This is a genomic window from Tumebacillus avium (assembly GCF_002162355.1).
GTDB lineage: Bacteria > Bacillota > Bacilli > Tumebacillales > Tumebacillaceae > Tumebacillus_A > Tumebacillus_A avium.
Map to the genome: position 1 here is coordinate 3,684,283 of NZ_CP021434.1, position 57,671 is coordinate 3,741,953.

A 57,671-nucleotide genomic window follows, 5' to 3' on the forward strand; every position below is an offset into this window, starting at 1 on the left:
CTGGGCAATGCGCTGCGTCCGGGGGAGAATCGCTATATTTTGCTGGCCGTGGCGATCATCCAACTCGTCTTGCTGGCGTTTATCGCGCCGGGGCTGACGGCGGGGGCGATCTCCGGGGAGCGGGAGCGGCAGACGCTGAACATTTTGCTGACGACACATCTGTCGCCGTTTAAGATCTTGTTCTCCAAGCTGATCTCTTCGATGGCGTTTATTTGGCTGGTGCTGTTCTCGACGTTGCCGTTGTACGCGATCGTTTTGCTGCACGGAGGCGTGGCGCCGGTGAAACTGCTCTACATGTTTGGCTTCTATCTGGTCGTGATCGTGTCGTTTGGCGCGATTGGGCTGTTTTGCTCGACGTGGTTTAAGCGGACGGGCGTGGCGGTGGTCGTGTCGTATCTGATCTCGCTGTTTTTGCTGGGCGGGACGGCGATTGCCGGTGAGATGATCAACGTGTTTCTGTCCGCCTTGAGCGGGAATTACGGGTCGCGGCCAAGCCTGGTCTATATCACGGCGCTGAACCCGGTGATGAATATTTGGCAGATTTTTGAGCCGAACACGTACATCTTTACCTTGTACCGGAGCAACAACCCGCTGATCATGCCGGCGTGGCTGTATTTTTCGGTGGTCTATCTGATCGGGGCGGTGGTGCTGATGTGGCTGTCCGTGCGGTTGTTGACGCCGGTCAAGCGCCGCATGGGCGACAAGATCAAAGACAAGAAAGAGGCGGCCGAATGATTCCGCGCGAACTGATCACCGGTTTGAACCCGGTGCGGCGGCGGTTGTGGATTCGGCAGTCGATCTATAGAACGGGCTTTGGCGTACTCGGCGGTCTGGGGGCAGCATGTTTGCTGCTTCTGATCGCCCGTTTCGTTCCTACGCTCAGCAACGAGCTGTGGGCGGGCGGACTGGTGCTGCTCGGTGCGATCGCTGGCGGGGTGTGGAGCGTTCTGACGCCGCCGACCTATCAGCAGGCGGCGAAGGCGGTCGACCGCTACGGGCTGCAGGATCGGGTGAGCACGGCGCTGTCGTTTGCGGAGGAGAGCTCGCCGATCGCGGCGCTGCAGCGGCAGGAAGCGGTGGAGATGCTCTTGAAGCTGCGCGGGGAAGCTGCGCAGATCGTGAAGTATGAGCTGCCGCGCAAGGCGGCCGGTGTGATGCTGGCGCTGGCGCTGCTGATGACGACGCTGACCGTGTGGGACAATCCGCTGAATCTGGTGGCCAAAGAGCGCCAGACGGTGCAGAAGGAAGCGGAGAAAGCGGCGGAGGAAGCGAAAAAGGCGCTGGCTGAAGCGAAGCAGGACGCGAAGTTGAGCGAGCAGGATCAGGCGAAGCTGGATGCGGCGGAAGAGAAGCTGCTCGAAGAATTGAAGGAAGCCAAGACCCGGGAAGAGCTGGAGCGGGCGCTGGCGAAGGCGCAGTTGAAGGTGAAGTCGCTGGAAGACGAGCTGGCAGCGCGGGAGAAGGATCTCGCCAAGGCCGGAGAGAGTCTGGCGCAGTCGGAAGCGGCGAAGAAGCTGGGCGAGGCGCTGCAGAAGATGGATGCGCAAGCGGTGCAGGAAGCGCTGGATGAGATGAAGGAGCAGTTGGCGTCGCTGACCGATGAGCAGCGCAAGCAGTTGGCCGAAGCGATGGCGAATGCGGGCGGGCAGGCATCTTCTCAAGAGCTGCAGCAGGCCTTCCAAGCGGCGGCGAATGCGCTGCAGCAAGGCAATCCGCAGCAGATGCAGAATATGCTCGGGTCGCTCGGCGGCATGCTGAACAGTTCGACATCTCAGCAGACAGCAGGGCTGCAGCAGTTAGGGGCGGCTCTCGCCCAAGCGGATGGTTCGCCTGGCGGCGTCTACGCTGACGCGGGCGGGAATGGCTCGCAGAACGGGAACGGTTCGCAGAATGGGAACGGTTCGCAGAATGGGAACGGTTCGCAGAATGGGAACGGTTCGCAGAACGGAACTGGTTCGCAGAACGGAAATGGTTCACAGAACGGAAATGGTTCACAGAACGGAAATGGCTCTGGAAATGGGAACGGCTCTGGAAACGGGAACGGCTCTGGAAGCGGAAACGGCTCTGGCAATGGAAACGGGTCTGGAGGAAATGGCTCGGGTTCCGGCGGCTCGGGCTGGGGCAACGGCGCGGGCGGCCGTGAGACGATCATGGTGCCTGCCGGGAAATTTGGCGTCGGCGAACAGGGCAACGACGCAGGCGGCCCGCTTGGGCAAGGCTCCGGCGAGATGATCTCCGGCAGCGGCCAGGTGACGCCGGGCGTCGTCCGCCCGTACGAAGAGGTATACCGCGAATACGCAGACTACGCCCGGGAAAGCGTGGACCGCAGCTCCCTTCCTTTAAATGAACAGGAACTGGTGCGCGATTATTTTTCGGAGATCGCTCCGTAGGAGGTACTGGATTGATGCTGGAACAACTGCAAACGCAACGCGATCGCATGAACGAAGTGCAAGGCAAGATCGGACGCCAGGTCATCGGGCAGGAAAGCGTGGTCGAACAGGTGCTGTACTGCATCCTCGCTGGCGGCCACGCCTTGCTCGAAGGGGTGCCGGGATTGGGCAAAACACTGCTCGTCCGCACCATGGCCGACGTGATGGAGATGCAATACTCGCGCATCCAATTCACCCCCGACCTGATGCCCGCCGACATCGTCGGCACGGAAATCCTCCGCGAAGAGCCGGGTGTAGGCATGAAATTCGTCTTCCAGCACGGGCCGATCCACGGCAACCTCGTCCTCGCCGACGAGATCAACCGCGCGACGCCGAAAACGCAGTCCGCTCTGCTCGAAGCGATGCAGGAAGCGGCCGTCACCGTCGGCGGACAGACGCGCCAACTGCCCAAGCCGTTTTTTGTCCTCGCCACACAAAACCCGCTGGAACTCGAAGGCACCTACCCGCTGCCGGAAGCGCAGCTCGACCGCTTTTTGCTGAAGATTCAAGTGCCGTTTCCAACGCGCGATGAACTGCAGCAGATCGTGCAGCTGACCACCGGCGCAGCGCAAGAGACACTCACGTCCGTCCTGACCGGCGAAGAGATTCTCCACCTGCAGGCGACCGTCCGGGAGATGCTGATCACCCCCGAGCTGGTCAATCAGGTCGTCGAGCTGATCTTCCGCACCCAGCCCGACCAAGACGGCGCGCCCGATGAAGTTCGCCGCTATGTCCGCTACGGAGCAGGCCCGCGCGCGGCGCAGGCGATCGTCAAAGTCGCCAAAGCGCGCGCTTTTCTGCAGGGACGTTTGAACGTGTCGGGCGAAGACATCCGCGCCGTGGCCGTGCCCGCGCTGCGCCACCGCATCGGGATGAACTATGAAGCGGCAGCCGATCAGTACACGGTCGAACAACTGATCGAACACCTGCTGCAGAGCGTGGGCTTATGAGCAATGGGTTGCTGACGCCTGCGTTTCTCACCCGCCTGGAGCGGCTGCGCTTGCAGGTGCGGGAGCTGCCCAGCCACCGGGGCGGGGCGCGGCGTTCGAAGCAGCTCGGCGCTTCAGTCGAGTTTGCCGAATACCGACCGTACTTGCCGGGCGACGACCTGCGCCATCTGGACTGGCGGGCGTACGCAAGGCTCGGACGGCTGTTTCTGAAAACATTTTTTGACGAGCGCGACGTGCTGCTCTACCTGATGGTCGACGCCTCGCGCTCGATGGACTACCACGGCAAATTAGAGCAGGCTCAGCAGCTCGCTGCTGCGCTTGGCTACCTCGGGCTGGCCGAAGAGGACCGCGTCGAAGCGCTGATCTTCGCCGACCGCGTGCGCGGCAAGCTGGAACGGCTGATCAGCAAGCAGTCGGCACCGCGCCTGTTCGCGATGCTGCAAGGGGCCAAGGCGCTGGGCGAAGGCACGGAAGGATCGCTGGACTGGCTGACCCGCGCCGGAATGCCGACCGAGCCCGGCGTAGTGGTGATCTTGTCCGATTTTCTGCTTTCCGACGGGTATGAAGAGGCGCTCAAACGCCTGCAGGCGGCCCGGCACCAAGTGGTGGCGGTGCAGATCTTGTCCCGCGAAGAGCTTCATCCGGGCTTCGCAGGCGACCTGCACCTGCTCGACAGCGAAAGCGGTAAGGGGCTCGACGTGGCCTTGTCGCCGTATGTGGTTGGACAGTATCGGGAAGCGGTCGCCGCGTATACGGCGGAGTTAAGCGAATTTTGCCGCCGCCGCGGGATGTACCATGTGCTCGTCCCGGCGGAGGAGAGCTTGGAAGAGGCGGTGTTTGGCCGCCTGCTGCGGACGGGGGTGATCGGACGATGAACTGGATGTCACCGTGGATGCTGTCCTTTCTGGCGGCGCTGCCGGTCATCGTGGTCTTGTACCTCCTGAAGCGGACCTATGAAAAAGTCACCGTGCCCAGCACCCTGCTCTGGGGGCAGGTGCTCCGCGAGATGGAAGCGAACCGGCCGTGGCAAAAGCTGCGCCGCAATCTGCTGTTGCTCCTGCAATTGCTGTTGGCGCTGCTGCTCGCTTTGGCGCTGGCCCGCCCCGCCTTATACGGGGAAGGGCCGGTCGCCGAGCACACGATCATCGTGCTTGACCTCTCGCCCTCGATGGCAGCCACAGGCCCGGACGACACGCGTCTGGAAGCGGGCAAGAAAAAGGTAAAAGAACTCATCAATCAACTGAATCCGCCGCAGCGCATGACCTTGATCGCGATGGGCCAAGAGCCCCGCGTGCTCGTCTCCGGCAGTGACCGGGCAGAGCTGGCCAGCCGTCTCGACACGGCGGCGCAAGAGTACGGCCTTGCAGACTACGAAGGCGCATTGTCCCTCGCCGCCGCCTTGTCGGTGCAGGAGCCGAACAGCGATGTGCGGATCTACTCGGACGGCAACTGGGGTATCGACCCGGCACTGCTGCCGAAGTTTGGACGCCAGCCGACGGTGGAAACGCTGGACGTGCAAGCCAACCTCGGAATTTACCACGCCGCAGGTCTGGTTAGTGGCAGCGAAGGGCAACTGGTCGCCACGGTGAAAAACGACGGTGATCAGCAGGTGTCCGCCGACGTGGAAGTGCTCGACGAGCAAGGTCAGGTGCTGGACGCCAAACAGGTGCAGCTCGCAGCGGATGGACAAACGCCGCTGACCTGGACCCATTTGCCAGCCCAGACCTATTATGAAGTGCGGCTCGGAGGGCAAGATGCGCTGGCAGCAGACAACCGCGTGACCGTCCTGCCGCAGGTGAGCAAGGCGAAAAAAGTCTGGCTGAGCACAGCGGGCAACGTCTTTCTGGAAAAAGCGCTCAGCATCGGCGGCAACACCACCGTCGAGCGCGGAGCCGACCCGGATCTTCCGCCGGAGGATGCGGACCTGTACGTCTATGACGGCGTGCTGCCTATAACATGGCCGAACGGGGCCGTTTTGCTCGTCAATCCGCCGCAGGGCGAAGGCATCTTCAAGTCGGGCAGCCTGCTCGAACCGGGAAAATTGCAGGCTGTGCAGACCGACTCGCCGCTCCTGCAGCATATCGAATTGGAGAAAGTTCACCTGAAAGCGGTGCGCCAACTCGATGCGCCGGCCTGGCTGCAACCGGTCGCCAAAAGCGGCGACACGCCGATGCTGCTCGCCGGTGACAACGAGGGGCGGCGCGTCGCGGTGCTGGCGTTTGACTTGCACCAGTCCGACCTGCCGCTCTTGCCCTCGTTCCCGATCCTGATCAAACAGCTCAAAGAATACCTCGCGCCCGCATCGGGTACGGCGATCGGCCAAGTGACGGCAGGCGAACGCATCGCGCTCCTGCCGCCCGTCCGCGAGCAGGGCTGGACGGTCACCGATCCGAGCGGAGAACAGACGAGGGTGACCGGCGAGATGATCGAACTTGGCTTCAAGCCTGCACTTCCCGGCCTTTACCGCTTCCAAGGCAAGACGGAACGCGAGGTCAAACTGCTGGCCGTCACCCTGCCGGAAGCGGAGTCGAAGCTGGACGCGCAAAAAGCCGCCTTGCCAACCGACACCACCGAAGAGCAAGGAGCGGAGCGGCAGGCGCAAAGCGGGCAGTATGAGATCTGGCGCTGGCTGGCTCTGCTCGCTCTGCTCGTGCTGTTTGTGGAATGGGGGGTGTACAAGCGTGGGATTTGATCTGATGCACCCTTGGTGGCTGCTGTTGCTCCTGCCCGCCGCCGCTGCGATGGTCTGGTGGTACCGGGGGGAGCGCCGGCTGCTCGGAGCGCGCAAAAAAGCGGTCGCCGCTCTGCGCTCCCTGATGTTTTTGCTGCTGATCCTCGCCGTGGCAGGATTTACCTTAAAAGCGCCGGTCGACAAGCAGGAAGTGGTGTTTGTCGTCGACGAGTCGAAGAGCATCGCCTCGCAAAAGCAGGCGGTGGCGTTCGTCGAGGAGGCGATCGGCGTCAAGCAAGCGGACGATGCTTTTGCCATCCTCGGCACAGGCGAGCGTCCGGCGGTGGAATATCCGCTGAGCGTGGAAACGCCAAACGCGCTGGAGCTTGGCGGGGTGCCGAATAAGAATTTCACCGACCTCGCAGCGGGCCTGCGGCTCGCGCAAGGCCTGATCAACACCGGCTACCAACCGCGCGTCGTCCTGCTCTCCGACGGGGAGCAAAATCTCGGCGATGCGGTGCGCGAAGCCGGTTATCTGAAAGAGCGCGGCATCCAAGTCGATGTCTCCTACCTGAAGCGCGAAGTTGGAGCTGAAGTGCTCGTCAAAAACGCATCGGTACCGGCGACGTTATACCAAGGGGAAACATTCACCTTGACCGCCGTCGTGGAAAGCACGGTTGCCACGCAGGCGACTTTGCAGATCTACGAAGACAACAAACCGATCGCCAAAAGCGAGCTGCAGGTGCAAAAAGGGGAAAGCCGCCTCTCGATTCCATTGCAGGCGACCGATTCAGGTTTTCACCGCTACCGGGTGGAAGTGCTGCCTGGGCAAGACACCGAGCCGGTCAACAACACGTCGTACGCGTATGGCGACGTGCTAGGTAAATCGCCCGCGCTGATCGTCGAAGGCGAACCTGGCGACGCCAAGTGGCTGTCCGAAGCGCTGCGTGCCGGACAGTTCCCGTTTCGCACCGCGACGGCCGCCACGATGCCCAAGACGCTCGAAGACCTGTGCCGCTACTCGGTGATCGTGCTCGCCAACGTGTCCGGCGTGGAAATCCCCGAGAGCGTGCAAAAGCAGATCGAAAGCGCCGTGCGCGATTTTGGCGTCGGCTTGATGATGACGGGCGGCGACGATTCGTTTGGCCTCGGCGGGTATTTTGACACCCCGGTCGAGAAAGCCCTCCCCGTCTACATGGACCTGCGCAACCAGCAGGAGATCCCGTCGCTCGGCCTGATGCTCGTCATCGACCGCTCCGGCTCGATGGGCACCGACAAGATGGAGCTGGCCAAAGAAGCGGCACGCCGCTCAACCGGCATGCTGAAAGCGCAGGATACGCTGGGCGTGCTGGCGTTTGACACCACCAACTGGTGGGTTGTCGAACCGACGAAGGTGACCGACCCGAAAGAGCTGCAGGATAAAATTTCGGGCATCGCCGCCAACGGAGGCACGTCGATCTATCCGGCGGTGGAAGAAGCATTTTACAAGCTGGAAGACCTTGAGACCAAGCGCAAGCACATCATCCTGCTCACCGACGGGCAATCGCCCGAAGGCGATTATGATGGGCTGACCGCACGGATGCGGGAAAAAGGCATCACGATGTCGACCGTCGCCGTCGGGCAGGATGCGGACACGGCGCTATTGGAAGGCTTGGCAGAAAAGGCCAAGGGCCGTTTTTATTCGGCCGTCGACTCGCAAAGCGTCCCGATGATCTTCTCGAAGGAGACGGCGCTGGCGGGCAAGACGTACATCGAAGACAATCCGTTCACGCCGGGCATCGGGCAGTCGAAAGAGCTGGCCCCGCTGTTTGCCCAAGGCCTGCCGCAGATCAACGCGCACATCGCCGTCACGGAAAAAGAGACGGCCGACGTGGTGCTCGCCAACCCGAAAGGCGAGCCGGTGCTGGCCCGCTGGCAATACGGCTTGGGGCGCTCTGTCGCCTGGACGTCAGACGCCAAAGGGGTCTGGTCCAACCAATGGGCGGCATGGAGCGGATCGAGCGCGTTTTGGAACCAGCTGATGACCTGGCTCCTGCCGCAGTATCAGACCGATGCGTTCGACATGCGGGCAGGCATCACCGGCGGACAAGGCGAGCTGTCGATTCGCCTGCAGGAACCTCTGGCCGCCGGTGCCGTGCTGAAGGCGCAGGTGATCAGCGGGGACGCGACACAGGAAGAGGTGCCCTTGCTGTTGAAAGCGCCGGGCGAGTATGTCGGGCAATTTAACGCCGACCGCCCCGGCACCTACCTGATGTCGGTCGTGGAAGAGCAGAACGGTCAGGTGCTAAATGCGGCGTCCTCCGGGATCGCCGTCGCTTACTCGCCGGAGTATGACCTGCCGAAAAACGGACAGGAGACGCTTGCCGCCATCGCTCAAGCGGGCGGCGGACGGGTGCTGAACGACCCGGCTGACGTGTTTGCAGCAGACCTGCCGCCGAAATGGTCGGCACGTGACCTGTCCTACCTGCTGCTGCTGCTCGCCGCCTGCCTCTGGCCGCTCGATGTGGCGCTGCGCCGGATCAGCTTCTCCACCGCCCGACTGACGGCGTGGAGAGCAGCTCGGCAAAAAGCGAAGACGGAGCGGACGGAGCAGAACCGGGAGCAGCAGAAAGTGCAAAGCTCGTCGATGCAAGGGTTGAAACGCAAAGCAGAAGGGGCTGCCGAACGCCGCACCGGCCAGTTGGCGCCACCGCCTGTCAAAACGCCTACGCAGACGCAGCAGGCTGCACCGCCCGAACCTCCCAAGCAAGAGGAAAGTTCGACTGTGTCGAAATTGCTGGACAAGAAACGGAAAAAATAGGAAGTCAAATGTGAAGAGGAGGCAGATGCCTCCTCTTTTTTGTTCGTATAGAGGTTTTTAGTTATTGAAGTTGTATTATTTAATATATAGAACGACTTATAGTTTGTAATCAGTATTCAGGATGGACGGAGGAAGAAAAAACATGGCGGATACATCCACGATGTTCCATACACTTGTCGACTTGTTGCGCTGGCGGGCTGTCGAGCAGCCGGAGCAGTTGGCTTATACATTTTTGCTGGAAGACGGAGAGCAAGCAGCGTACACCTATCAGGAAATTGACCGCAAGGCGCGGGCGCTCGGCGCTGCTCTGCAGGGGATGGGAGCGGCGGGGGAGCGCGCGCTGCTCTTGTACCAGCCGGGGATGGAGTATCTGGTCGCCTTTTTCGGTTGTTTATACGGCGGCGTGCAGGCAGTCCCGGCCTATCCGCCGCGCCAAAACGGCAATCTGGATCGCCTGCAGGCGGTGGTGTCCGATGCGTCGGCCCGCTTTGCGCTGACCACGTCGGGCATTCTGCCGGGCATTGCCAAGCGGTTTGCCGACACGCCGGGCCTGTCCGAATTAAAGTGGGTCGAGACCGATACTTTGCCGGCCGATCTGTCGTCTAACTGGGTAGAGCCGGTGATTGGCAAGGATTCCCTTGCCTTTTTGCAATACACGTCAGGGTCGACATCCGCCCCGAAAGGCGTGATGCTCAGCCACGGCAACCTGTTGCACAATCTGGCGCTGATTCACGAGCGTTTTGGCATCACCAAAGAGACGGAAGGCGTGGTCTGGCTGCCTCCGTATCATGATATGGGCTTGATCGGCGGGATTTTGCAGCCGTTGTACGGCGGGTACCACATGTCGCTGATGGCGCCCGTCTCGTTTATCACCAAACCGCTGCGCTGGCTGGAAGCGATCTCCCGCACCGGGGCGACGCTCGGCGGCGGGCCGAATTTTGCGTACGAGCTGTGCGTGCAAAAAATTACCCCGGAGCAGCGCGACACGCTTGATCTCAGCAAGTGGGAGAACGCGTTTACCGGAGCGGAGCCGGTGCGGCATGAGACCTTGCAGAAGTTCGCGGAGTATTTTGCGCCGGCCGGGTTTCGCAAAGAGGCGTTTTATCCGTGCTACGGCTTGGCGGAAGGGACGCTGTTTGTCTCCGGCGGCGTGAAGCAGGAACTGCCGGTCGTGCGGGATTTTGACGGCGAGTCGCTGGAGCAGAACAAGGTCGTCCTGCTGGAGACGGCGGATGACACGACGCGGACGCTGGTCAGCTCGGGGCGCGTTGCGCTGTGCGAGCAGAACATCGCGATCGTCAACACGGAGACGATGGAGCGCGCGGCGGAGCACGAGGTCGGCGAGATCTGGGTGTCCGGGCCTAGCGTGGCGCAAGGGTATTGGAACCGCCCGCAGCAGACGGAGGAAACGTTTGGCGCGTATCTGGAAGTGGAAGAAGCAGGGCCGTTTTTGCGGACGGGCGATCTTGGATTCCTTCATGACGGCGAGCTGTATGTGACAGGCCGGCTGAAAGACCTGATCATCATCCGCGGACGCAACCACTATCCGCAAGACATCGAGTTTACGGTTGGCGAGTGCCATCCGGCGGTCGCAGCGGGCGTTGGCGCTGCTGTGGCGGTGGAGATCGAGGGCGAAGAGCGGCTGGTCATCGTTCAGGAGATCGAGCGGGCGCATCGCAAGTCGAACTTGGAAGAAGTGACGACCAGCATCCGCCAGGCGGTGGCGAAGCATCACGAGCTGCAGGTGTATGCGGTGGTGCTGATCAAGCCGGCCAGCATCCCCAAAACCTCGTCAGGCAAGATCCAGCGTCATCTGTGCAAAGAGAGATTTTTGCACGGCGGGCTGGAAGTGCTCTTGCAAAGCTCACTGGATGGCAGAACGGCCAAGGGCGACGGGCAAGAGACGGAAGCGGCGGAATTGAACGGTGAGCAATTGCTGGCGATCGCAGCGGAAGACCGCCAAGCGGCGCTGGAAGCTTATTTGTTGGAAAAAGCGGCCGGGGTGCTGAAAATTCATTCGAAGCAGCTGTCGACCGACCAGTCGTTAAATGCTGTGGGCCTCGATTCGCTGATGGCCGTCGAGCTGAAAAACGAAGTGGAAGAGGGCTTTGGGGTAGTGCTGCCACTGGCACGCCTGCTTGACGGGCCGAGTGTTTCGGAGTTGGCAGAAGTGGTATTGGCGCAGGTAGAAAATACAGAACCTGCCCAAGAAGCGACCGAACTGCCTGACCTTGCCGAATCCAACCAACTCTCCTACGGCCAGCGTGCTTTGTGGTTTATGCAGCGCCTGGCTCCGGAGTCGACCGCCTACAACATCGCCCGTGCTGTGCGCATTCCGGGCGAGCTGGATGTGGCGGCGCTGAAGCGGTCATTTGAGGTGCTCCTGCGCAGACATCCGCAACTGCGGATGAACTTTGTCATGCAGGACGGGGAACCGGTGCAGAAGGCGCAGGAGTACAACGTGGCGTATTTTGTAGTGGAAGACGCAAGCAGCGCAAGCGAAGCGGAAGTGACCGCACGCTTGGCTTCCTACGCTAATCGCCCGTTCGATCTGGAGCAGGACTCGCTGATGCGTGTTTACCTGTTGCAGCGCTCCGAGCAGGAGCACGTTTTGCTGCTCGTCATGCACCATATCATCGTTGACTTCTGGTCGCTGGCGGTGTTGGTCAAGGAACTGCGTGAACTGTACCCGCAATTGAAGCGCGGCGATCTTGTCGAGATCGAAGTCGAACAGCCGCAGCCGGACAGCTACCGTAGCCATGCAGCTCGTCAGGCTGCGATGCTCGCCGGAGCGAATGGCGACGCCTCGCTCGCCTACTGGAAACAGCAGCTCGGCGGCACCTTGCCTGTGCTGAACCTGCCGACCGACCGTCCGCGCCCGCCGGTGCAGACGTACAACGGCGCCTCGCACAGCTTCCGCGTCGCCGGCGTTGTGACCCGCAAGCTCAAAGAGCTCGCCCAAGCGAACGGCGCCACCCTCTACATGGCGCTGCTGGCAGCCTACCAAGTGCTGCTGCACCGCTATACCGGGCAGGATGACATCCTCGTCGGATCGCCAACGGCCGGCCGCAGCAGCGCGAAAGACGCCCAGACGGTGGGCTATTTCGTCAACCCGGTCGTCCTGCGCGGCGATCTGTCCGACCTCCCGTCGTTCCGCGAGTTCCTGCAACAAGTGCGGGGCACCGTGCTGTCCGCGCTGGATCATCAGGAGTACCCGCTGCCGTTGCTGGTGGAAAAATTGGCCCCGAAACGCGACCTGAGCTACCCGCCGCTGTTCCAAGCGATGTTTGTTTTGCAAAAATCACACCTCGACAACGACGGCCTGACCGCGATGGCGGTGCAGGATGCAGGTGTACGAGTGGACGGCGAACTTCCTCTGGAAGGCTATCCGCTCCCGCAGCAAATGGCACAGTTCGATCTGACGCTGACCATGACCGAGCATGACGGAGAACTTCTGGCTGCGTTCGAATATAACACCGACCTGTTTGACGCTGCCACGATGGAGCGCATGTCCGGCCATATGGCCCAACTGCTCGGCGGGCTGACCGAAGCGCCGGAGCGGAGCGTCTCCGAACTGCCGATGCTCACCGCGTCTGAGCGCGAACAGGTGCTGTACGGCTGGAACGATTTTGACGCCGATTTCACGCTGGAGCTTGCCGTGCACCAACGCTTCGAGCAGCAGGCGGAACGGACACCGCATGCGATTGCGGTGGCGTTTGAAGAGCAGTCCTTGACCTACGCCCAGCTCAACCAGCGTGCCAACCAACTGGCACACCACCTGCGCAGCTATGGCGTCGGGCCGGAAGTGCTGGTCGGGCTGTGCGTCGAGCGTTCGCTGGAGACGATCATCGGCGTGCTTGGGATCTTAAAAGCGGGCGGGGCGTACGTGCCGCTCGACCCGACCTATCCGCCGGAGCGCATCGCATATGTGATGGAAGATGCAAAAGCTCCCGTCCTGCTCACCCAGGAAAAATACCTCCCGACCTTGCCCGAGCAAGCGGCGAAAGTGATCGCGCTCGACAGCGACTGGGACAACATCGCCCAAGAGAGCACCGCCAACCCCGACAGCGGTGCGGCATCCGACAACCTTGCGTACGTCATCTACACCTCGGGCTCGACCGGACTTCCGAAAGGCGTCCTGATCGAACACCGCAACGTCGTGCGCCTGATCGACGCGACTGAGCACTGGTTCCATTTTGACGAAAAAGATGTCTGGACGCTGTTCCACTCCTATGCGTTCGATTTCTCGGTCTGGGAGATCTGGGGCGCTTTGCTCTACGGCGGCAAACTGGTCGTCGTGCCGTATGGCAGCAGCCGCGACCCGCAGGCGTTTTACGAGTTGCTCGTCAAAGAGCGCGTCACGGTGCTGAACCAAACGCCGTCCGCGTTCCGCCAACTGCTGGCAGCGGAAGAAGCGCGTGGCGTCTCGGGCGATCTCGCCTTGCGCTATGTGATCTTTGGCGGGGAAGCGCTCGACCTGCCTAGCCTGAAACCGTGGTATCAGCGTCATGGCGAGCAGACGGTGCTGGTCAACATGTACGGCATCACCGAAACCACCGTCCATGTCACCTACCGCGCCTTGACTCTGCAGGATGTTGAGTCGGCGACCGGCAGCGTGATCGGCGGGCCGATCCCCGATCTGCAAGTCTACCTGCTCGACGGGCAGGGACAGCCGGTGCCGATTGGCGTGCCGGGCGAGATGTATGTCGGTGGGGCGGGGCTGGCCCGCGGCTATCTGAACCGCGACGAGCTGACCGCTGAGCGTTTTATTCAAAATCCGTTTGGCCCGGGGCGGCTCTACAAGTCGGGCGACTTGGCGCGCTTCCAGCCGGACGGGCAGCTGCAGTATCTCGGCCGGATCGATCATCAGGTCAAAGTGCGCGGTTTCCGCATCGAGCTCGGCGAGATCGAAGCGGCGCTGGAACAGCATCCGTCCGTTCGCGAAGCCCTCGTGCTGGCGCGGGAGGATGAGCCGGGCGAGAAGCGCCTCGTCGCCTACTTCGTGGCCCGCGAAACGCTGACCGGCGGCGATCTGCGGACGCATTTGAAAGACCGCCTGCCCGAGTATATGGTGCCGTCTGCGTTCCTGCAGCTGGACGCGTTCCCGCTGACCGGAAACGGCAAAATCGACCGCCGCGCCCTGCCGGCGCCGGAGAGCGGACGCCGCGATGTCAGCACGCAGTATGCCGCGCCGAAAAATGAACTGCAGCGGCAACTGGCCGAGGTCTGGCAGGAGGCGCTGGGGGTGGAGCAGGTCGGCATTTACGACAACTTCTTTGACCTCGGCGGGCATTCCCTGTCGCTGGCGAAAGCGCATCATCTGATTCAGGAAAAGCTCCTGCGCAAGTTTTCGATCGTGGAGATGTTTAAGCATCCGACGATCGACGCGCTGGCCGGCTTCTTGCACGGCGATGCAGCGGAAGCGGAACCGCAGCAAAAGGCGGAGCAGCTGCGCGACAAGGCGAATCGCAAGAAGGAGGCGCTGAACAGACAGAAACAGTTCCGAAAAGACAGGAGGAAGTAATTTTGACAACAAGAGCGTCTTTGCAAGGAATTGCGATCATCGGAATGGCCGGAAAGTTTCCGGGTGCTGCCAATCTGGCGGAGTTTTGGAACAACTTGTGCGCGGGAACGGAATCGATCCGTTCCCTCACCGGGGAGGAGCTCAAAGCGGCGGGTGTTGACCCGTCGCTTTTGAGCGATCCTTTTTACGTCAAACGGGGAGCTGTGCTCGATGGTGCCGATCATTTTGATGCGGCGTTTTTTGATATGCTCGCCAAAGAGGCGGAAGTGACCGATCCGCAGCAGCGGATTTTTTTGGAATGCGCGCACGAGGCGCTGGAAGCGGCAGGTTACGATTCGCAGCAGTTTGACGGCGCAGTGGGCGTGTTTGGCGGCGCAGGGCGCAATACATATGTCAATCATCTCTACAACCATCCCGAGCTGGTACAGGCGGTTGGCAACTACGGGGCGCTGATCGGCAACGACGCCGATTTTCTGGCGACGCGGGTGGCGTACAAGCTGAACTTGCGGGGACCTGCGCTCACCGTGCAGACAGCATGCTCGACATCTCTGGTCGCGGTGCATCTGGCATGCCAGAGCCTGTTGACCTATGAGTGCGACATGGCGCTGGCGGGCGGTGTGGCGATCAAAGATCCGCAGATGGAAGGGTATCTGTATCAGGACGGAGGCATTTTGTCGCCGGACGGGCATTGCCGGGCGTTTGACGCCAAGGCGCAAGGCACGGTGATCGGCAACGGAGCCGGCGTGGTGCTGTTGAAGCGGCTGGAGGAGGCGCTGGCGGACGGAGATCACATCCATGCGGTGATTCGCAGTTCGGCGGTGAACAATGACGGCTCGCAAAAAGTCGGCTTTACTGCCCCAAGCGTCGAACGGCAGGCGGCGGTGATCTCCGAAGCGCTGGTGATGGCCGAGGTGGAGCCGGAGACGATCTCCTATGTCGAAGCGCACGGCACGGGAACGGCGCTGGGCGACCCGATTGAGATCGCGGCGCTGACCCAGGCGTTTCGGGAATCGGGGGCGGAGCGAACCGGCTATTGCGCGGTCGGATCGGTGAAAACCAACATCGGCCACCTCGACGCGGCGGCCGGGGTGACAGGGCTGATCAAAGCGGTCTTGTCGCTGAAGCACGGGATGATTCCGCCGACCTTGCATGTGCAGGAGCTTAATCCGCAGATTGAGTTTGCAGACTCGCCGTTTTATGTGAGCGGGGAACTGCAAGAATGGAAGTCGGACGAGGTGCGCCGCGCCGGCGTCAGTTCGTTTGGCATCGGCGGAACGAATGCGCATGTGATATTGGAAGAGGCGCCCCCGGTGGAAAAAGGGAATGGGGCAAAGGAGCATCATCTGCTGGTGGTATCCGCGAAGACGGAAACTGCGCTTGAAGACGTGACGGCCCGGCTGGCCGCACATCTGGAGCTGCATCCGGAAGCGGAGCTGGCCGATGTGGCGTATACCCTGCAAGCGGGGCGCACCCTGCATCCGCACCGTTTGGCGCTGGTGTGCCGCGATGCGGACGAAGCGGTGCGTGAGCTGCGTGCGCCGGATCTGTTGCAGCAGGCGCGGGTGGTCAGCGCAAGTGCGGAGCCTTTTGTCGTGTTCCTTTTTTCCGGGCAAGGGTCGCAGGTGGTGAACATGGGGCTGGAGCTTTATGCATGCTTCCCGGCGTTTCGCGAGGAGATCGACCGCTTGTCAGGGATCGCCTTGCCGTATATTGGCTGCGAAGTGCGAGAGCTATTGGCGAGCGAAAACCTGCATCAGACGCAGTTTACACAGCCTGCCCTGTTCATCATCGAGTACGCGCTGGCCTCGCTGTTGCAGTCGTGGGGCGTGGAACCGCAGGCGATGATCGGGCACAGCGTCGGCGAGTATGTCGCCGCCACGCGGGCCGGGGTGCTGTCGGTGGAAGATGCGCTGCAGCTCGTCGCCGCGCGCGGACGATTGATGCAGGAGATGCCCACTGGGGCGATGACCGCCGTGGCGCTGGGGGAGCAGGAAGCGTGGGAGTTCCTCAACAATTCCCGGTCACTTTCTCTGGCGGCGGTAAACGGTTCGCAGTCGACGGTGATCGCAGGGACGTATGAAGAAATCGCAGAGCTGGAAACACGTCTTGCCGCGCAGGACATCACCTGTCGCCGCTTGGAAACGTCGCACGCTTTCCATTCGGCGATGATGGAGCCGATGCTGGAGGAGTTTGCCCAGGCGGTGGCGCAAGTGGAACTGCATGCGCCGCAGCAAACGTATCTGTCCAATCTCACCGGGACGTGGATCACGCCGGAGCAGGCGACCGATCCTGCCTATTACGTGCGGCATCTGCGCGAGACGGTGCGCTTTGCCGACAATCTGGCAGCGGTGAAACAGGAGCCGAACTGCGTGATCGTCGAAGTTGGTCCGAAACAGACCGCTCTCACCGCTCTGCTGGAAACGGTGGGGAAGCTGGTGCTGCATGGCGTCAAGATCGACTGGCAGGCGCTGCATGCCGGGGAAAGACGCTTGCGTCTGCCTTTGCCGACCTACCCGTTTGAGCGCAAGAAGTTTTACGTCGCGACCGGCGTGAAAAAACCGTTCCGCCAAGCGGGCAAGCTCGCCGACCCCGTCGACTGGTTCTACCTGCCCGCCTGGAAGCAGTCCGCCCCGGTGCTGGAGACGGAAACAGGGCAGAAGTGGCTCGTGTTCCTCGACGCGCAAGGATTTGGCGAAAAGCTGGTTCGCCAGCTGCGAGACATGGGGGAGGAAGTGCATACCGTCGCGCCGGGCGAAGCATTTGCCGAGCTGCTAAAAAACACCGCCCCTTCGCGCATCGTGCACTTGCAGAGCTTGACGGAGGAGGAGCCAGATGCGAGTTTCTACTCCCTGCTCTCACTCGCCCAGACGTTTGGTGAGCATCTGGAAGGCCACTCCTGCCGCATTTTCGCCGTAACGAACTGCCTGCAGGATGTGACGGACGACGCAGTGCTGTTCCCGGAGCGCGCCACACTGCTCGGGGCGGTCAAAGTCATCCCGCAAGAGTACCCCAATCTCAAATGCCGCGCCGTGGACGTGATGCTCGGAGCTCAGGAAGACCGACTGGTCGGGCAACTGATCGCCGAATTCACCGCCACGGAGGCTGAAGAAACGTTTGTCGCCTACCGAGGCAAACACCGCTATGTGCAGACCTTCGAACAGGTGCGGTTAAAAAAGCAGACGCACCTGCGTCAAAACGGGGTCTATCTGCTCACCGGAGCGGGCCATGAAGTAGGAAAAAAGTTTGCCGAGCATCTCGCCCAAACGGTGCAGGCCCGACTCGTCCTCATCGCTCAGCCGGGCACACCTCGCCCGCACATCGCGACCGAGCACCTCTTTTTCCACGCTGATGTCGCCGACCGGGCCGAGATGAAGCGCATCGTGGCGCAGGCCCAAGCCCAATTTGGCGAGATCCACGGGGTCATCCACGCTGAAGAAGTGATCGGCTCCGGCCTGATCCAGCTCAAGACGCGGGAGGGGGCAGCGCGTGTTTTGCGTCCGAAAGTGCAAGGGACCCTCGTGCTGCACGAACTGCTTGCTGGCTGCCCGCTCGACTTTTTCGCCCTCTTCTCGCGGACGATCTCCTTTACCGGCGGGTTTGGCCAAGTTGACAATTCGGCGGCGAGCGCGTTTCTGGATGCGTTTGCGCGGAGCCGTCCGGGGACGGTGGTCGTGAACTGGAGCGGCTGGCAGTTTGATGCGTGGCAGGGTGCGCAGACGATGATTTTGCCGGAGCTGCAGCAGCATTTGCAGGAGTTGCAAGAGCGGTTTGGGCTGTCGGCCGATGAAGGCTGGGAGGCGTTGATGAGGGTGCTGGGAAGCGGGCTGACACAGGTGGTCGTGTCAACGCAAGACTTCCAAGCGGCGCTCGACGAACTGGCATTTTTCCACACCTCCGCCTACCTGTCTTCTCTGCAAAAAGCGGTCTCCGCTGCGCCGCGCACCGGGGAACGCCCGTATGTCGCGCCGCGCAACGAAGTGGAAGCGACGGTGGCCGCCTTGTGGCAAGAGCTGTTCCAGGTCGAGCCGATCTCTGTACTGGACAATTTCTTTGAACTCGGCGGCAATTCGCTGCTCGGCGTGCAACTGGTGATGCGCCTGCGCAGCGCCTTTGGGCTGGACGTGCCGATGAGCCTGCTGTACGATGCGCCGACGGTGGAGGGGCTCGCGCACAGCATCGTCGTCCAGCAGATTGAGCAAACCGGGCTCGATGAGCTGGAAGCGCTGTTGGAGGAGATCGAGACGTTGTCGGCCGAGGAAGCGCGGGCCATTTTGACCAGCAAGTGAGCGGGGGATGGGGGAGCAAGAAATGAAAAATTTGCAAGCGCGGCTGGCCGCTTTGTCACCGGAGCAGCGCGCTTTGTTTGAGCAGCAATTGATGCGCAAAACCATGTCCGCGCAAAGCGAGCGGGCGGCACAGCAGATTCCGCGCCGCGAACACAACCGCCCAAGCCCGCTGTCGTTCGATCAGGAGCGGCTGTGGCAGCTGCACCAAGAAGCGCCCGATCTGCCCACCTACAACGTGTACGGCGCGATCCGCCTCAAAGGCAGCTTGCAACTGAAAGCGATGGAGTGGGCCGTCAATGAGATCATCCGGCGGCACGAAGCGTGGCGGACGGTGTTTCGCGTCGTGGACGGCGAGGTCAGGCAAGTGGTGCTGCCCGAGCTGCTGTTACAAGTGGCTGAAGCGGATCTGACCTATACGCCGCAGGGGGAGCTGGAACAGGCGGTGCAGCAAGCGATCGGGGAAGAAGTGAAGCGCCCGTTCGATTTGGAAAAAGGGCCCCTGCTGCGCGTGAAACTGGTGCGGCTGTCGGAGCAGGAAAGCTGTCTGGTGCTGACGGTGCACCATTTGGTGACCGACCGGGTGACGTTTTCCATCGTGTTTGAGGAGCTGACCGAGCACTACCGGGCGTTTTTGCAGGGGGAAGGTTCGAAACTGCCTCCGCCGGCCCTTCAATATGCGGACTATGCCGAGTGGCAGCGGAGTTATTTGCAGGGTGACGTGCGCGGCAAGCTGGTCGATTATTGGCAAAAAAAGCTGGCCGGCAGTGCGTATGTGTTGCAGCTGCCGACCGATTTTCCCCGCCCGCAGGTGCAGTCGCATCGCGGGGCGCGCGTGTTTTTTACGATTCCCGAAAAGCTGGCCGATCAATTGAAAGCGGTGGGGCAGCGGGAAGGGGCAACTGGGTTTATGGTGCTCTTGGCGGCGTTTCAGGTGCTGCTGCACCGGCTCAGCGGGCAGGAGGACATCCTGGTCGGCACGCCGGTCGCCAATCGCGGGCGGAAAGAGACGGAGCGCGTGATCGGGTACTTTTTGACCAGTTCCGTCTTGCGCACACAGTTGCACGGGCAACTGAGTTTTCTCGACGTGCTGAAATGCGTGCGCGAGACGGCCGTCGAAGCGTTTGCCCATCAGGAACTGCCGTTTCGCCTGTTGCAGGAAGCGCTGGCTCTGCCTGAGGACACCAGCCGCAATCCTGTCTTCCAGGCGATGTTCGTCTACGTCGATGTTGACGACCGCCCGTTGCAACTGCCGGGCTTGGAGATCCGCTATGACCTGCTGGATGCCGGAACGGCGAAATATGATCTCACAGTGGGCCTGGTCGAGCGCGAGTGCGGGCTGGAGTGCTTTTTCGAGTACAGCCCGGATCTGTTTCTCGACGCGACGGTGGGAGAGTTCGCCGCGAACTGGCTTCGGATGCTGCCAAAAATCATCGAGAATCCCGCAGGCAAAATTTGCACACTCTATGCGTGACACCACGACGCAGGGAGCGATCTTTGATGGAAGAAAACAAGCAGCATAGCGAAGCCAATCAGGCACCGCCCGATGATGAGCTGAAGCAAAACGTGGAAGGCGAATATTCGCTGGAAGAGTTAGACCGCCGCGTGCCGTCATTGCCGCATGAGAAAAGCGATGACGCCTGGGCGTAAAAAAAGCACCCGATGAAGGGTGCTTTTTTATGTGGCAAGGGGAATGTCGACTCCTTATTGTCCTGTCAGCAGCTTTTCAAACACGATTTTATGATAGCCGGTTGCATCAGGTTCGGTCTTGCCGACGATGGTGTAGCCGGCTTTTTGGTAGAAGTGGTGGTTGCGATACGCTTCGAAGCCGGTGTCGAGCTTCCAGTGCGTGATGTGCGGGAACTCTTCGTGCATAAAGGTCATCGCCTGGCTGCCGATCCCTTTGCTTTGCAGGGAAGGGTCGACATAGATAATGCCTAGTTCCAGACAGGACGGCGACTCTTGGATCAGGCAAAAACCGCCGATGATCTGCCCATCCTCCAGAATCTTATAATAATGCGCATGCGACATAAACATCCGGTGCTCTTCGGCCGAATCATGCCCCGGCGGGCCAAATCCATATTTGGCAACATCTTCGGCAAACGCCCTCTTGGCGACCTCCGCCAGCCTGTCCGCATCTTGCGGGCGGGCTTTTTCAAAAGTGATCATGCCAGACTTCCTCTCATTCTCTCAATCGCTAGTATTTCCCAAAAGTATACCACAAAAAAATAGCACACGACCTGCGCCACAGGTCATGTGCTCATCACAAGAAGGAAGTTTATGAAGATGTCAAGGGATAGGCTGGCGGGAAACGCAACGCGTGAGAGGGAACTCAACTCGTTATGCTCGAGCCCCGCCAACCGTAACCGCTTGCTATAGATACGCAGCGGGTGACCGTTTTCTGACGCATTTTTTAGACGATTTGTAAATGAAAAATCTTCCTGAGCCGACCATCGCTTCCGTGTGAGTATTTCCGTTTACATTCTGATTTAATATATTCAAGTTTTACATAGGGAACATCAGTCCTTATGTCGTACTTGTAAGTAAGGTGATAAATTATTTTCATTTAGAATTATTTCTCTTATGGAGGTGCGATATAGGTGTTAGAGATGGAGAATCAGCTTTGGTATGACGATACGGTTGCAGATATTGAGATGCCGATGTCTTTTGCCCAGCAAAGGCTGTGGCTCATCGATCAGATGGAACCGGGAACGGCTCTTTATAATATGCCTTTGGTGATGCGTCTGATCGGAAAACTGAACGTACAGGCCCTGGAAGCGAGCTATCAGGAGATCATCTTCCGCCACGAGTCGCTGCGAACGGTGTTTGCCGAATACGACGGCGAACTGTTTCAGGTGATCAAGGAAGCGAGACCGCTGCCTTTGCGACAAATGGACATTCGAGGCGCAGAGGATGTAGAAGCGGAGATGCAAGCCCTTGCTGCTCAAGAACGCTCCCGTCCGTTTGATTTGAAAAAAGGACCGCTTTCACGCCTGCTGCTCCTGAAGACGGGTGAGGAAGAGCATGTGCTGGTCTTGACGCTGCACCACATCATCTCAGACGGCTGGTCGCAAAACGTGCTGATTCAGGAGCTTGGTGCCTTGTATCAGGCGTTTGCAAGCGGTCGCCCTTCTCCGTTGCCGGAACTGCCCATTCAATACGCTGACTTCGCGTATTGGCAACTCGATACGCTGCAAGGCGAGGTGCTGGAGGAAAAAATGGCCTACTGGCGGCAGAAGCTGGGGGGAGACCGCAGCGTGCTGCTGTTGCCGACCGACTTTCCGCGCCCTGCGGTGCAGACGCATCGCGGACGTCAGTTCCATTTTAAACTGCCCGAGGGGGTCCATGATCGATTGATGGCGGTCGGCAGGCGTGCAGGTGCGACTTCTTATATGGTGTACCTGGCTGCCTTTAATGTTCTGCTTAGCCGCTACAGCGGGCAGACCGATCTGTTGGTCGGCACACCGACTTTTGGACGGAACAACGCGCAGTTGGACCCGCTGATTGGCTTTTTCGTCAACACCCTGGTCATGCGCACCGACTTGTCGGGAAACTTGACCTTTTCTGAACTGCTGCAACAGGTCAAGGAAACCGCGCTGGATGCATTCGCCCATGAGGATGTCCCGTTTGAGATGCTGGTCGCCGATCTGCAGCCAGAGCGGAACATGAGCCATTCGCCCTTGTTCCAAGTGATGTTCGCGGTGCAAAATACCCCATCGAACCGCTTGGAACTGGAAGGCATCACGTTCCAGACGGTCCCTGTGGAGTTGGAAGAGGCCAAGTTCGACCTCACGCTGCTAATGCAGGAATGGGAAGAGCACATGCATGCGACATTCGAATATAATGCCGATCTGTTTGCCGAAGCGACCATGCTGCGGATGAGCGAACATTTCCAGCAACTGCTCGTCGCCATTGCCGAGCAGCCGGAGCGGCAGATTGCAGCGTTGCCAATTTTGACATCGGAGGAGCAGCATCAACTGCTCGTGAAGTGGAACCTCACAGACACAGAACTACCTGCGCTTCCTGTGCATGCCTTGTTTGAGCAGCAGGCGGTGAGAACGCCTGATAAGACGGCGCTCCTGTTGGAGGGGGGAAGGATTTCCTACCGCGAACTGAACGAGCGTGCCAACCGCTTGGCGCGCTATCTCCAGCACATCGGGATCGGACCGGGCCAACTCGTGGGTCTGGCGATGGAGCGCTCGGTGGAGCTCTATGTTGCCATCCTGGCGATTGTCAAGGCCGGCGGCGCATATGTGCCTTTTGACACCTCCTATCCGGCGGAGCGGCTGTCACACATGTTGGCAGACACCGGCGTGACGGCGGTGGTGAGCATCGGGCGGTTGGCCGATAGTCTGCCTGCTCATGATGCGCGGATGGTGTGCCTGGATGACGCAGCGATCCTCCGTGAGATCGAAGGGCAGAGTGGATGCGACCTTTCCTTGCACGCCGCCCCGGACAGTGTGGCGTATGTGATGTATACATCCGGCACGACGGGCAAGCCGAAGGGCATTTTGATCCCGCATCGCGGCATTGTGCGTTTGGCGTATGGGCCGACGGCGGCGATGCCGGTCACGGAAGACGATGTGCTGTTCCAATACGCCCCGATCTCGTTTGACGCGTCGACGCTGGAAATTTGGGGCGCGCTGCTGAACGGGGCGACGCTGTTTGTCTATCCGCCGTATCAAGCGTCTGTCGAAGAGATTGGGCAAGCGGTACAAGAGCATGGGGTGACAGAGCTGTTCGTGACGGCGGGGCTGTTTCACCAGATCGTGGATACCGCTCTTGACGGTCTGCGCGGCTTGCGGCTGCTCGCATCGGGCGGTGATGCGATCTCTGCGCCGCATGCGATCAAAGTTGTGGAGCAGCTGGGCATTCCATTTTTCAACCTGTACGGGCCGACCGAAGTCACCACCGCCGCCACCGCCTATGAAGTGTCGGCGGCTGACGATGCGGGCCTGAGCTTGCCGATCGGGCGTCCGATCAGCAACACCATCGTCTATGTGCTGGACAGTCTCATGCAGCCGATGCCGATCGGCGTCACAGGGGAACTGTACGTCGGCGGGGAAGGGGTGGCGCTTGGCTACCTCAATCTGCCGGAACTGACAGCAGAAAAATTTGTGCCGAGCCCGTTCCGCCCAGGCGAGCGCTTGTATCGCACAGGCGACTTGGCGCGTTGGCTCCCGAGCGGCACGCTGGAGTTCATGGGCCGCATCGACCAGCAGGTCAAAATCCGCGGGTACCGCATCGAAGTCGCCGAAGTGGAAGCGGTGCTTGACCAGCATCCGGCTGTCAGGCGGTCGGTCGTGATGGTGCGCGAGGACGCGCCGGGGGTGAAACGCCTCGTCGCCTATGTGATTCTCGACCCGGATGCAGGCGCGTCGACAGCGGATGTCCGTGCTTTCCTGCAGGAGCAACTGCCGGGCTACATGGTGCCGGGCGCAATTGCGGCCATGGAAGAGTTTCCGCTCAACGCCAATCAAAAGGTTGACTACCGTGCATTGCCGGCGCCGGAGAGCGGACTTGATCCGGAGGCGGAGTATGTTGCGCCCCGAAGTGATACAGAAGGGAAAGTGGCGCTGCTCTTCGCTGAACTGCTCGGTCTCGAACAAGTTGGCGCAAACGGCCATTTCTTCGATCTTGGCGGCCATTCCCTGCTCGCCGCGCGTCTCGTATCCCGCATCCGCGACGCGTTTGCGGCAGAACTGCCGCTGCGGTCGGTGTTTGAACACCCGACCGTCGCCGGGCTCGCCAAGCTCGTGACAGGAGAAGAACCGGGCATCACCGCTGTGCAGATGCCTCCACTCGTGCAAGCTGAGCGCGGTGGCGCAATCCCGCTGTCGTATGCCCAACAGCGCCTGTGGTTCCTCGACCAATTGACGCCGGGCAGCAGCGCGTACAACATTCCGGCCGCCTTGAAACTGCACGGTGTGCTGAATGCGGATGCGGTGCGCCAAAGCTTCCAGGAGATCGTGCGCCGCCACGAGTCGCTGCGCACCACCTTCCAAGAGGATGGGGAGCAAGTTATTCAAGTGATCGCGCCGGATGCAGCGTTCGATGTGCAGCAGATCGATCTGTCCACACACCCGGAGCGGGAAGCAGAGCTGAGGCGTTTGGCAGATGCGGACGCCGCCGCTCCTTTCAACCTGCAGCAGGGACCGCTCTTGCGTGCCACGCTGGTGCGGCTTGGCGACGAAGAGCACGCGCTGCTCGTCAACATGCATCACATCATCTCCGACGGCTGGTCGATGGGCGTGCTGATCCGCGAGTTCGCTGCGTTGTACGGTGCGTTCTCGGAGCGATTGCCTTCGCCGCTCGGCGATCTGCCCGTGCAGTTTGCCGACTATGCGATCTGGCAGCGCGGCTGGATGCAAGGCGATGTCTTGCGCGAACAGTTGGACTACTGGAAGACGAAGCTCAGCGGCGAGCTCCCCGTTCTGGAATTGCCGACCGACCGCTCCGCAGAACCGAACCAAGCACAGAGCGCGAAAGAGGTCGTCCTGCTCTCGGAAAACCTGACCCGACAGCTGAAAAAACTCAGCCTGGAGGAAGGCGCATCCCCGTTCATGACCCTGCTCGCCGCGTTCAAACTGCTGCTCGCCCGCCTGAGCGGACAGGACGATATCATCGTGGGCACTCCGATCGCCGGGCGTGGTCTGGTCGAGACCGAAGGGCTGATCGGCATGCTCTTAAACACGCTCGCTCTGCGCACCGACCTGTCCGGCGCTCCGACGTTCCGCGATTTGCTGGGCCGTGTGCGCGAGACGGCTTTGGAGGCGTTTGCCCGCCAAGAGGTGCCGTTTGAAAAGATCGTGGAAGAGATTCAGCCCGACCGCAACTTAGACCGCAATCCGGTGTTCGACGTCATGATCAACTTCATCAACACCCCGGACAGCGAATTGACGCTGCCGGGCCTGACCATCTCCGGAATGGACGGCGACAGAGATCCGGCGTCCAAGTTCCTGATGACCTTGTACATCTCCGAAGTAAACGACCAGTTCCACTTGAACCTCGTCTATCTCGCGGAGCAGTTCTCTCCAGCGCGGATGGGGACGTTCATGGAGCAGTTCCAAACGCTGCTGGAGCAGGTGGCCGACAATGCGGATTGCGAGATCACCGCGTACCCGTTGCTCACTCCGGCTGTCCGCGCCATATTGCCCGACCCGAGCCTTCCGATTGATGAGTCGTCGTATCCGCTTGTCGGCGAATTGTTTGCAAAATGGGCTGCGTGTGCGCCAGAGCAGCCTGCGGTGGTGCAAGGGGAGCAGGTGTGGACGTATCAGGAACTGCACGACTGGGCCGGCGAGCTGGCTCGCCTCTTGGCGGCAAGCGGTGTGCAGCGCGGCGATGCGGTCGCGATCATCGGCACGCGCAGCTTCGGTGTTGTCGCCGCCATGCTTGGTGTGCTGAACAGCGGCGGTGTTCTGGTGCCGGTTGATGCACAGCTGCCTTATGATCGCCAGCAGGTGATGGTCGAGCAGTCACAAGCGAAGTATCTGCTTGCGGTCGGCGATGCAGTTCATGCTGCTGACTGGGCGGCTTTTGACATCATGTACATCGACGGCTCGACGGGTCGAACTTTCGAAAAATCGGTACCTGCTGACACCGTGCTGCCACAGCTGTCTCCAAACGACCCGGCCTACATTTTCTTCACATCGGGCACAACCGGCATGCCAAAAGGCGTGCTCGGTACGCATCAGGGCTTGAGCCACTTCCTGAACTGGCAGCGCGAACAGTTTGCCGTCGGTCCGCAAGACCGCATCGCCCATCTGACCAATCTGTCCTTCGACGTGGTGCTCCGCGACATCTTCCTGCCGCTGACCAGCGGGGCGACGCTCTGCTTGCCGGACGCGACCGATGATTGGAGCGCCGATGCGATCTTGCCGTGGCTGGAACGGGAAGGAATCTCGATCCTGCACACCGTGCCGTCTCTGGCCTCGACCTGGCTGAGCGACCTTCCGCAAGGCGTCTCGCTGCGTGCTCTGCGCCTGCTGTTCCCGGCCGGTGAGCCGCTGACCGACGTCTTTGTGCAAAAATGGCGTGCAGAGTTCCCGGCGTCCGGGCAGATCGTCAACCTGTACGGACCGACCGAAACAACTCTGGCCAAATGCTTCTACGTCGTCCCGCAAGAACTGCAGGCAGGCATTCAGCCGGTCGGACAGGCCTTGCCGCAGACGCAGGCGCTCGTCCTGAGCGCAGCCGGGCAGCTTGCAGGCATCGGCGAAGGCGGCGAGATCGTTTTGCGCACGCCGTTCCGAACGCTTGGCTATCTCAACGCGCCGGAAGAGCACAAGAGCTTCAAGCAGAACCCGTTCCGTCCGCACGATAGGGACGATCTGCTCTACTTTACCGGCGACAAAGGGCGCTACCGCCAGGACGGCAGCTTGGAAATTCTCGGGCGTGCAGACGATCAGGTCAAAGTGCGCGGCGTGCGGGTGCACTTGCAGGAAGTGGCCGCTACGCTCCTGCGCCATGACGCGGTCGACGCCTGCACCGTCCTCGACTGGAAAAACCAAGCGGGGCAGGTCGAACTCGCGGCCTACATCGTGCAAAAACCGGGCGGACAGGCGACCGAAATGGACCTGCGCACCTATTTGCAGAGCCGTCTGCTTGCGGCGATGGTGCCGGGCACGTTTGTGTTTCTTGACGAACTGCCCCGCCTTGCGAACGGCAAAGTCAACCGTAAAGCGCTGCCGGAGCCGAAGCGTACCAGCGGATCTGAAGTCGGTTTTGCTGCGCCGCGCAACCCGATTGAGGAAAAAGTGGCCGGGTTCTTCGCGGAAGTACTCAAGGTGGAACGAGTTGGCATCCACGACAACTTTTTCTCCCTCGGCGGTCACTCCCTCATCGCGGCGCAACTGGTCTCGCGGATTCGTCGCGGGCTGCAAGTGGAACTGCCGTTGCGCATGCTGTTCGAACGGCCGACGGTCGCGGCGCTGGCCGAAGGGATTGTGCAGCAACAAGGTTCTGTCAGACCCGCGCCGCCTTTGGTTGCTACAACCGGCAGACGCAGTGCGATGTCCCCGGCCTCTTATGCCCAACAGCGTCTGTGGTTCCTCGACCAACTGACGCCGGGCAGCAATGCGTACAACATGCCGATCGCGCTGATGCTGCACGGGGAGCTGAACGTGGACGCGGCGACACGCAGTTTCAACGAGCTCGCCCGCCGTCACGAATCGCTGCGCACCACGTTACGCGTGGTCGACGAGCAGGTCATGCAGGTGGTCGCACCACACGAGGAAATGAACGTGCAATTCTATGATCTCTCGGAAAGGGAAGACCGCTCGGAGCAACTTCGTGTTTTGGCGGAGGAAGACGCGCTGCGCCCGTTCGATTTGGCGCAAGGGCCGTTGCTGCGCACTACCTTGGTCCGCATGGCCGCGCAGGAGCATGCGCTGCTGATCAACATGCACCATATCATTTCTGATGCTTGGTCCAGCAGTGTGTTGACACGAGAGTTTCTTGCCCTCTATGCCGCATTTTCGCAAGGCATGCCGTCACCGCTCCCGGAACTCCCGCTGCAGTTTGCCGACTTCTCGAACTGGCAGCGCGAGTGGCTGCAAGGGGATACGCTCGCCGAGCAGCTTTCCTATTGGAAAACCAAGCTCGGCGGCGATCTCCCTGTGTTAGAACTTCCCATGGATCGCGAGGCGGAAGCGAAACAGAGCGCCCGCAGCGGACACTGCACGGTGCTGTTGTCCGAAACGCTGACAGCAGAAGTCAAAGCGTTGAGTTTGCAGGAGCAGGCGACACCGTACATGACGCTGCTCACCGCTTTTAAAACGCTGCTTGCCCGGCTCAGCGGGCAGGAGGATATCATCGTGGGGACTCCTGTCGCCAACCGGGGAATGGTGGAGACCGAAGGGATGATCGGCTTGTTCTTGAACTCGGTGGCGATGCGCACCGATCTGTCCGGCGCGCCAACGTTCCGTGAACTGCTGGGCCGCGTGCGCGAGACAACGCTGGAGGCGTATGCCTGCCAGGAGGTGCCGTTTGAAAAAATCGTGCAGGAGATCCAGCCTGACCGCAACCTGCACCGCAACCCGGTGTTTGACATCATGATCAACTTTGTCAACACGCCAAGCACCCGCGATCTGTCCATTCCCGGACTGACCATTGCTGCCGTCCAGCAGGAGGAAGATCCTGCTTCCAAATTCCTGATGACCTTGTATATCACGGAGCAGGACGAGCGATTGCTCTTGCGCCTGGTGTATCAGGCGGAACGTTTTTCAGAGGAGCGCATGGATGTTTTCATGCAGCAGTTCGAATTCTTGTTGCAACAGGCGCTGGCCGATGCGGACTGCGCGATTGGCGCGTACAGTCTGCGCACAGACGAGACGCGTCAGCATCTTCCGGACCTGTCAATATCGCTTGAGACCCTGCAGTACCCGTTTGTCAGGGAGCTGTTCGAAACATGGGCATCCGATACGCCGGATCAAACGGCAGTCGCGCAGGGCGAACAGCAGTGGTCGTACGCGGATCTGCGCGAGCGGGCACATGAACTGGCACGCGAATTGGCAGCAAACGGCGTCCGGCGCGGAGAGGCTGTCGCGGTGGCTGGTTCTCGCAGTTACGGGTTGGTCGTGTCCATGCTGGCCGTGCTGTTTAGCGGCGGTGTGCTGGTGCCGGTCGACCGTCATCTGCCGCTTGCTCGTCAACAGTTGATGGTTGAGCAGTCTAACGCTCAGCATCTGCTCCTCATCAGCGGAGAAGAGATGCCGAATGACTGGCATTCGGTATTCCGAAACTTTGACATCGTGAAGGTCGACCCGCAGACGGGCAGCTCTTCCGACAGATCAGGATCGGTCGGCACGACGCTTCCCGAGTTGTCGCCAGATGACCCGGCCTATATTTTCTTCACATCGGGCACAACGGGTCTGCCCAAAGGTGTTCTGGGCACACACAAAGGGCTCAACCACTTCCTCGATTGGCAGCGCAAAACGTTTGACATCGGGCCAAGCGACCGTGTGGCGCAGTTGATCCACCTGTCGTTCGATGCGGTGCTGCGCGATGTGTTCTTACCGCTGACCAGCGGCGCAACGCTTTGCCTGCCCGACGAGCTGGACGATCTTGGCGGCGATGTGATCCTGCCGTGGCTGGAACAGACCGGCGTTACAGTGCTGCACACCGTCCCGTCGGTCGCTCAAGCGTGGGCGGCCGATCACCCGGACGGCATCACCCTGCGTTCCTTGCGCCATCTGTTCCTCGCAGGCGAACCGCTGACCGACGTGCTGGTCCGCCGCCTGCGCAACGCGTTCCCGGAGCTGGGGGAGATCATCAATCTGTACGGCCCAACCGAAACCACGATGGTCAAATGCTTCTACGTCGTGCCGGAACAGCCGGTCGCAGGCATCCAACCGGCAGGCGTTGCGTTCCCGCAAACGCAGGCGCTCGTGTGGAACGCGAACGGACAGCTCGCCGGCATCGGCGAAAGCGGTGAGATCGTGTTGCGCACGCCGTTCCGCACGCTCGGCTACATCAACGCGCCGGAAGAAAACAAGCAGTTCCAACCCAACCCGTTCCGACCGCACGACACGTCCGATCTGTTGTATTTCACCGGCGACAAAGGTCGCTACCGCCCGGACGGCAGCTTGGAAATCCTCGGCCGCATGGACGATCAGGTCAAAGTGCGAGGCGTGCGGGTGCAGTTGCAGGAAGTGGCTGCCACACTCCTGCGCCATGACGCTGTCGACGCCTGTGCGGTCATCGACTGGAAAGACGAGAGCGGCCAGACCGAGCTCGCCGCCTACAGCGTGTTAAAAACGGGACAAGACGCGACAGCTGTCGATCTGCGCGCCCATCTGGGGCGCTATCTGCCAGCGGCGGTCGTGCCGGGTATCTACCTGTTCCTCGATGAACTGCCGCGACTTGCCAACGGCAAAATCAACCGCAAGGCGCTGCCGAAGCCGGAGCGAGGGCGCGGAAACGAAGACAGCTTTCTCGCCCCGCGCAACGAAGTGGAAGAAAAACTGGCCGGGATCTTCTGCGAAGTGCTCAAACTGGATGGGGTCGGCGTACACGACAATTTCTTCACGCTTGGCGGTCACTCGCTGAAAGCCACACAGGTCGTCTCCCGCATCCGCCAGCGCTTCGCAGCGGAACTGCCCTTGAGCAGCCTGTTTGAACGTCCGACGGTGGCCGCACTGGCGGCGGAGATGGAGCGGTATCAGCAGGGGCAAGCGCCAGGTGCGCAGACAGGGAAGCCGATTGCTCCGGCACCGCGAGACGCTGCGACCCGATTGCCGTTATCATTTGCCCAGCAGCGACTCTGGTTCCTCGACCAGCTTGACCCGGGCAGCATCGCCTATAACATCCCGTACGCGGTGCGGATCTCCGGTGCGCTGGACACGGCAGCGCTGGAGCGGACGATCGATGAGATCGTCGCCCGCCATGAAGTGCTGCGCACCAATTTCCATACCGCAGCCGGTCAGCCGGTGCAGGTGATCGCCGCCGAGCGCGCCCAAGCATTGCTGCACCTTGACTTGCAACACATGCCGGCTGCGGAGCGCGACGCCCAAATCGACGAATTGGCCGCCCGCGAAGTGAACACGCCGTTCGATTTGGCGACGGACGCCCTGCTTCGCGCCGTGCTGATCAAGCTGGGGCAAGCGGAGCATGTGCTGCTGCTCACCTTCCACCACATCATCGCCGACGGCTGGTCGTTTGGCGTGTTCGGGCGGGAGTTGACTGCGATTTACACCGCTTTCCAAAAAGGGCTGCCATCGCCGTTTGCAGAGCTGCCGATTCAATACGCCGACTTCGCAGTCTGGCAACGGGAGCACTTGCAAGGCGCTTCCAAAGAAGCTTTGCTTGCTTACTGGAAGCAGCAGTTCACAGGGGACATCCCCGTGCTTGACCTGCCTGCAGACCGTCCGCGCCCGGCGGTGCAGCGTTTTGACGGAGACATGGTGAGTTTCCAACTGCCGGGTTCGCTCCGCGATGCGCTGCTCGACCTGTCGCAACGGGAAGGCGCGACGTTGTATATGACCCTGCTCGCGGCGTTCAATACGTTGCTGTCCCGCTACAGCGGGCAAGAGGACATCGTGCTTGGCGCGCCGGTCGCTGCACGCAACCGGGCGGAGATCGAGCCTTTGATCGGCTTTTTCGTCAACACGCTCGCCCTGCGCACCGACTTGTCGGGCAACCCGAGTTTCCGCAGCTTGCTGCAGCGGGTGCGTGCGACCGCACTTGGCGCGTTCGCACATCAAGACCTGCCGCTGGAAATGCTGATCGACGAACTTGGCATGAAACGCGACTTGAGCCGCAGTCCGTTGTTCCAAGTCGCCTTCCTGCTGCAAAATACGCCGGAAGCTGAATCGTTGCAGTCCGATTTGACACTGACACCGCTCGAATCGAACCGCATAGCTTCCAAATTTGAACTGACGCTGATGGTGACAGAAAGCGGGCAGGGTCTGACCGGCAAGTTCGAATATCGCACCGACCTGTTTGACCGAACGACGATCGAGCGCATGGCTGCACACTTCAGCCAACTGCTCGCCGTCATCACAGAGAACCCGGACACCGCCATTGCAGCCTTGCCGCTGATGACGCCGCAAGAGGAGCAAATGATCCTGCAGGAATGGAACAGCACCATGGGCAACTACCCGGAATATACGTTCTTGCATAGCTTGTTCGAAGAGCAGGCGGAGCGCACGCCGGACGACTTGGCCGTGCGGTTCAACGAGCAGACGCTGACCTACCGAGAATTGAACGAAAAAGCCAACCAGTTGGCGCATAGACTGCAAAAACAGGGCCTGCAAGAAGAGCAGTTGGTCGCCATTCTGATGGATCGTTCCCCAGAACTGATCATTGCGATCCTCGGGGTGCAAAAGGCGGGCGGGGCATATGTGCCGCTCGATCCATCCGTTCCGGCGGAACGCTTACGCTACATGCTGAGCGATTCGGGAGCCTCCCTGCTTTTGACCCAAGAGCGCCATCTGACCGCCTTGCCTGAGCACCGCGCAGAGGTGATCGCTGTCGATGCAGAATGGTCAAAAATTGCAGGGGAGAGCCGCGAGAATCTGTATCTCGACCTTGCTCCCTTGCAACTCGCCTATGTCATCTACACCTCCGGCTCGACAGGCCGTCCGAAAGGCGTGCTGCTCCACCACTACGGAGCTTGCCATGCGGTCAGCCATCATGCCGAGCTGCGCCAGATCGGCACGGGACGCCGCATGCTGCAATTTGCTTCGCCGTCTTTTGACGCGTCGGTCATGGAGATTTTCACCGCGCTGACCTCAGGCGCGACGCTGGTGCTGGCAACTCAAGAGCAGTTGATGCCGGGGGCGGGGCTTAGCGAACTGATCCGCGAGCGGGGGATCACCGACGTGACGCTTACGCCGTCCGTCTTGGCCTTGCTGCCGGAGCACGATCTTCCGTCCTTGCAAACGGTTGTCTCCGCCGGAGAAGTGTGTCCGGCCGAACTGGCAGCCCGCTGGATCAAGCCCGGACGCACCTTCATCAACGCGTACGGCCCGACAGAGGCGACGATCGAAGCGACAGTCTCCGTCAACCCGGACGCTTCCCGCACGCCCGATATCGGACGTCCGATTGCCAATTGTGATGTCTACATTCTCGACCGCCATCTGCAGCCCGTTCCGGTCGGCGTGCCGGGCGAGCTGCACATCGGCGGGCCGGGGGTGGCGCGCGGGTACCACAACCGCCCGGACTTGACGGAAACAGCCTTCATCCCGCATCCGTATCACATCGATCCGGAAGAGCGCCTGTACAAATCGGGCGACCTGGCGCGCTGGCTTCCGGACGGCCGGATCGAATACCTCGGCCGCCTCGATCATCAGGTGAAGATTCGCGGTTTCCGCGTGGAAACCGGCGAGATCGAAGCCGCCCTGACCCGCCACCCGCAGGTGGAAAAAGCGGTCGTGGTGCCGCACACCGACAAACGGGGCCAAAAGCGGCTCGCCGCTTACTATGTCGGGACAGGGGGTACGGAAGTAACCCCGCAGGAGTTGCGCACCACTCTCCAACAGTCGCTGCCCGACTACATGGTGCCGTCTTGCTTCCTGCAACTCGATATCCTGCCGCTCAACGCCAGCGGCAAAGTCGACCGCAGCGCATTGCCTGAGCCGGACGCAAACAGCCTCGGAGGGCGTGAATACCTGCCGCCGCAGACCGCAACCGAACAGACGCTGGCCCTGCTGTGGCAGGAACTGCTCGGCCGGGAGCAGATCTCCTGCGATGACAATTTCTTTGAAATCGGCGGGCACTCGCTGCTGGCCACCCAAGTGGCTTCCCGTGTTCGCGAGACGTTCCGCGTCGAACTGCCGCTGCGGGCGCTGTTTGAAGCGCCGACCCTTGAAACGCTCGCCGTGCGCATAGATCATATGCAGCCTGGCGTTGCGGCGGGGCCGGAGCTGTCCGCGTTCACCGGGGCAAGCACAGAAGTTGCACCGCTCTCGTTTGCTCAGCAGCGCCTCTGGTTTATCGATCAGTTGGAGCCGGGTTCGTCCGCTTACAACATCGCCAACCTGCTGCGCCTCGACGGTCCGCTCGACCTCGAAGCGCTCCAACAGAGCCTTGCTGAACTGGTCAACCGCCACGAGTCGCTGCGCACCGTCTTCACGTCCCGCGACGGCGAACCGGAGCAGAGAGTGCTCGAAGAACTGCAACTCCCGCTGCTGATCACCGACCTGCAAAGCAGAGCGGATGAAGCAGCGCACGCCTTGCAAGCGGCACATGCCGAAGCGCAGCGCCCGTTCGATCTGGAACACGGGCCGCTGGTGCGCCTGCATGTGTACAAACTGGGGGAAAAGGAGCACCTGCTGCTCCTGCTCATGCACCACATCATCTCGGACGGCTGGTCGATGAGCGTCTTCATCCGCGAATTGGCCGCGCTGTATGACGCAATCCGGCAAGGCCGACCGTCGCCGCTCGCGAAGTTGCCGATCCAATACGCCGGATACTCGCGCTGGCAGCGCCAACTGTTCGCAGGCGAAGCGATGCAGCAGCAGCTCGGCTACTGGAAAAACCAGCTCGGCGGCGAACTGCCGGTCTTGGAACTCCCGACCGACCGTCCGCGCCCGGTCGCGGCGACAGCAAACGCAGCCAAATGCGCGTTTGCGCTCCCGTCGCCGCTCACCGATGCCCTCCGCGAATTGAGCCGTCAGCAAGGGGCGACGCTGTATATGACACTGCTGGCTGCGTTCCAAACGCTGCTCTCCCGCTATTCCGGGCAGCAGGACATCGTGGTCGGCTCGCCGATTGCCGGACGCAACCGCAAAGAGATCGAGGGGCTGATCGGCTTTTTCATCAACACGCTTGTGCTGCGCACCGATCTGTCGGGCAACCCCGGCTTTGCCGAGCTGTTGCAGCGCGTGAAACATACGACGCTGGACGCGTACGCCAACCAAGACGTGCCGTTTGAAATGCTGGTCGCCGAACTGCAGCCGGACCGCGAACTAGGCCGCACGCCGCTGTTCCAAGCTTTGTTCGTCCTGCAAAACACGCCAAGCGCGGGGATGGAACTGCCCGGTCTCACGTTGACCGGAGTGCCGCTGGAAAACAGCACCGCCAAATTCGACCTGTCGCTGATGATGGCCGAAACGGAAGCGGGGCTGCAAGGCTCGTTCGAATACAACACCGATCTGTGGGACACGGCCACCATCGAGCGCATGGCCGGGCATTTCACCACGCTGCTCGAAGGCCTGACCAACGACCCGGCCCAGCCGGTTGGCATCCTGCCGATGCTGACCGCAGCGGAAGCCGACCAACTACTCATCGAATGGAACGAAACCGAGACCGACTACCCGCGCGATTTGACCGTGCATGAGCTGGTCGAGCAGTTCGCCGCAATGACGCCGGACGCCGCCGCCCTGAGTTTTGAAAAAGTGACCTTGTCCTACCGCGAACTTAACGAGCAGGCCAACCGCCTCGCCCGCCGTTTGCAAAAGCTCGGCGTGGAGCGGGGCGGACTGGTCGGGATCTCCATGGAGCGCTCGACCGAGCTGATCGTCGCGATGCTCGCCATTCTCAAGGCGGGCGCAGCGTTTGTGCCGTTTGACGTGACCTATCCGCAAGACCGTCTGCTCTACATGTTCGAAGACACGCAAGTTGGCGTCCTGCTAACCCAGGAGCGGCTGTCCGGGCAACTGCCGCAGCATGGAGCCGTTTCCATCTATGTAGACACCGATGTGACGCTCGCCGAGGAGTCGGGCGACAATCTGGCAGCAGCGGTCAGCAAAGACGACGCGGCGTACGTCATGTACACCTCCGGCTCCACCGGCCGGCCAAAAGGCGTTGTCGTGCCGCATCGCGGGATCGTGCGGCTGGTGCGCGAAGTCGGGTACACGGAGTTTACGGCGGACGACATCTTCCTGCAGTTCTCGCCGATCGCGTTCGACGTGTCGGTGTTCGAGATATGGGGCGCGCTGCTCAACGGCGGCAAGCTGGCGATCTTCCCGCCGCATCAGGCCACGCTGGCCGATCTAGGCGCTGTGATCGAACAGCATGGCGTGACCGTGCTGTGGATTACGACCGGGCTGTTCCACAGCATGGTCGAACACCATCCGGAAGGGCTGCGCAACTTGCGCCAAGTGCTCACCGGCGGCGACGTGCTGTCTGTGCCGCATGCGCAAAAAGCATTCACTCACTTTGACGGTCGCCTGTTCAACGCGTACGGCCCGACCGAAAACACCACGTTCACCACCTGTTACGAAGTGACCGACCCGAGCCGGATCGGAACTTCTGTCCCGATTGGCGCTCCGGTCGCCAACACGACCGTCTATGTGCTGGATCGTAACGGCCAGCCCGTGCCGATCGGTGTGCCGGGCGAGCTGTACACCGGCGGCGACGGACTGGCGCTCGGCTACTTGAAACGGCCAGAGTTGACCAGCGAGAAATTTGTTGCGAATCCGTTTGGCGATGGCAAGCTGTACCGCACCGGCGATGCGGTGCGCTGGATGCCGAACGGGGAGCTGGAATTTATCGGGCGGATCGACAATCAGGTGAAAATCCGCGGGTTCCGCGTGGAGATCGGCGAGATCGAAGCGGCGCTGGCCCAGCATCCGTCTGTACGCGACACGGTGGTCGTCGTCCGGGTGGAAGCGGGGGACAAACGCCTCGCCGCCTACGTGACCGCCGAAGGGGATGCGGAGCTCAGCGCAGCTGAGCTGGCAGGCTACCTCAAGCAGACGTTGCCCGACCACATGATTCCAGCCGCCTTTGTGCTGCTGGATGAACTTCCGCTCAACCCGAACGGCAAAGTCGACCGCAAAGCGTTGGCCGCCCGGGCGATCACTTTCGAGCGCCTGGAAGCATACGCCGCGCCGCAAGACCGCTTCGAGCTGGAACTGGTGCAGATCTGGAGCGGCATGCTTGGCCATGGCGAATTTGGCGTCACCGACAGCTTCTTCAGCGTCGGCGGTCACTCGCTGCTGGCCGTCCGGTTGGTCGCGCAGATCGAAAAGAAATTTGGACACAAACTGCCCTTGTCGGTCTTCTTCCGCGAAGGGACGATCCGCAGCCTCGCCGCACGCCTGCGCCAAGGCGGGCAGGAACTGCCTGCCACGCCGCTGGTCACGATCCAGCCGGGTCTGCCGGACGCGGCCGTGCAGCCTTTGTTCCTGATTCATCCGGTCGGGGGCAGCGCGTTCGCCTACTTCGATCTCGCCCGCGCACTGGGCGCAGAGCAGCCGGTATATGGCCTGCAGGCGCGAGGTCTCGATGATCTCGGCGCACCGCTGGCGACGATGGAGGAGATGGCAGCCGAGTACATCGCGGCGATCCGCACCGTGCAGCAGACCGGGCCCTACCGCCTTGGCGGCTGGTCGATCGGCGGCGCCATCGCGTATGAGACGGCACGCCAACTGCGGGCGCTGGGCGAAGCGGTCGAACTGCTCGCCTTGATCGACACGCGGGCACCGCTCGCCGCCTACCAGCGCGAGATGGACAGCAGGGATCTGCTCCTTGCCTTTGCCCGCGACCTCGCAGGACAGCATGGACTCGACCTCGAACGGTTGCCGCAGATCGATCTGTCGCCGTCAGAAGAATCCTTGTCCGCGCTGCTCGATCTGGCTCACCAGCATCAGGTGCTGTCGTCCGACCTTGAACTTCAGGACTTGAAGCGTTTGCTCAGCGTCTTCAGCAGCAACTACCTGGCGTTCAACCGCTATGTACCTGAGCGCAGCGCAGAGCATCTGCTGCTGATTCAGGCGGACAACGCCGAATCGGGCGAGTACGGCTGGAGCGAGCTGGCCGATGAAGTGGAAATCCACCGCATTGGGGGCAACCATTTCACCATGCTCCAAGCGCCTCATGTGCAAGAGCTGGGCCGCATTTTGCAACGCAAGCTCCTGACAATCAAAACGACATAAAGCAAAGAAAAGCACTCCATCAGGGGTGCTTTTCTGCGTTTTCATTTACACTTTCATTTAATATATTCAAGTTTTTGCAGAGGGAAGTGGCCGCTTCATGTCGTAATTATTATTAAGGAATCGAACGATATTCACTTAGAGCTCTTTCTCTCTAATGGAGGTGTGATAGATATGCAAGAACTCTGGTATGACGACACGATGGAAGACATTGCGATGCCGCTGTCTTTTGCGCAGCAGCGTATGTGGCTGATCGATCAATTGGACCCGGGGTCGCCGCTCTATAACATGCCGATGGTGATGCGTCTGACCGGCAAGCTGAACGTTCAGGCGCTGGAAAAGAGCTATAACGAGATGATCTTCCGCCATGAATCGCTGCGCACCGTGTTTGCCCTGCAAGACGGCGAGCCGATGCAACTCATAAAAGAAGCCAACTATCGCCCGCTCAACATCCTGGACATTCAAGAGGCTGAGGATGTGGAAGCGGAGATTCAGGCGTTTGCCATACAAGAGCGCGCCCATTCGTTTGATTTGGAAAAAGGGCCGCTGTCCCGTCTGCTGTTGCTCAAGGCCGGTCCGGAGCATCATGTGCTGTTGCTGACCATGCATCACATCATTTCGGACGGCTGGTCGCAGGGGGTATTTATCCGGGAGATCGGCGCTCTGTATCAGGCGTTTGCCACAGGCCGCCCGTCGCCCTTGCCGGAGCTTTCGATTCAATATGCCGACTATGCCGTCTGGCAGCGCGATACGCTGCAAGGTGAACTGCTCGAAGAGAAACTTGCCTACTGGCGGCAAAAGCTGGGCGGGGAACGCAGCGTGCTCCAACTGCCGACCGACCGTCCGCGTCCGGCGGTGCAGACGCATCGCGGGCATACGATCGATTTTGTTTTGCCGCATGGGATCAAGGAAAAGCTGACCGTCCTGGGCCGGCGCGAAGGCGCCACCGCCTATATGATCTATCTGGCCGCCTTCAAACTCCTGCTCAGCCGCTACAGCGGGCAACAGGATCTGCTGGTCGGCTCGCCGGTCGCCGGACGCAACAATACACAGTTAGAGCCGTTGATCGGCTTTTTCATCAATACATTGGTCATGCGCACCGATTTGGCGGGCGACTTGACTTTCGCCGAGCTGCTGCGACGGGTCAAGCAAACGACGCTGGAAGCGTTTGCCCATCAGGAAGTGCCGTTTGAAATGATCGTCGCCGACCTGCAGCCGGAGCGCAACTTGAGCCATTCGCCGTTGTTCCAAGTGATGTTCTCCTTGCAAAACGCGCCGGTGGGCAGCTTGGAAGTGGAAGGTATCACGTTTAAGCAGATCATCGTGGACGGCGGAACGGCCAAGTTTGATCTGCTCGTGAACATGCAGGAACTCCAAGACACACTTTATGCCACCTTTGAATATAACGCCGATCTGTTTGACGAAGCGACCATGCAGCGGATGAGCGGGCATTTCAGCCGGATCTTGAGCGAGATTGCGGAGCAGCCGGATCAGAAACTTGCTGACCTGCCGCTTTTGACTGAGGAAGAGCGTCATCTACTGCTCGTGGAATGGAACCGCACCGAAACAGATCTTCCGGCCCTGCCCGTCCATGCGCTGTTTGAACGGCAGGCAGCGCAAACGCCAGAGAAAACGGCAGTCCGCTTTGGCAGCGAGACCGTGACCTACCGCGAACTAAACGAGCGTTCTAACCGCCTGGCGCGGCATCTTCAAAAAATCGGCATCGGCGCTGGACAACTGGTCGGGCTGGCGATTGAGCGTTCGACAGAATTGTATGTCGCCATGCTCGCCATCTTGAAGGCGGGCGGCGCATATGTTCCTTTTGACACCGCATATCCGGCGGAGCGACTGTCATACCTGCTGGAGGACACCGGCATCCAAGTGATGGTGACCACACAGCATTTGACCGGACAATTGCCGTCGCATGACGCACGCATGGTCTGCCTGGACGATTCGGAGACAAGCGAAGAGATCGCGCGGGAAAACGGGGATGATCTGCCCTTGGCGGTGACTCCGGACAGCGTGGCGTACGTGATGTACACGTCCGGCACGACGGGCCAGCCCAAAGGCATTTTGGTGCCGCATCGCGGGATCGTGCGGCTCTGCTGCGGACCGACGGCGGCGCTTCCGTACACGGCGGACGATGTGGCCTTCCAGTACGCGCCGATCTCGTTTGACGCATCGACGGTGGAAATCTGGGGAGCGCTGCTCAGCGGTGCGACGCTGTATGTCTATCCGCCCGATCATGCATCTGTCGAAGAGATCGGGCACGCCGTGCAGGAGCAGGGCGTGACGGTGCTGTTTTTGACGGCCGGGCTGTTCCATCAGATGGTCGACACCAACCTGAACGGTCTGCGCGGCCTGCGCCTGCTCGCGTCGGGCGGCGATGTCATCTCTGCGCCGCATGTGAAAAAAGTGGTGGAGCAGTTGGGCATCCCGGTTCGCAATCTGTACGGGCCGACCGAAGTCACCTCTGTCGCCACCGCGCACGAAGTGCAACGAGCGGCCGATGTTGGCACGAGTTTGCCGATTGGGCGTCCGATCGCCAATACGACCGTCTATGTGCTGGACAGCCGCCTGCAGCCGGTGCCGATCGGCGTGGCGGGCGAACTGCATGTCGGCGGCGCGGGTGTGGCGCTAGGGTATCTGCACCGCCCGGAGCTGACCGGAGCGAATTTTGTACCTAGCCCGTTCCGTGCGGGTGACCGCTTGTACAAGACGGGCGACCTCGTGCGCTGGCTGGCAGACGGCACGCTGGAATTTCTGGGCCGCATCGACAACCAGGTGAAAATCCGCGGGTTCCGCATCGAGCCGGGCGAAGTGGAAGCGGTGATCGAGCAGCATCCGGCGGTGATCCGTTCGGTCGTGATGGCAAGGGAAGACGCACCGGGACTGAAGCGCCTTGTCGCGTATCTGATCCTCGATCCGGCGGCAGACGTTGCTGCAGGCAGCATCCGCGCCTTTTTGCAGGACAAGCTGCCGGACTACATGGTGCCGAGCGCGTTTGTCTCGCTGGAGGAAATTCCGCTCAACGCCAACCAAAAAGTCGACTACCGCGCCTTGCCCGCGCCGGAGGGCCGACTGGAGCAGGCGGGAGAGTATATCGCGCCGCGAAGTGATGCGGAAGAAAAACTGGCCGTGCTCTATGCCGAACTGCTCGGCGTGCAGCAGGTAGGCGCGAACGACCACTTCTTCGAGCTGGGCGGCCACTCGCTGCTCGGGGCGCGTCTCGTGTCCCGCATCCGCGAAGTGTTTGCGGCAGAGTTGCCGCTGCGGGCCTTGTTCGAGCATCCCACAGTCGCCGGGCTCGCCAAACTGCTGAGCGGCGACGACCCGAGCGTGACGGCCGTGCAACTGCCTCCGCTCGTCAAAGCGGTGCGCGGCGCGGTAATCCCGCTGTCCTACGCCCAGCAGCGCCTGTGGTTTCTCGACCAGTTGACGCCGGGCAGCAACGCATACAACATGCCGGCCGCTTTGAAACTGCACGGGGCGCTGGATGTGGAAGCGGTTTGCCGCAGTTTCAATGAGATCGTGCACCGCCATGAGTCGCTGCGCACCACGTTCCACGAGGTGGAGGAGCAGGCGGTGCAAGTGATCGCGCCGCATGCCGAACTGAACGTGCGGTGGATCGACCTGAGCGCATCTGAACGTGCAGACCGTGAAGCGGAGCTGAAGCGCCTCGTGGGCGAGGATGCGTCCGCACCGTTCAACCTGCAGCAAGGGCCGCTCCTGCGGGCCACGCTTGTGCGCTTGGACGCTGAGGAGCATGCGCTGCTCGTCAACATGCACCACATCATCTCCGACGGCTGGTCGATGAGCGTCTTGATCCAAGAGTTTGTTGCGCTGTACGGCGCGTTCTCACAACAACTGCCTTCTCCGCTCCACGAACTGCCCGTGCAGTTTGCCGACTATGCGATCTGGCAGCGCGGCTGGATGCAGGGCGAAGTGCTGAGCGAGCAGATGTCCTACTGGAAAACGAAACTCGGCGGCGACCTGCCCGTTCTGGAGCTGCCGACCGACCGTTCTGCAGAACTCAACCATGGACAGAGCGCCAGCGAAGTCGTGATCCTCTCCGCCGCGATGACTCAACTTTTGAAAAAATTGAGCCGGGATGCAGGCGCGTCTCCCTTTATGACGCTGACAGCCGCCTTCCAGACGCTGCTTGCACGACTGACCGGGCAGGACGACATCATCGTCGGCACCCCGATCGCCGGGCGTGGCCTCGTCGAGACGGAAGGGCTGATCGGCCTGCTGTTGAACACGCTCGCCCTGCGCAGCGACTTTTCTGGTGAGCCAACATTCCGCGAGCTGCTCGACCGCGTGCGCGAAACGACTTTGGAAGCGTTTGCCCGCCAGGAAGTTCCGTTCGAGAAGATCGTCGAGGAAATTCAGCCCGACCGCAACTTGAATCGCAACCCGGTGTTTGACGTCATGGTCAATTTTGTCAACACGCCAAGCAGCGAACTGAACTTGCCGGGACTGACCCTCTCCGGGCTGGACAGGGGAGAGGAGACGGCTTCCAAGTTCCTGATGACCTTGTATATCTCCGAGCAGGAGGAGCAGTTGCGCCTGAGCCTGGTCTACCAATCGGCGCTCTTCTCCCAAGAGCGGATGCAAGGCTTCATGGAGCAGTTCCACTCCCTGCTGGAGCAGGTGACCGCCAATGTGGACTGTGCGGTGAACGCGTACACGCTGCACACGGCAGCGTCCCGCGCCATTCTGCCCGACCCGGCCGCACCGATCTTGGAACCGCAGTATCCGTCTGTTCGTGAGCTGTTTGCAAATTGGGCAACACACGCGCCTGACCAGCCTGCCGTCATGCAAGGGGAGGAACGGTGGACGTATCAGGAACTGCATGAACGCGCCGCCGACCTTTCCCGCCTGCTGGTGGCAAACGGGGCAAAGCGCGGCGATGCCGTGGCGATTGTTGGCATGCGCAGCTTCGGTTTTGTCGCTGCGATGCTCGGCGTGCTGAACAGCGGCTGCGTGCTGGTGCCAATCGACGCGCAACTCCCGCAGCATCGTCAGGCGGTGATGGTGGAGCAGTCGAAAGCGAAACATCTGCTCACCGTCAGCCGAACGTCGCTCGCAGCTGACTGGCCTGATTTTGACATCATATCCCTTGATCCTGACACGGGCCGCCTCGAAACAGCGGCTCCGGCCGATACTGTGCTGCCAGAACTGGCCGCGGACGACCCGGCCTACATTTTCTTCACATCGGGGACAACCGGCGTGCCAAAAGGCGTCTTGGGCACGCACAAAGGGCTCAATCACTTCCTCGCCTGGCAGCGCAGCACGTTTGACATCGGCCCGTCCGACCGCGTGGCGCAGCTGATCCACCTGTCGTTTGATGCGGTGCTGCGCGACGTGTTCCTGCCGCTGACCAGCGGGGCCACGCTGTGCCTGCCCGACGTGACGGACGACCTCGGCGGTGACGTGATCCTGCCGTGGCTGGAGCGCACCGGAGTGACCGTGCTGCACACCGTCCCGTCGGTCGCGCAGCTCTGGGCGGCCGACCACCCGGACGGCATCACCTTGCGCTCTTTGCGCCATCTGTTCCTCGCAGGCGAACCGTTGACCGACGTGCTGGTCAACCGGCTGCGCGGCGCATTCCCGGAGCACGGCGACATCATCAACCTGTACGGCCCGACGGAGACGACGATGGTCAAATGCTATTATGTCGTGCCGAAACAGCCTGTCGCTGGTATCCAACCGGCCGGTGTTGCCTTCCCGGACACACAGGCGCTGGTGCTAAATACCGCCGGGCAACTCGCGGGCATCGGCGAGCAAGGCGAGATCGTCCTGCGCACACCGTTCCGCACGCTTGGCTATGTCAACGCGCCGGAAGAGAACAAACAATTTGTTCCCAACCCGTTCCGCCCGCAAGATCCGGCCGACAAGCTGTATTTCACCGGCGACAAAGGGCGCTACCGTCTGGACGGCAGCTTGGAAATCCTCGGCCGCGTTGACGATCAGGTCAAAGTGCGCGGCGTGCGGGTCCACCTGCACGAACTGTCGGCCGTGCTCCTGCGCCACGAAGCGGTCGAAGCCTGCGCCGTCATCGACTGGAAAGACGCGAGCGGCCAGACGCAGCTCGCCGCCTACAGCGTATTACACGCGGGGCAGGACGCGACAGCAGAAGACCTGCGCGCCCATCTGGAGCGCCATCTCCCGGCAGCGATGGTGCCGGGCGTCTACCTGTTCCTCGATGCCCTGCCGCGCCTGGCGAACGGCAAAGTCAACCGCAAAGCCCTGCCCAAGCCGGAGCGGGTGCGCGGCAACGTTGACAACTATGTCGCGCCGCGCAATGAGACGGAAGCAACATTGGCCGCGATCTTCTGCGAAGTGCTCAAGCTGGACCAAGTTGGCGTGCACGACAACTTCTTCACCCTCGGCGGCCACTCGCTGATCGCCACGCAGATCGTCTCCCGCGTCCGCCACAGCTTTGAAGTGGAACTGCCGCTGAGCTCCCTGTTCGAACGCCCGACCGTCGCGGGACTGGCGCTGGAAGTGGAGCAGCGCAAACTTGCGCCGCAGCCGGCCGCCGCTCTGCTCAGCGACGCGCCGATCCAGCGCTTGCAGCGCGGGACCAAGCGCACCAAGCGCTGACCGGTCTGACATCACAACCACAACCCCCTTGCTCCCCCTGCAAGGGGTTCCTTCATCCTAAAGAGGTAGGTGACATCATGGATCGCAAAACAGACCTGCTGCAACGACGCTCCAACCTGTCTGCCGACAAGCGGGCCTTGCTCGAAAAACGTCTGCGCGGCGAAGTCAAAACTGCCAACACCGGCATCGCCAAGCGCGAGCCGGCCGAAACGGCCGCGCTGTCTTTTGCCCAGGCCCGTCTGTGGTTCCTCGACCGCCTGCAGCCCGGCAATCCTGTCTACAACGTGCCGTCGATTATCAAGATGCGCGGCAAGCTGCGGATGGATGTGCTGACGCGGAGCTTGCAGGCGATTATCTCCCGCCACGAAGCGCTCCGCACCACGTTCCGCTCCCAAGGCGGCGTGCCGTATCAAGCGGTCGCCGGAGAGTTGACGCTGACGATCCCGGTGCTCGACATCGCGGAAGCAGACTGGCGCCGCTATGCCCGTGAAGAGGCCAGCAAGCCTTTCGATTTGGAAAAAGGGCCTTTGCTGCGAGCGACCTTGCTGCGCTTTGCCGAAGACGATCATATTCTGCTGCTCACCTTGCACCACATCGTCGCCGACGGGTGGTCGCTTGGCATCCTCCTGCAGGAGATGACGGTGCTGTACGACGCCTTTTACCATGGCAAAGCTTCACCGCTTCCCGAGCTCCCGATTCAATATGCGGACTATGCTAAATGGCAGGGGGAGCAAGGGGAACTGCTGAAGGGACAGCTCGAGTATTGGAAAACTCAGCTCGGCGACAACCCGCCCGCTCTGCAGCTGACCACCGACCATCCGCGCCCGCCCAAGCAGTCCGCGCGCGGCGCGCAAAAAAAGCTCCCGCTGCCGGACGATCTCACCGCGCGGCTGAAGGAGCTGTGTGAAGCGGAAGGCGTGACCTTGTTCATGCTGCTCTTGACGGCGTATCACGTGCTGTTGCATCGTTACACGGCACAAGAGGATCTCTCCGTCGGCACGCCGATCGCAGGCCGGAGCAGGGGCGAGATGGAAGGGTTGATCGGGCTGTTCATCAACTCGTTGTCCCTTCGCGTGCGCGTGGGGGGCGGGCAGACCTTCCGCGAGGTGCTGCAGCAGGTGCGCCAAGTGTCTCTCGACGCCTTTGCGAACCAGGACGTCCCCTTTGAAAAAGTGGTCGAAGAGCTGCAAGTCGAGCGCAGCCTGAGCCAGACGCCGCTCTTCCAAGCGTTCTTCCGCTATCTGCCCGAGCTGTACACGGAGATGCACCTGCCGGAGCTGACCTGGCTCCCGGTGCCGGTGGAAGTGGAGACGGCGATGTTCGACCTCTCGCTCACCGTTGGCGACACCAACGGCAGCCTGACCTGTGCACTCGATTACAGCCCCGACCTGTTCGAAGGGGAGACCGTGGAGCGCATGCTGACCCACTACCGCGAGCTATTGAACAGCGTCGTCAGCAGCCCGCAGCAGCCGGTGAGCCAACTCAACCTCATCCCCGCCGCCGAGCGACAGACGCTTAGCGTCCTTGGCCGGGGAAGCGAGGAAGGCCACCAAGACGACGCCTGCGTACACCAGCTATTTGAAGCCCAAGCAGCCCAAACGCCTGATGCCCAAGCGGTTCTCATGGGCGAGCAAAGCCTTACCTATGCAGAACTCAGCGACCAGGCTCACGCACTGGCTCTCCGTCTCCAAGCCCAAGGCATCGGCCCCGGAGCCCTCGTCGGCATCCGCCTTGATCGTTCGCCTGAGCTCATTATCAGTATTCTCGGTGTTCTGAAGGCAGGTGCAGGCTACGTCCCAATCGACCCCACCCACCCGCAAGAACGCCAAGATTTCATCCTACAAGATGCAAAAGTATCTGCGCTAATCACAAAGTCAGACGCAATTGCATGTTCATCTGAACAAAACGCAAAAGTAACTGCACAGATCACCGAAGCAAACTCTATCGCATGTACAACTGAAACCATTCAGATATTCGATACTTCGTTTACGACTCAACAAAACGCCGACAGGCTCGAACTTCCCGCCGTCAGGCCCAACAACACCATCTACGTCCTCTACACCTCCGGCACAACCGGGCAGCCCAAAGGCGTTGTCATGCCGCACCGCGCGATCAGCAATCTGATCCGCTGGCAGCTCCAAGATGCCTCCTTCACGGCAGGGCAGCGGACGCTCCAGTACGCGACCGTCACCTTCGACGTCTCCGTGCAGGAGATCTTCTCCACGCTCTGCTCCGGCGGCACGCTTGTTCTGATCGACGAAGCGGTGCGCAAAGACCCGATGCGGATGATCCCGTACCTGTCCGAGCAGCGCGTCGAACGCCTTTTCCTGCCCTACGTCGCGTTCCAGCAGCTCGCTGAAGCGGCAGAAGCCCTGCCCGACACCGGGCTGCACCTGCAGGAAATCTACACCGCAGGCGACCAGCTCCAGCTCACCGCCCCGATCCGCAGTCTGCTGGAGCGCCTGCCCGACTGCACGCTCTACAACCACTACGGCCCCACCGAGTCCCACGTGGTGACGTCTTTCCGTCTGCCCGCGCAGACACAAGACACCCTGCCGCCGATCGGACGCCCGGTCACAGGCGCGGAAGTCCGCATTTTGGACGGCCAACACCAACTTGCTCCGCTCGGCGTGCCCGGCGAGCTGTGCATCGGCGGCGTCTGCCTGTCCGACGGGTATCTCAACCGCCCCGACCTGACCGCTGAGCGCTTCATACAGCACGAAGGGGAGCTCTTTTACAAAACGGGCGACCGCGCCCGCTGGCTGCCAGACGGCAACTTGGAGTACCTCGGTCGCCTGGATCACCAAGTCAAAATCCGCGGCTACCGCATCGAGCCGGGCGAGATCGAAAGCATGCTCCGCCAGCACCCGAACGTGCTCGAAGCGGCCGTCGTCCCGCATGAACTCACGCCGGGCGACAAACGACTCGTCGCCTACGTCGTCGCCCGCCAACAGCCTGCGCCGACCGCAAGTGAACTGCGCGCTTTCCTGCACGACCAGTTGCCGGAATACATGATCCCGTCGCTGTTCCTGCATCTTGACGCGATGCCGCTCAACGCCAACCGCAAACTCGACCGCCGCGCGCTTCCGTCGCCTGCGGGCATCCGTCTGGAAACGGATCAGACCCGCGTTGCCCCGCGCAGCGACCTCGAACGCGAACTCGTCGCGATCTGGGAAGAACTGCTCGGCGTCACCGGCATCGGTGTCACCGACAACTTTTTCAGCCTCGGCGGACACTCGCTGCTCGCCGTGCGCCTGATGACGCAGATCACCGCCCGTTTCCGCCAATCGCTTCCGCTCGCCGCCCTGTTCGAAGGCGGCACCGTCGAGCACCTTGCGGACCTGCTGCGCCAAGAGCGCGTCAAACGCTGGTCGCCGCTGGTCAACATCCAGCCGCACGGCTCCCGGACACCCTTTTTCTGCATCCATGCGGTGGGCGGCACGGTGTTCAGCTATTCTGAGCTGGCCCAGGCGCTTGGCCCCGACCAGCCCTTCTACGGCCTGCAAGCCTGCGGTCTGGAGCCGGAAGAAGAGCCTTTCACCAGCATCGAAGAGCTGGCCGCCGCCTACCTGACCGCGATCCGTTCCATCCAGCCCCACGGCCCGTACAAAATCGGAGCCTGGTCGCTCGGCGGCACCATCGCCTACGAACTGGCCCAGCAGCTTCGGCAGCAAGGCGAGCAGATCGAACGCCTCGCGCTCTTCGATTCGCTGGCCCCCGTGCCGGCGTACCAACTGCAAGCGGACAGCCTGACCCTGCTCGCGCTGTTCGCCCGCGATCTGCTTGGCGGACGAGACCCGGAAGTGCCATCCGCCGCGATCGAAAGCGAAGAGGCAGCGCTCCAATTCCTGCAGCGCCAACTGCCGTTCCCGATCGAGCTCGAAAACTTGCGCCGTCTCTGGTCGGTCTTCAAAACCAACATTGAAGCCTACACTCAATACCAGCCTGCTCCCTACGCAGGTGACCTGCTGCTCTACCGTTCCAACGCGGCAGGCGATCCCGCCCATGGCTGGCAGGAACTGATCACAGGGGAGTTGCAAATCCAACATCTAGCGGCCGACCACTACGGTCTGCTGCAGCCGCCGCATGTGAAAACACTTGCGGACCAGCTTGCCAAGTAAAAGGAGACCCCCCGCATGGACAAAAGAGCCAGTCTCACCCCGGCACAACGCGCACTGTTAGAAAAACGCATCAAAGGCAAAGGCCCGCTCATGCCTGCTTCCGACCATAAGAAAACGGGTATTCCCCGCCGTCCGGCAGGGGAGTCACCTTTGTCCTATTCGCAAGAGCGGATCTGGTTCATGGAACAGCTGGAGCCGGATGCTGATGCTTATAACATCCCATACGTCGTGACGATCAGCGGTGTGCTCGACCATGAGCTTCTGTCGAAAAGCATCAACGAGGTAGTGCGCCGCCATGAAGCGCTGCGCACCACCTTCCAGGACACAGACGGCATGCCAACGCTGGTGATTCACAAGGAGCTCGACATCCCGATTCAAAAGTACGACTTCACCCATCTGCCGGAAGCGGAGCGAAATGACGCGGCCGAACGAACGGCGCGGGAAGATGCCAGTCGTCCTTTTGATCTGATCCAAGGCCCGCTGTTGCGCGTGACGACGATTCAAAAGGCCGCCGAGGAGCATCTGCTGCTGTTTACGCTGCATCACATCATCTCCGACGGATGGTCGATTGGCGTGCTGATCAACGAGTTTTCGCTCCTGTACGCCTCCTTTAAAAACGGGCTGCCCTCGCCGCTCCCGGAGCTGCCGATTCAATACAGCGATTTCGTGTATTGGCAGAAACTTCCCGAGCAGCAAGCCGCCCTGCAGCAGCACTTCGACTACTGGCAACAGCAGCTCGGCGGCGAACGGGAACCCTTGCAGTTGCCGACCGACCGTCCGCGTCCGGCCAGCCAGACCTACAACGGCGCGACGACCGTCTTTCAGTTGTCCAGACCGCTTTCCGATGCTCTGTACCAATTGAGCGTGGAGTCCGGCACGTCTCTGTTCATGACGCTGCTCGCCGCCTACCAGACGTTCCTCGCCCGCTACACGGGTCAAAGCGACATCCTCGTCGGTTCGCCGATCGCCAACCGCAATCGCCAGGAGCTCGAAGATCTGGTCGGCGTGTTCATCAACACGCTTGTTCATCGCAGCCGGATCGAAAGCGGCATGATGTTCCGCGAATTGCTGGATCACGTGCGCCGCACAACCCTCGACGCGTTTGCTCATCAGGACATGCCGTTCGAAAAACTGGTCGAAGCGCTGGAACATGACCGCAACAGGGCTTACTCGCCGCTGTTCCAGACCATGTTCATCCTGCAAAACAACGCCAAGCGCACGCTGTCCATGCCCGGCATGACGTTGCAGGCAGGGATGCTGGACACCAAAACGGCGTTGTTTGACATCACCTTGTCCTTCTACGAGACCGAGCAGGGTCTGGAAGGAACTTGGAAATACAATGCCGATCTGTTTGACCCGGAGACGGTGGACCGGATGATCCTCCATTTCCAAACGCTGCTCAGCGGCATCGTCGACAACCCGGATCAACTTTTGCACAACCTGCCGCTCCTGACGCATGACGAGCAGCAAAAGATGCTCTGTGCATGGAACGACACGGCCATTCCGTCCCGTGAAGCCTGCATCCATCAGCTGTTTGAAGAGCAGGTCGAACGCACTCCGGATGCGATTGCACTGGTGTTTGAAGATCAGCAGCTCACGTTTCGAGAGCTGAACAACCGCGCCAATCATGTTGCCCGGCTGCTGCAGGCATCCGGCGTAGGGCCGGATGATGTGGTCGGGATCTATCTGGAGCGTTCGCCCGATCTGCTCCCCGCCTTGCTAGGCACACATAAGGCGGGGGGAGGCTACCTGCCGCTCGACCCGAGCTACCCGCAGGAGCGACTATCCTTTATGATCGGGGACGCCAAGCCCAAAGCGATCCTGACCCAGCCGTCGCTCGCCGGACAACTGCCGTCGCGTGACGAGCAGGTGCTGGTGATGACCGGGGAAACGCAGTCCGGCTTCCTCCCGAATCCGGCCAGTCCGGTGCAGCCGGAGCATCTGGCCTACATCATTTACACATCCGGCTCCACCGGCCAGCCCAAAGGCGTCATGGTTGAACACCGCAATGCGGCACATTTTTTCACCGGAATGGATGAGGCGGTTGGATGCGGAGCGGAAGACGCGTTCCTCGGGCTGGCTTCGATCGGCTTTGACATCTCCGTGAATGAACTGTTATACACCTTGACGCGCGGGGCGAAAGTCATCCTGCTTTCGGAGGGGGAAGTCAGCGAAACGGGCCTGTCGGTCGGCGAATACTCCCTGCGCAATCAACTGCTCCGGCACAAGGTGACGATCTATCAAAGCACGCCTTCGATGTTGAGTTTGATCCTCGCCGCGTCAGGGGGGCCGGCTGCGCTCGCCCCTTTGCGCAACATTCTTCTGGGCGGCGAACCATTGCCCCAAGCGCTGGCACAGCAGTTGAAACAGCATACCAATGCTCGTCTCTTCAACATGTACGGACCGACAGAAACAACCGTCATTTCGGCTTATTACGAAGTGACCGACCCTGAGCTGAGTTCGTTTCCGATCGGACGACCTTTCGCAAACGAGACGCTCTACATCCTTGACGCACAGCTGCAGCCGGTGCCGGTCGGCGTTCCGGGCGAACTGCACATCGGCGGGGCCGGTGTGACGAGAGGATACCTCGGGCGGGAGGAATTGACCAGCGAGCGCTTCATTCAGAATCCGTTTGGCGAAGGCAGACTCTACAAGACGGGCGACCTTGCCAGCTATCTCCCGGACGGGAATGTCAAGTTCCTCGGCCGGCTTGACCATCAGGTGAAGGTGCGCGGGTACCGGGTGGAGCTTGGCGAGATCGAAGCACGTCTGGCCGAGCATGACGCGATCTGCGAAGGGGTGGTGATCGCCCGGAACAACACGCTGATCGCCTATGTGGTCACAGCCGGGGAGATTCCCGATGTGCTGGGCCTGCGCAGTTTCCTCAGCGCACGCCTGCCGGAGTTCATGGTGCCGACCCGCTTTGTGCGGCTCGATGCATTACCGCTCACTTCAAACGGCAAGATCGACCGCAACGCGTTGCCCGATCCGGAAGCGAACGCTGGTCTGACGCTTGAACAGACGTATGTCGAGCCGTCCACTCCACTTGAAACGGAGCTTTGCGCGATCTGGACAGATGTGCTGCGCGTGGAGCAAGTTGGCGCTCGGGACAACTTTTTCACCCTCGGGGGCCATTCTCTGCTGGCAACGCGCATGATCTCGCGCGTGAACAGCCGCTTTGGCACGCAGTTGCCGCTGCGCAGCCTGTTTGAAGCCCCGACGATCGCCGAATTGGCTTCTGTGATCGAACGGCAGGATCGAACTCATGCCGCAGCACCCATGTTGCCTGTATCGCGGGATGAGCATCTGCCGCTGTCCTTTGCCCAAGAGCGGTTGTGGTTCCTTGACCAGTTGCAGCCCAATACGGCAGCTTACAACATTTCAGCTTCGATTCGCATGCAAGGGAAACTGGACAGCGATGCGCTCGTGAATAGCTTTGCGGCGATGATCAGCCGCCACGAGTCCCTGCGCACGACCCTCCAGATCGTGGACGGGCAGGCAATTCAGGTTTTCACAGATCTTCAGGAGGCTGCAGTGCCTATGATCGATGTGAACAGTGAGGAAGCAGCCCGCGCTTTGGCGCTGGAGGAAGCGCAAACGCCGTTCGATCTCGCGAAAGGTCCGCTGGTGAGGGCCAAATTGCTGCGGGTAACACCGGAAGACCACTTGCTCCTGCTGACCATGCACCACATCATCACCGACGAGTGGTCAATGGGCATTTTTGTGGAAGAGATCGCGGCGCTGTACAGTGCGTTTACGGCTGGAAACATGCCGCTGATGCAGCCTCTGCCGATCCAATATGCGGATTATGCCGCCTGGCAGCGCGAGTGGCTGCAAGGCGACGTGCTGGACGAACAGCTGGGCTATTGGAAAGAGCAGCTCGGCGGTGAACTGCCGATTTTGCAGCTGCCGACCGACTTCCCGCGACCGGCGGTGCTGACCGGGCGGGGAGCGAGCCACTCCTTCCACGTGGATGCAGTATTGGCAGAGAAATTAAACCGCCTGAGCCATCAGGAAGGCGCAACGCTGTATATGACCTTGTTCACCGCCTTTAACACCTTGCTGTACCGCTACACCGGCCAGGAGGACATCCTGATCGGTTCGCCAATCGCCGGCCGGGGCCGCGAGGAGATCGAAAAGCTGATCGGCTTTTTTGTCAACACGCTCGTCCTGCGCACCGATCTGTCGGGCGTGGGGAGCTTCCGCGACCTGCTCGCCCGCGTCCGCCGAATGGCACTTGATGCATACGCGCATCAGGACCTGCCGTTTGAACGGCTGGTCGAAGAGCTGCAGCCCAAACGCAACATGAGCTACTCGCCGCTGTTCCAAGCGATGTTTCTCCTGCAGAATCAGCCGCAAACCGCTTTGGAGGTCGAAGGTCTCACTCTGACCACTCAACCGGTCACCAGCGGCACGGCAAAATTTGACCTGTCCCTGACCATGGCGGAGACAGGGGGGGAACTGACGGCGAAGTTTGAGTACAACATCGATCTTTTTGCTCCTGAGACGATTGCACGCATGGCAAAGCATTTGACCGTGCTGTTGGAAAGCATCGTCGAGTGCCCGGATGCGGCGCTTTCCGAGCTGCGCCTGCTCACGGCAGACGAGGAACAGCTGCTGCTGACCGAATGGGCTGTTGGCGATGTACAGTCTGTCGAAACGAAGTACTTGTACCAGCGCTTTGAAGAGCAAGCGTCCCGCACGCCGAACGCAGAAGCGGTCATCAGCGGAGACGTGCGCCTGACCTATCAGGAACTCAATGAGCGGGCCAATCGGCTGGCGCACTATCTGCAAGCGCAAGGCGTCACGGCAGACACGCTTGTCGCCGTCTGTATCGACCGCACCGAACAGATGGTCATCGCCTCCTTGGCCGTCTTAAAAGCTGGCGGTGCCTATGTGCCGATCGACCCGGCCAATCCGCAAGACCGCATCGCGGCCATGATCGGGATTGCCAATCCCTTGCTGGTCTTGACCGATGAAAAATTGTCCGGGCTGCAGAGCGAATTGGATGTGCTGCCCACAACTAATCCAACCTGCCAGGCAGGGCCAAACCACCTTGCCTACATGATCTTTACCTCCGGGTCGACGGGTGTGCCTAAAGGAGTCATGGTCGAGCACAAGAGCATTTGCAATTACATCGAATGGATGCTCGATTTTTATCAGATGAGCGCGGCGGATCACGTCTTGCAGAAGGCTAACTTTGCTTTCGACGTGTCGGTGTGGGAACTGTTCCTGCCGCTGTCCTGCGGTGCCAAAACGGTGCTGGCCCGTTCGGGCGGACAGGCGGACATCCCTTATCTGATCGAACAAATCAACAAAGAGCAAGTCACGACGGTGCATTTCATCCCGCCTATCCTCCAACTGTTTGTAACAGAACCGGGTGTGTTGACTTGCACGAGCCTGCGCCGTTTGATGAGCGGCGGCGAACCATTGCCGTATGAACTGCAGGAGCGGGTGCTCAATCTGCTGCCGAACGTTCAGCTCCACAACCGCTACGGGCCGACCGAAGTCACGATCAATGCCACCTGGTGGGAGTGCCGCCATGACCCTGAACGCAAGATCGTGCCGATCGGCCGTCCTTTGCCAAATGTCGAGGTCTATGTGTTGGACGTTCAGTTGCAGCCGGTGCCGGCTGGTGTGCCTGGCGAGCTCTATGTCGGCGGCGACTGCTTGGCACGGGGCTACTGCGGCCGCCCGGATCTGACGGCGGAACGCTTTTTGCCCAGTCCCTTCCAACGGGGCGGGCGCATCTACAAGACGGGCGACCGAGTGCGCTGGCTGGCAGACGGCACGCTCCAATTTCTGGCCCGACTCGACGACCAGACGAAGCTGCGCGGCTTTCGGATCGAACTTGGCGAGATCGAAGCGGTGCTGGATGAGCACGCCTCGATCGCTCAATCGGTGGCAGCCGTTCACGATGGCGAGCTGCTTGCTGTCTATTACGTGGGAGACCGCGTCCCTGCGGCAGAACTGCGGGACTACCTGAAAGAGCGCCTGCCTGCCTTTATGGTTCCGTCCGCTTACCTGCAACTTGAAAAGTTTCCGCTCACGCCAAACAGCAAGATCGATCGCCGACTGCTGCCGATTCCGGATCGGGGAGAGCGCATCACCGAATACGTCGCCCCGCGCAATGAGACAGAAGAGCGCCTCGCCGCGCTCTGGTCGGAACTGTTGCGGGTGAAGGAGATCTCCGTCTATGACAACTTTTTCGATCTCGGCGGACATTCGCTGATGGCGGCGCGTCTCGTTGCCATGGTGCGACAGGAATTTGCTGTCTCGATCAGTCTCCGTGACTTCTTTAACAAAAACACCATCGCGGAACTGGCAGAGGTGGTAAAAGCGGTTGAAACGGTGCAAGTTCCGATCATCAAACCGATGAACCGCGACGCTTTCCGGAATAAACGATAAAAGGAGATCTCGCCCGCATGGACAAAAGAGCCAATCTAACCCCGGCGCAGCGCGCGCTGTTAGAGAAACGAATCAAAGGCAAAGGCCCCGTCATGCCCGCTTCCACCCTTCAGAAAAAAACGGGCATCCCCCGCCGTCCGGAAGGGGAATCGCCGCTGTCCTACTCGCAGGAACGGATCTGGATCATGGAACTGCTGGAACCGGAGGCTGCCGCTTACAACGTCCCGTTTGTCGTCTCGATCACCGGCAAGCTTGATTACAGCCTCCTTTCGACCTCCATCAACGAAGTCGTCCGCCGCCACGAAGCGCTGCGCACATCCTTTCAGGTCACAGATGGCACGCCAACGCTTTTGATCCACGACCAGCTCACCGTTTCGATCCAAACGCTGGATATCCGCCATCTGCCGCTCGCCGAGCGTGACGAGGCAGCCGAACGCCTCTCCCGGGAAGATGCCAGACGCCCGTTTGACCTGACCCAGGGTCCGCTGGTGCGCGTGACGACCATCCAAAAAGCGGATGAAGAGCATCTCCTGCTGATCACGATGCATCACATCATCTCCGACGGTTGGTCACTTGGCGTGTTGATCAACGAGTTTTCGATCTTGTACGCCTCCTACAAAAACGGGCTGCCGTCACCGCTGCCTGAGCTGCAGGTCCAATACAGTGATTTTGCTTATTGGCAAAAGCTGCCCGAGCAGCAGGCCGCCCTGCAGCAGCATCTCGACTACTGGACCGAACAGCTCGGCGGCGAACTCGAACCGCTGCACCTGCCGACCGACCGTCCGCGCCCGATCTCCCAGACGTTTAACGGCGCGACGACCCGGTTCATGCTGTCCCGATCACTTTCCGACGCCTTGCAAACACTGAGCATGGAGACAGGCACGACCCTGTTCATGACCTTGCTCTCCGCCTACCAGACGTTCCTTGCCCGCTACACCGGGCAAACCGATATCCTGGTTGGTTCGCCGATCGCCAACCGCAACCGTCATGAGATCGAAGACTTGGTCGGCGTGTTTATCAACACCCTCGTCCTGCGCAGCCGGGTCGAGAGCGGAATGACGTTCCGCGGCTTGCTGGAAAACGTCCGCCGCACAACGCTCGACGCGTTTGCCCATCAGGACCTGCCGTTTGAAAAGCTGGTCGAGGTGCTGCAATCGGATCGCAACATGGCCTACTCGCCGCTGTTTCAGGCGATGTTCATCCTGCAAAACAATACGCAGCGCACGCTGTCCATGCCGGGCCTGACGTTGCAGATCGAGACGATGGACACGAAGACAGCATTATTTGACATCACCTTGTCCTTCTTCGAGACGGAGCAGGGGCTGGAAGGGCATTGGGAATACAACACCGACCTGTTTGACCAAGAGACGGTGGAGCGGATGATCCTCCACTTCCAAACACTGCTCAGCGGCATCGTCGACAACCCGGATCAATTTTTGCATCAGCTGCCGATCCTGCCGCATGACGAGCAGATCAAGATGCTCCGCGATTGGAACGAAACGGCAGTGCCGTCCCGTGAAGCCTGCATCCATCACTTCTTCGAAGAGCAGGTGGAGCGCACTCCGGACGCCATCGCACTTGTGTTTGAAAACCAGGCGCTTACCTATCGCGAGCTGAACAACCGCGCCAACCGGATCGCCGGGCTCTTGCAGGCGCAGGGCGTCGGGCCGGATGATGTCATCGGGATTTTCATGGAGCGTTCTCCGGAAATGCTCATCGCGCTGCTGGCCACGCACAAAGCAGGCGGAGGCTATCTGCCGCTCGATCCGAGCTACCCGCAGGAGCGACTATCCTTTATGATCGGCGACGCCAAGCCGAAAGTGGTCGTGACCCAGCCGTCCTTGGCGGGGCAACTGCCGCCGCATGACGCACACGTGCTGACCGTGACCGGGGAAGAGCCATCCGGCTTCCTGCCCAATCCGGAAAGCCCCGTGCAGCCGGAACATCTGGCGTACATCATCTACACGTCCGGCTCCACCGGCCTGCCCAAAGGCGTCATGGTCGAACACCGCAACGCCGCTCATCTCTTCACCGGGATGGATGAAGCGATCGGCTGCGGAGAGCAAGACGCGATTCTCGGGCTGACCTCGATCGGATTTGACATCTCCGTCATCGAACTGTTCTGGAGTTTGACGCGCGGAGCCAAGATCATCCTGCTCTCCGAACATGAAATCAGCGAAGCGGCTCTTTCGGTCAGCGAATACTCCCTGCGTCAACAACTGCAGCGGCACAACGCGACGTTCTTGCAGTGTACGCCTTCCCTGATGGGCATGATTGTCGCGGCACCGGGAGGACTGGCCGCACTTGCTCCTTTGAAAAAAATTCTCCTGGGCGGTGAAGCGCTGCCTCCCGCGCTGGCCAAGCAACTGAAACAGCATAGCGGAGTCAGGCTGTTCAACGGGTACGGCCCGACGGAAACGACCGTCTACGCGGCTCATTATGAAGTGACAGACACCGACATGACCTCGATTCCGCTCGGCCGTCCCATCGCGAACTACGCCCACTATATCCTCGACGCGCATCTGCAGCCCGTGCCGATCGGCGTGCCGGGCGA

General features: G+C 60.8%; 16 protein-coding genes (2 of these 16 only partly in view). 15 read left to right on the forward strand and 1 reads right to left on the reverse strand.

The genetic code is table 11. The features are described 5' to 3' along the window. The 10 genes from CBW65_RS17990 to CBW65_RS24345 form a co-directional block, all read left to right on the forward strand. Positions 1 to 735, forward strand: the 3' portion of a protein-coding gene (locus tag CBW65_RS17990; RefSeq protein WP_087458008.1) for an ABC transporter permease. The gene continues 156 nt to the left of window position 1, outside the view; the window shows 735 of its 891 coding nt (coding positions 157-891); its start codon lies off the left edge, out of view; the stop codon is at positions 733 to 735. Continuing rightward, positions 732 to 2,390: a hypothetical protein gene (locus tag CBW65_RS17995; protein WP_087458009.1), complete on the forward strand. Its 1,659-nt coding sequence runs from the start codon at positions 732 to 734 to the stop codon at positions 2,388 to 2,390. Before CBW65_RS17990 ends, CBW65_RS17995 begins: the two co-directional genes overlap by 4 nt. 14 nt (positions 2,391 to 2,404) lie before the next feature. Continuing rightward, a complete protein-coding gene (locus CBW65_RS18000) occupies positions 2,405 to 3,379 on the forward strand; it encodes an AAA family ATPase (protein ID WP_087458010.1) in 975 nt (324 codons plus the stop codon). Then, positions 3,376 to 4,254: a DUF58 domain-containing protein gene (locus CBW65_RS18005; protein WP_087458011.1), complete on the forward strand. Its 879-nt coding sequence runs from the start codon at positions 3,376 to 3,378 to the stop codon at positions 4,252 to 4,254. Before CBW65_RS18000 ends, CBW65_RS18005 begins: the two co-directional genes overlap by 4 nt. Beyond that, positions 4,251 to 6,071 (forward strand): vWA domain-containing protein, encoded by a 1,821-nt coding sequence (locus tag CBW65_RS18010; protein ID WP_087458012.1) that lies wholly within the window; start codon positions 4,251 to 4,253, stop codon positions 6,069 to 6,071. The genes CBW65_RS18005 and CBW65_RS18010 overlap by 4 nt, the downstream gene beginning before the upstream one ends. Then, positions 6,061 to 8,850 carry a VWA domain-containing protein gene (locus CBW65_RS18015; RefSeq protein ID WP_198299646.1) on the forward strand — a complete coding sequence of 930 codons (2,790 nt, stop codon included), beginning with the start codon at positions 6,061 to 6,063 and terminating at the stop codon, positions 8,848 to 8,850. Before CBW65_RS18010 ends, CBW65_RS18015 begins: the two co-directional genes overlap by 11 nt. Before the next feature lie 142 nt (positions 8,851 to 8,992). After that, positions 8,993 to 14,374 (forward strand): non-ribosomal peptide synthetase, encoded by a 5,382-nt coding sequence (locus CBW65_RS18020; protein ID WP_198299647.1) that lies wholly within the window; start codon positions 8,993 to 8,995, stop codon positions 14,372 to 14,374. A gap of 2 nt (positions 14,375 to 14,376) precedes the next feature. Further along, positions 14,377 to 18,660 carry a type I polyketide synthase gene (locus CBW65_RS18025; RefSeq protein ID WP_232463358.1) on the forward strand — a complete coding sequence of 1,428 codons (4,284 nt, stop codon included), beginning with the start codon at positions 14,377 to 14,379 and terminating at the stop codon, positions 18,658 to 18,660. A 22-nt stretch (positions 18,661 to 18,682) separates the two neighbouring features. Continuing rightward, complete coding sequence (locus CBW65_RS18030) at positions 18,683 to 20,131, forward strand: condensation domain-containing protein (RefSeq protein WP_157722038.1); 1,449 nt, start codon at positions 18,683 to 18,685, stop codon at positions 20,129 to 20,131. A 26-nt stretch (positions 20,132 to 20,157) separates the two neighbouring features. After that, entirely contained in the window at positions 20,158 to 20,307 is a 150-nt protein-coding gene (locus CBW65_RS24345; protein ID WP_157722039.1) for a hypothetical protein, read from the forward strand. Positions 20,308 to 20,361: 54 nt separating this feature from the next. Here CBW65_RS24345 and CBW65_RS18035 read toward each other — a convergent pair whose 3' ends face one another. Continuing rightward, positions 20,362 to 20,826, reverse strand: coding sequence for a GNAT family N-acetyltransferase (locus CBW65_RS18035; RefSeq protein ID WP_087458016.1), 465 nt, complete (start codon positions 20,824 to 20,826; stop codon positions 20,362 to 20,364). 440 nt (positions 20,827 to 21,266) lie between these two features. On the opposite strand from CBW65_RS18035, the gene CBW65_RS18040 reads away from it, so the two are divergent. The 5 genes from CBW65_RS18040 to CBW65_RS18060 all read left to right on the forward strand — a co-directional run. Further along, complete coding sequence (locus CBW65_RS18040; RefSeq protein ID WP_232463551.1) at positions 21,267 to 37,982, forward strand: non-ribosomal peptide synthetase; 16,716 nt, start codon at positions 21,267 to 21,269, stop codon at positions 37,980 to 37,982. 171 nt (positions 37,983 to 38,153) lie between these two features. Continuing rightward, positions 38,154 to 44,588 (forward strand): non-ribosomal peptide synthetase, encoded by a 6,435-nt coding sequence (locus CBW65_RS18045; protein ID WP_087458018.1) that lies wholly within the window; start codon positions 38,154 to 38,156, stop codon positions 44,586 to 44,588. A 77-nt stretch (positions 44,589 to 44,665) separates the two neighbouring features. After that, a complete protein-coding gene (locus CBW65_RS18050) occupies positions 44,666 to 48,709 on the forward strand; it encodes a non-ribosomal peptide synthetase (protein WP_087458019.1) in 4,044 nt (1,347 codons plus the stop codon). A 15-nt stretch (positions 48,710 to 48,724) separates the two neighbouring features. Further along, entirely contained in the window at positions 48,725 to 55,117 is a 6,393-nt protein-coding gene (locus tag CBW65_RS18055) for a non-ribosomal peptide synthetase (RefSeq protein WP_087458020.1), read from the forward strand. A 17-nt stretch (positions 55,118 to 55,134) separates the two neighbouring features. Further along, positions 55,135 to 57,671: the start of a non-ribosomal peptide synthetase gene (locus tag CBW65_RS18060; RefSeq protein ID WP_087458021.1), read on the forward strand. Its footprint extends 3,934 nt past the window's final position; the window shows 2,537 of its 6,471 coding nt (coding positions 1-2,537); it begins with the start codon at positions 55,135 to 55,137; its stop codon lies beyond the right edge, outside the window.

Coding starts and splice junctions, on each gene's coding strand:
- CBW65_RS17995 (WP_087458009.1), top strand. CDS start 732: ATGATTCCGCGCGAACTGATCACCGGTTTGAACCCGGTGCGGCGGCGG.
- CBW65_RS18000 (WP_087458010.1), top strand. CDS start 2,405: ATGCTGGAACAACTGCAAACGCAACGCGATCGCATGAACGAAGTGCAA.
- CBW65_RS18005 (WP_087458011.1), top strand. CDS start 3,376: ATGAGCAATGGGTTGCTGACGCCTGCGTTTCTCACCCGCCTGGAGCGG.
- CBW65_RS18010 (WP_087458012.1), top strand. CDS start 4,251: ATGAACTGGATGTCACCGTGGATGCTGTCCTTTCTGGCGGCGCTGCCG.
- CBW65_RS18020 (WP_198299647.1), top strand. CDS start 8,993: ATGGCGGATACATCCACGATGTTCCATACACTTGTCGACTTGTTGCGC.
- CBW65_RS18030 (WP_157722038.1), top strand. CDS start 18,683: ATGAAAAATTTGCAAGCGCGGCTGGCCGCTTTGTCACCGGAGCAGCGC.
- CBW65_RS24345 (WP_157722039.1), top strand. CDS start 20,158: ATGGAAGAAAACAAGCAGCATAGCGAAGCCAATCAGGCACCGCCCGAT.
- CBW65_RS18035 (WP_087458016.1), bottom strand. CDS start 20,826: ATGATCACTTTTGAAAAAGCCCGCCCGCAAGATGCGGACAGGCTGGCG.
- CBW65_RS18040 (WP_232463551.1), top strand. CDS start 21,267: ATGGAGAATCAGCTTTGGTATGACGATACGGTTGCAGATATTGAGATG.
- CBW65_RS18045 (WP_087458018.1), top strand. CDS start 38,154: ATGCAAGAACTCTGGTATGACGACACGATGGAAGACATTGCGATGCCG.
- CBW65_RS18050 (WP_087458019.1), top strand. CDS start 44,666: ATGGATCGCAAAACAGACCTGCTGCAACGACGCTCCAACCTGTCTGCC.
- CBW65_RS18055 (WP_087458020.1), top strand. CDS start 48,725: ATGGACAAAAGAGCCAGTCTCACCCCGGCACAACGCGCACTGTTAGAA.